Source organism: Sphingobium sp. SA2 (genome assembly GCF_032227065.1).
Taxonomy (GTDB): Bacteria; Pseudomonadota; Alphaproteobacteria; order Sphingomonadales; family Sphingomonadaceae; genus Sphingobium.
Map to the genome: position 1 here is coordinate 2373039 of NZ_JAPMXX010000006.1, position 56702 is coordinate 2429740.

54 protein-coding genes and 1 tRNA gene (2 of these 55 cut by a window edge) are annotated in these 56702 nt (G+C 64.7%); 24 read left to right on the forward strand and 31 right to left on the reverse strand.

Annotated features, from left to right (window positions below; genetic code table 11):
* On the forward strand, positions 1-971 hold the 3' portion of the coding sequence (locus OVY48_RS19175) for an acetyl/propionyl/methylcrotonyl-CoA carboxylase subunit alpha (RefSeq protein ID WP_313924040.1). 1030 nt of this gene lie to the left of the window's left edge; only the last 971 of its 2001 coding nucleotides appear in the window; the start codon falls outside the window, past its left edge; its stop codon occupies positions 969-971.
* 102 nt (positions 972-1073) lie between these two features.
* Here OVY48_RS19175 and OVY48_RS19180 read toward each other — a convergent pair whose 3' ends face one another.
* Together OVY48_RS19180 and OVY48_RS19185 are read right to left on the reverse strand one after the other, a co-directional pair.
* On the reverse strand, positions 1074-2246 hold the full coding sequence (locus OVY48_RS19180; protein ID WP_313924042.1) for an acetyl-CoA C-acetyltransferase: 1173 nt from the start codon (positions 2244-2246) through the stop codon (positions 1074-1076).
* Between the two features lie 49 nt (positions 2247-2295).
* Positions 2296-3384, reverse strand: a complete 1089-nt coding sequence (locus tag OVY48_RS19185) for an alpha/beta hydrolase (protein WP_409593467.1) — start codon at positions 3382-3384, stop codon at positions 2296-2298.
* Between OVY48_RS19185 and phaR the strand changes: the two genes are divergently transcribed.
* The 3 genes from phaR to proS all read left to right on the forward strand — a co-directional run bounded on the left by phaR (position 3383) and on the right by proS (position 5944).
* Positions 3383-3964 carry a polyhydroxyalkanoate synthesis repressor PhaR gene (gene phaR, locus OVY48_RS19190; protein WP_096060475.1) on the forward strand — a complete coding sequence of 194 codons (582 nt, stop codon included), beginning with the start codon at positions 3383-3385 and terminating at the stop codon, positions 3962-3964. The genes OVY48_RS19185 and phaR overlap by 2 nt on opposite strands.
* A 21-nt stretch (positions 3965-3985) precedes the next feature.
* Positions 3986-4327: a hypothetical protein gene (locus OVY48_RS19195; protein ID WP_313924044.1), complete on the forward strand. Its 342-nt coding sequence runs from the start codon at positions 3986-3988 to the stop codon at positions 4325-4327.
* A 90-nt stretch (positions 4328-4417) separates the two neighbouring features.
* Positions 4418-5944 (forward strand): proline--tRNA ligase, encoded by a 1527-nt coding sequence (gene proS, locus OVY48_RS19200; RefSeq protein WP_313924045.1) that lies wholly within the window; start codon positions 4418-4420, stop codon positions 5942-5944.
* A gap of 9 nt (positions 5945-5953) precedes the next feature.
* On the opposite strand, the gene OVY48_RS19205 is transcribed toward proS, so the two are convergent.
* Genes OVY48_RS19205 through OVY48_RS19215 form a run of 3 tightly spaced genes read right to left on the reverse strand, consistent with a single transcriptional unit; the run spans position 5954 to position 9309 of the window.
* Positions 5954-6343 carry a DUF4440 domain-containing protein gene (locus OVY48_RS19205; protein WP_313924046.1) on the reverse strand — a complete coding sequence of 130 codons (390 nt, stop codon included), beginning with the start codon at positions 6341-6343 and terminating at the stop codon, positions 5954-5956.
* 51 nt (positions 6344-6394) lie between these two features.
* Positions 6395-8680, reverse strand: coding sequence for an EAL domain-containing protein (locus tag OVY48_RS19210; RefSeq protein ID WP_313924047.1), 2286 nt, complete (start codon positions 8678-8680; stop codon positions 6395-6397).
* Positions 8681-8694: 14 nt separating this feature from the next.
* Positions 8695-9309: a plastocyanin/azurin family domain protein gene (locus tag OVY48_RS19215; RefSeq protein WP_037476808.1), complete on the reverse strand. Its 615-nt coding sequence runs from the start codon at positions 9307-9309 to the stop codon at positions 8695-8697.
* Between the two features lie 123 nt (positions 9310-9432).
* On the opposite strand from OVY48_RS19215, the gene OVY48_RS19220 reads away from it, so the two are divergent.
* Positions 9433-10305 (forward strand): DUF3034 family protein, encoded by an 873-nt coding sequence (locus tag OVY48_RS19220; RefSeq protein WP_313924048.1) that lies wholly within the window; start codon positions 9433-9435, stop codon positions 10303-10305.
* A 10-nt stretch (positions 10306-10315) separates the two neighbouring features.
* Positions 10316-10789: a group 1 truncated hemoglobin gene (locus OVY48_RS19225; protein WP_313924049.1), complete on the forward strand. Its 474-nt coding sequence runs from the start codon at positions 10316-10318 to the stop codon at positions 10787-10789.
* A gap of 144 nt (positions 10790-10933) precedes the next feature.
* Here OVY48_RS19225 and OVY48_RS19230 read toward each other — a convergent pair.
* The 7 genes from OVY48_RS19230 to OVY48_RS19260 all read right to left on the reverse strand — a co-directional run bounded on the left by OVY48_RS19230 (position 10934) and on the right by OVY48_RS19260 (position 16114).
* A tRNA-Arg gene (locus OVY48_RS19230) sits at positions 10934-11010 on the reverse strand.
* Between the two features lie 73 nt (positions 11011-11083).
* Complete coding sequence (locus OVY48_RS19235; protein WP_313924051.1) at positions 11084-11470, reverse strand: hypothetical protein; 387 nt, start codon at positions 11468-11470, stop codon at positions 11084-11086.
* A gap of 57 nt (positions 11471-11527) precedes the next feature.
* Complete coding sequence (gene nth / locus OVY48_RS19240) at positions 11528-12217, reverse strand: endonuclease III (RefSeq protein ID WP_313924052.1); 690 nt, start codon at positions 12215-12217, stop codon at positions 11528-11530.
* 5 nt (positions 12218-12222) lie between these two features.
* Complete coding sequence (dapB, locus tag OVY48_RS19245) at positions 12223-12987, reverse strand: 4-hydroxy-tetrahydrodipicolinate reductase (protein ID WP_313924053.1); 765 nt, start codon at positions 12985-12987, stop codon at positions 12223-12225.
* Between the two features lie 85 nt (positions 12988-13072).
* Positions 13073-13600, reverse strand: coding sequence for a molybdenum cofactor biosynthesis protein B (gene moaB, locus OVY48_RS19250; RefSeq protein WP_313924054.1), 528 nt, complete (start codon positions 13598-13600; stop codon positions 13073-13075).
* Complete coding sequence (locus tag OVY48_RS19255) at positions 13600-15387, reverse strand: lytic transglycosylase domain-containing protein (protein WP_313924055.1); 1788 nt, start codon at positions 15385-15387, stop codon at positions 13600-13602. The genes moaB and OVY48_RS19255 overlap by 1 nt, the downstream gene beginning before the upstream one ends.
* On the reverse strand, positions 15380-16114 hold the full coding sequence (locus tag OVY48_RS19260) for a uracil-DNA glycosylase family protein (RefSeq protein ID WP_313924056.1): 735 nt from the start codon (positions 16112-16114) through the stop codon (positions 15380-15382). Before OVY48_RS19260 ends, OVY48_RS19255 begins: the two co-directional genes overlap by 8 nt.
* Before the next feature lie 128 nt (positions 16115-16242).
* On the opposite strand from OVY48_RS19260, the gene OVY48_RS19265 reads away from it, so the two are divergent.
* From OVY48_RS19265 to OVY48_RS19295, 7 genes are read left to right on the forward strand one after another with little or no spacing between them, the layout of a single operon-like run.
* A complete protein-coding gene (locus OVY48_RS19265) occupies positions 16243-17895 on the forward strand; it encodes an electron transfer flavoprotein-ubiquinone oxidoreductase (protein ID WP_313924057.1) in 1653 nt (550 codons plus the stop codon).
* A 25-nt stretch (positions 17896-17920) separates the two neighbouring features.
* A complete protein-coding gene (locus OVY48_RS19270) occupies positions 17921-19525 on the forward strand; it encodes a tetratricopeptide repeat protein (protein ID WP_313924058.1) in 1605 nt (534 codons plus the stop codon).
* On the forward strand, positions 19512-20393 hold the full coding sequence (locus OVY48_RS19275; protein ID WP_313924060.1) for a 4-(cytidine 5'-diphospho)-2-C-methyl-D-erythritol kinase: 882 nt from the start codon (positions 19512-19514) through the stop codon (positions 20391-20393). Before OVY48_RS19270 ends, OVY48_RS19275 begins: the two co-directional genes overlap by 14 nt.
* The gene (locus tag OVY48_RS19280) at positions 20390-21106 is read left to right on the forward strand and encodes an N-formylglutamate amidohydrolase (protein ID WP_313924061.1); all 717 of its coding nucleotides are present in this window, start codon (positions 20390-20392) and stop codon (positions 21104-21106) included. Before OVY48_RS19275 ends, OVY48_RS19280 begins: the two co-directional genes overlap by 4 nt.
* Positions 21103-21465, forward strand: a complete 363-nt coding sequence (locus OVY48_RS19285; protein ID WP_313924063.1) for a hypothetical protein — start codon at positions 21103-21105, stop codon at positions 21463-21465. Before OVY48_RS19280 ends, OVY48_RS19285 begins: the two co-directional genes overlap by 4 nt.
* Complete coding sequence (locus tag OVY48_RS19290) at positions 21462-22844, forward strand: NAD(P)H-hydrate dehydratase (RefSeq protein ID WP_313924065.1); 1383 nt, start codon at positions 21462-21464, stop codon at positions 22842-22844. The genes OVY48_RS19285 and OVY48_RS19290 overlap by 4 nt, the downstream gene beginning before the upstream one ends.
* Positions 22841-24046: a class I SAM-dependent RNA methyltransferase gene (locus tag OVY48_RS19295; RefSeq protein WP_313924066.1), complete on the forward strand. Its 1206-nt coding sequence runs from the start codon at positions 22841-22843 to the stop codon at positions 24044-24046. Before OVY48_RS19290 ends, OVY48_RS19295 begins: the two co-directional genes overlap by 4 nt.
* 71 nt (positions 24047-24117) lie before the next feature.
* Here the strand turns inward: OVY48_RS19295 and OVY48_RS19300 are convergent, their stop codons facing one another.
* From OVY48_RS19300 to OVY48_RS19310, 3 genes are all read right to left on the reverse strand, one after another.
* Positions 24118-25308: a type III PLP-dependent enzyme gene (locus tag OVY48_RS19300; protein ID WP_037476990.1), complete on the reverse strand. Its 1191-nt coding sequence runs from the start codon at positions 25306-25308 to the stop codon at positions 24118-24120.
* 148 nt (positions 25309-25456) lie between these two features.
* Positions 25457-26629: a carboxynorspermidine decarboxylase gene (locus OVY48_RS19305; RefSeq protein ID WP_313924067.1), complete on the reverse strand. Its 1173-nt coding sequence runs from the start codon at positions 26627-26629 to the stop codon at positions 25457-25459.
* A gap of 104 nt (positions 26630-26733) precedes the next feature.
* Positions 26734-27939 (reverse strand): saccharopine dehydrogenase family protein, encoded by a 1206-nt coding sequence (locus OVY48_RS19310; protein WP_313924068.1) that lies wholly within the window; start codon positions 27937-27939, stop codon positions 26734-26736.
* Between the two features lie 196 nt (positions 27940-28135).
* Here OVY48_RS19310 and OVY48_RS19315 point away from each other — a divergent pair, with 196 nt between their 5' ends.
* Positions 28136-28699: a fasciclin domain-containing protein gene (locus OVY48_RS19315; RefSeq protein ID WP_313924070.1), complete on the forward strand. Its 564-nt coding sequence runs from the start codon at positions 28136-28138 to the stop codon at positions 28697-28699.
* 92 nt (positions 28700-28791) lie between these two features.
* Here OVY48_RS19315 and OVY48_RS19320 read toward each other — a convergent pair whose 3' ends face one another.
* Both OVY48_RS19320 and OVY48_RS19325 read right to left on the reverse strand, forming a co-directional pair.
* The gene (locus OVY48_RS19320; RefSeq protein WP_313924071.1) at positions 28792-30375 is read right to left on the reverse strand and encodes a cisplatin damage response ATP-dependent DNA ligase; all 1584 of its coding nucleotides are present in this window, start codon (positions 30373-30375) and stop codon (positions 28792-28794) included.
* A gap of 124 nt (positions 30376-30499) precedes the next feature.
* The gene (locus OVY48_RS19325) at positions 30500-31495 is read right to left on the reverse strand and encodes a ligase-associated DNA damage response exonuclease (protein ID WP_313924072.1); all 996 of its coding nucleotides are present in this window, start codon (positions 31493-31495) and stop codon (positions 30500-30502) included.
* A gap of 132 nt (positions 31496-31627) precedes the next feature.
* On the opposite strand from OVY48_RS19325, the gene OVY48_RS19330 reads away from it, so the two are divergent.
* Together OVY48_RS19330 and OVY48_RS19335 are read left to right on the forward strand one after the other, a co-directional pair.
* Positions 31628-32848 (forward strand): DUF3419 family protein, encoded by a 1221-nt coding sequence (locus tag OVY48_RS19330; RefSeq protein WP_313924073.1) that lies wholly within the window; start codon positions 31628-31630, stop codon positions 32846-32848.
* Entirely contained in the window at positions 32845-33489 is a 645-nt protein-coding gene (locus OVY48_RS19335; protein ID WP_313924074.1) for a methyltransferase domain-containing protein, read from the forward strand. The genes OVY48_RS19330 and OVY48_RS19335 overlap by 4 nt, the downstream gene beginning before the upstream one ends.
* 188 nt (positions 33490-33677) lie before the next feature.
* On the opposite strand, the gene hemA is transcribed toward OVY48_RS19335, so the two are convergent.
* Together hemA and murI are read right to left on the reverse strand one after the other, a co-directional pair.
* Positions 33678-34904, reverse strand: coding sequence for a 5-aminolevulinate synthase (hemA, locus tag OVY48_RS19340; protein WP_037474500.1), 1227 nt, complete (start codon positions 34902-34904; stop codon positions 33678-33680).
* Between the two features lie 141 nt (positions 34905-35045).
* Positions 35046-35849: a glutamate racemase gene (murI, locus tag OVY48_RS19345; RefSeq protein ID WP_313924850.1), complete on the reverse strand. Its 804-nt coding sequence runs from the start codon at positions 35847-35849 to the stop codon at positions 35046-35048.
* A 100-nt stretch (positions 35850-35949) separates the two neighbouring features.
* Between murI and plsY the strand changes: the two genes are divergently transcribed.
* The 4 genes from plsY (at position 35950) to topA (ending at position 40742) form a co-directional block, all read left to right on the forward strand.
* Positions 35950-36549: a glycerol-3-phosphate 1-O-acyltransferase PlsY gene (gene plsY / locus OVY48_RS19350; protein ID WP_313924075.1), complete on the forward strand. Its 600-nt coding sequence runs from the start codon at positions 35950-35952 to the stop codon at positions 36547-36549.
* Positions 36546-37628 carry a DNA-processing protein DprA gene (gene dprA / locus OVY48_RS19355; protein ID WP_313924076.1) on the forward strand — a complete coding sequence of 361 codons (1083 nt, stop codon included), beginning with the start codon at positions 36546-36548 and terminating at the stop codon, positions 37626-37628. Before plsY ends, dprA begins: the two co-directional genes overlap by 4 nt.
* Positions 37629-37691: 63 nt before the next feature.
* The gene (locus OVY48_RS19360; RefSeq protein WP_313924077.1) at positions 37692-37979 is read left to right on the forward strand and encodes a GIY-YIG nuclease family protein; all 288 of its coding nucleotides are present in this window, start codon (positions 37692-37694) and stop codon (positions 37977-37979) included.
* 174 nt (positions 37980-38153) lie between these two features.
* A complete protein-coding gene (gene topA, locus OVY48_RS19365; protein ID WP_313924078.1) occupies positions 38154-40742 on the forward strand; it encodes a type I DNA topoisomerase in 2589 nt (862 codons plus the stop codon).
* Between the two features lie 10 nt (positions 40743-40752).
* Here topA and OVY48_RS19370 read toward each other — a convergent pair whose 3' ends face one another.
* The 5 genes from OVY48_RS19370 to lepB form a co-directional block, all read right to left on the reverse strand.
* Positions 40753-41469, reverse strand: a complete 717-nt coding sequence (locus tag OVY48_RS19370; protein ID WP_313924079.1) for a GGDEF domain-containing protein — start codon at positions 41467-41469, stop codon at positions 40753-40755.
* A gap of 57 nt (positions 41470-41526) precedes the next feature.
* Entirely contained in the window at positions 41527-42435 is a 909-nt protein-coding gene (era, locus tag OVY48_RS19375; RefSeq protein ID WP_313924080.1) for a GTPase Era, read from the reverse strand.
* 35 nt (positions 42436-42470) lie between these two features.
* Positions 42471-42758: a GIY-YIG nuclease family protein gene (locus tag OVY48_RS19380; RefSeq protein ID WP_313924081.1), complete on the reverse strand. Its 288-nt coding sequence runs from the start codon at positions 42756-42758 to the stop codon at positions 42471-42473.
* Between the two features lie 121 nt (positions 42759-42879).
* The gene (gene rnc / locus OVY48_RS19385; RefSeq protein WP_037476311.1) at positions 42880-43563 is read right to left on the reverse strand and encodes a ribonuclease III; all 684 of its coding nucleotides are present in this window, start codon (positions 43561-43563) and stop codon (positions 42880-42882) included.
* Positions 43560-44399 carry a signal peptidase I gene (lepB, locus tag OVY48_RS19390; RefSeq protein WP_313924082.1) on the reverse strand — a complete coding sequence of 280 codons (840 nt, stop codon included), beginning with the start codon at positions 44397-44399 and terminating at the stop codon, positions 43560-43562. The genes rnc and lepB overlap by 4 nt, the downstream gene beginning before the upstream one ends.
* 177 nt (positions 44400-44576) lie before the next feature.
* On the opposite strand from lepB, the gene pgi reads away from it, so the two are divergent.
* Both pgi and gor read left to right on the forward strand, forming a co-directional pair.
* Positions 44577-46082 carry a glucose-6-phosphate isomerase gene (pgi, locus tag OVY48_RS19395; protein WP_313924083.1) on the forward strand — a complete coding sequence of 502 codons (1506 nt, stop codon included), beginning with the start codon at positions 44577-44579 and terminating at the stop codon, positions 46080-46082.
* A gap of 171 nt (positions 46083-46253) precedes the next feature.
* Complete coding sequence (gor, locus tag OVY48_RS19400) at positions 46254-47600, forward strand: glutathione-disulfide reductase (protein WP_313924084.1); 1347 nt, start codon at positions 46254-46256, stop codon at positions 47598-47600.
* A gap of 79 nt (positions 47601-47679) precedes the next feature.
* Here gor and OVY48_RS19405 read toward each other — a convergent pair whose 3' ends face one another.
* The 4 genes from OVY48_RS19405 to OVY48_RS19420 form a co-directional block, all read right to left on the reverse strand.
* Complete coding sequence (locus OVY48_RS19405; RefSeq protein WP_313924085.1) at positions 47680-48396, reverse strand: 2OG-Fe dioxygenase family protein; 717 nt, start codon at positions 48394-48396, stop codon at positions 47680-47682.
* A gap of 67 nt (positions 48397-48463) precedes the next feature.
* The gene (locus OVY48_RS19410) at positions 48464-49147 is read right to left on the reverse strand and encodes a DUF2490 domain-containing protein (RefSeq protein ID WP_313924086.1); all 684 of its coding nucleotides are present in this window, start codon (positions 49145-49147) and stop codon (positions 48464-48466) included.
* A gap of 34 nt (positions 49148-49181) precedes the next feature.
* Entirely contained in the window at positions 49182-50810 is a 1629-nt protein-coding gene (locus tag OVY48_RS19415; RefSeq protein ID WP_313924087.1) for an alpha-D-glucose phosphate-specific phosphoglucomutase, read from the reverse strand.
* A 70-nt stretch (positions 50811-50880) separates the two neighbouring features.
* Positions 50881-51552 (reverse strand): spermidine synthase, encoded by a 672-nt coding sequence (locus tag OVY48_RS19420; protein ID WP_313924088.1) that lies wholly within the window; start codon positions 51550-51552, stop codon positions 50881-50883.
* Positions 51553-51703: 151 nt separating this feature from the next.
* On the opposite strand from OVY48_RS19420, the gene OVY48_RS19425 reads away from it, so the two are divergent.
* Positions 51704-52156 (forward strand): hypothetical protein, encoded by a 453-nt coding sequence (locus tag OVY48_RS19425; RefSeq protein WP_037478656.1) that lies wholly within the window; start codon positions 51704-51706, stop codon positions 52154-52156.
* Here OVY48_RS19425 and OVY48_RS19430 read toward each other — a convergent pair.
* Entirely contained in the window at positions 52141-53526 is a 1386-nt protein-coding gene (locus OVY48_RS19430) for a carboxypeptidase regulatory-like domain-containing protein (RefSeq protein WP_313924089.1), read from the reverse strand. The two genes, OVY48_RS19425 and OVY48_RS19430, sit on opposite strands and share 16 nt — an antisense overlap.
* Before the next feature lie 358 nt (positions 53527-53884).
* A complete protein-coding gene (locus tag OVY48_RS19435) occupies positions 53885-55339 on the reverse strand; it encodes a hypothetical protein (RefSeq protein WP_313924090.1) in 1455 nt (484 codons plus the stop codon).
* A gap of 41 nt (positions 55340-55380) precedes the next feature.
* Between OVY48_RS19435 and OVY48_RS19440 the strand changes: the two genes are divergently transcribed.
* Positions 55381-55863 (forward strand): hypothetical protein, encoded by a 483-nt coding sequence (locus OVY48_RS19440; protein ID WP_313924092.1) that lies wholly within the window; start codon positions 55381-55383, stop codon positions 55861-55863.
* On the opposite strand, the gene OVY48_RS19445 is transcribed toward OVY48_RS19440, so the two are convergent.
* Positions 55796-56702, reverse strand: the 3' portion of a protein-coding gene (locus OVY48_RS19445) for a BatA domain-containing protein (RefSeq protein WP_313924093.1). Its footprint extends 233 nt past the window's final position; 907 of the gene's 1140 nt are visible here — the last part of the coding sequence; its start codon lies off the right edge, out of view; the stop codon is at positions 55796-55798. The genes OVY48_RS19440 and OVY48_RS19445 overlap by 68 nt on opposite strands.

The window sequence follows — 56702 nt, forward strand, 5'->3', positions numbered from 1 at the left end:
TCTATGCCGAAGACCCCTATCGCGGCTTCCTGCCGTCCACTGGTCGCCTGATCCGCTATAATCCGCCCGAAACCGGCACCGATGAGAACGGCGCGCTCATCCGTGTCGATGATGGCGTGGTCGAGGGCGGCGAAGTCTCCATGTTCTACGACCCGATGATCGCCAAGCTGATCACCTGGGCACCCACGCGGCTGGAGGCCATCGACAAGCAGATCGAGGCCCTCGACAAGTTCGAGATTGAAGGGCCGGGCCACAATATCGATTTCGTGTCCGCGCTGATGCAGCATGAGCGTTTCCGCTCCGGCAACATTACCACCGGCTTCATCGCTGAAGAATATCCCGATGGCTTCCAGGGCGCACCCGCGTCGCCCGAATTGCTGCAGCGGCTCGCGGCGATCGGTGCCTTCGCCGCCATGGCCCAGGCCGACCGCGCCCGCCGCATCGACGGCCAGTTGGGCAAACGCTTGCCGCCACCCACAGGCTGGCAGGTCAAGATCGGCGACAGCGTCCATGATGTGGAAATCGACGGCGACGATGTCACCGTCGATGGCGTGGGCGTAGACATGGCGCTGGAATATACGCCCGGCGATCGGCTGATCGAAGCGGAGTTCGGCGAGGAGGAATTGGCGGTGAAGATCGCCCCGACCCGCGCCGGCTTCGTCCTGACCGCCCATGGTGCCAGCCATAAGTTGCGTATCCTGCCTGCCCATGCCGCGCCCTATGCCGCGCACATGATCGAGAAGATCCCGCCAGACCTGTCGCGCTACCTGATCTGCCCGATGCCCGGCTTGCTGGTCGCGCTGCATGTGGGGGCGGGCGACAAGGTCGAGGCCGGTCAGCCGCTCGCCGTGATCGAGGCGATGAAGATGGAAAATATCCTGCGCGCGCAAAAGGCTGGTGTGGTGAAGAGCGTGTCGGCCGCCCAGGGTGACAGCCTGGCCGTCGACGCGGTCATATTGGAGATGGAGTGACGCGCCTGATAGCGCAGTCGCTGATCCGGCTGACCTGAACCATAATAAAAAAGGCCGCCGCTCCGATTGGAGCGGCGGCCCTTTTTCACACTTACGCAGACATCAGCGCTCGATGCACATCGCCACGCCCATGCCGCCGCCGATGCACAGCGTCGCCAGACCCTTTTTCGCATCGCGCTTGGCCATTTCGTAGAGCAACGTCGTCAGCACGCGCGCGCCCGAAGCACCGATCGGATGGCCGATGGCGATCGCGCCGCCATTGACGTTGACCTTCTCCGCATCCCAGCCCAGTTCCTGGCCGACCGACAGCGCCTGCGCCGCGAACGCCTCATTGGCTTCGATCAGGGCGAGGTCGGCGACGGACCAGCCTGCCTTTTCCAGCGCCTTCCGGCTTGCCGGGGCCGGGCCGATGCCCATGATCGAGGGATCGACGCCGCAGGTGGCGAAACCAGCGATCCGCCCCAGGATCGTAGCACCGCGCTTGGCCGCAGCATCAGCGGTCATCAACACCAACGCGGCGGCACCATCGTTCAGGCCGCTCGCATTGCCGGCGGTCACGCTGCCATCCTTCTTGAAGGCCGGACGCAGCGCCTGCATCCCCTCGATCGTGGCACCCGCGCGGATATATTCGTCGGCATCGACGATGGTGTCGCCCTTGCGGCCCTTGATCGTGATCGGCACGATTTCGTCGGCAAAGCGACCCGAAGCGCGCGCCGCTTCCGCCTTGTTCTGGCTGGCAACGGCGAAAGCGTCCTGCGCTTCCCGGCTGATCTGATATTTTTCCGCCAGATTTTCCGCGGTGATGCCCATATGATAATTGTTGAAGGCGTCGGTCAGGCCGTCGTGAATCATCGTGTCGATCAGGCTGACATTGCCCATCTTGCTACCGCCACGCAGATATTGCGCATGGGGGGCGAGCGACATGCTTTCCTGCCCACCTGCAACCATGATGTTGGCGTCGCCCGCACGGATCGCCTGTGCCGCCAGCGCAACAGCGCGCAGGCCTGAACCGCACAACTGGTTGATGCCGATGGCGGTGCGTTCCACCGGAATGCCCGCATTGACGGCGGCCTGGCGCGCCGGGTTCTGGCCCTGGCCTGCACTTAGCACTTGGCCCAGGATCACTTCGTCCACTTCCTCCGGCGCGACACTGGCCTGCGCCAGTGCAGCGAGGATCGCCTGGCGACCCAGTTCATGCGCCGGGGTCGATCCGAAAGCGCCCATGAAGCTACCGACGGCGGTGCGCTTGGCGGCGGTAATCACGATGTCTGACAAAGGCCTGATCCTCTAATGACAGGGGTTGTTTTCGCCCGCGCCCATAGCATCATCCGCCATGGCTGGAAACCCAATCGGACAGTGGATCCCATAGTAGTGTGCGTGCCCGGCCGCCCACGACCATGCCGACATGTCCCAATGCCAGGCTGCGTTGTTCGGCGAGATCCGGGGCGGCTGCGGCGGGCACGATGCGGTCGGTTGTCGAGCGGATCGAGAGGCTGGGGCAGGGCAGGGCTTTGGGATCGATTACTTTGCCGCCTACCGACCACCGCCCTTCGCCGGTCGCATTGCCCGCATAGAGGTCATCGAACAAGTCGCGGGCCGCAGCGAAAGTCAGCGGTGCGCCTTCATTGGCCCAATCCTCGACCGCGAGGAACGCGCGGGCCGCGTCCGATCCTTCCTCCATATCGGCGAAGGCGGCATATTTCTGGATCGTGCGCTTGGGGTCCATCGCCCAGAAGCCCGATTGCAGCACTTCCATCGGCACATAACCCAGCCGTTCGCAGATCGCCTTGGCGTCGCCCCACAGCACGCTGATTTCCTGTCGGTCGGCATCGGCGAACCCGTCGAACGTCCAGGGCGACGCGATCGCGACGACGGCCGTTACCTCGCGCAGCATGGCCGCAGCAATCGCCAACGTGCCGCCAAGGCAATAGCCCGCCAGAATGGGCGGGCGCGGTAGATCGGCGAGCAATGGCAGTAATCGCTCCGTTATATGCGCATCCAGGCCCATCGCTGCATCGCGGTGCGTCGGCGCGCCCCAATCGACCAGATAAGCGTCATGCCCCGATGCGCACATGTGGCGCAGCATCGATCGGCTTTCCGACAGGTCCAATACTTGCGGCGGATTGATCAGCGATGGGATGAAGACCACCGGTGCCCGCCCATTTTCAACGCCATAGCGCAGCAGTCGAGCGCTGCCCGCCACGGCCACGCAATCGGGGGCGGGAGGAGCAGGCGCGCGCTGCGCCTCCTGATAGCGACGCAAGCCTGTGAACGCGCGGCGGCGCAGTTCAGGATCACCCTGCGTCTCGCGCCATAAAATATTGAGAAAAAGGGGTAATGGGCGCGGTCCATGTTGCGGTGCGACATGGCCTTGTGCTAGTGCAGAATGAGGTTCTGAGGGAGAGGCTTTCATGTCCAAATCTAAAGTGGTCAACGAATCCGATCCGGTCGTTATCAAGAAGTACGCCAACCGGCGTCTCTATAATACCGAAACTTCCAGCTACATCACGCTCGACCTGCTGTCGCAGATGACTCGTGAAGGGCGCGAGTTCACCGTGGTCGATGCTAAGTCCGGCGAGGACATCACGCACAACGTCCTGACCCAGATCATCATGGAGGAAGAACAGCGCGGCACCAACATGCTGCCGGTCAACTTCCTGCGCCAGCTGATTTCCATGTATGGCGATTCGATGCAGTCGATGGTGCCGCAATATCTGGAATCGTCGATGGATGCGTTCCGCAAGAACCAGCAGCAATTTCAGGAAGCCATGAAGGGCGCTTTTGGCGGCGGCCCATTGGCCGAGATCGCCAAGCGCAACCTGCAGATGTTCGAAGCGGCGGCCAGCGCCTTTGGCAATGGCGTGCCGGGGATGCCAGGCGTTCCGGGTGCGACACCTGCACCCGCTGCAACGGACGGCAGCAAGGATGACGAGATTGCGGCGCTCAAGGCGCAACTGGCGGCGTTGAACGCGAAGATCGACAAGCTGAGCTGAATAACAGGATCGGACGGGACCATGGCGAAGGCGGATCGGTTGGAGCGGCTCGACGTTCGCCGCGAGGAACTGGAACTCGCCTATCGCGAGGCGCTGATCGCGGCGCTCCAGACCACCGCCAGCGGCAAATGGGGCCTGTTCGATCATCAGAAGGACAAGACGGCACGGGCCAAGGCGGCCCCGATCGTCGCCAACCTGTGCGACACCGCCGAAGAGATTGACGATCTGCGCGCCACTTTGGGCCTGGAGCCGTTCGCCCTGCATCAGGATTTCATGGCTGCGCGCGGGCCGGTATCGTCCGACGCCGTCGGCGAACCCAAACAGGCACGCGCCTGGCTTGATCGACTGGGCGTCCCAGCCTGACTCCATTGCCATGCTCAGGGGTCGACAGGGGTAGCGCGCTTGCCCTATGGCGCGCCATTCCTTTCCGTTTCTAGCCTAAGGCCCGACCCCGTGAAGCACGCCCTTTCCGTCACCCGCGAACAGGATTTTTCCGCCTGGTATCAGGCCGTCATTACCGAGGCCGACCTGGCCGAGGAAAGCGGCGTGCGCGGCTGTATGGTCATCCGGCCATGGGGTTATGGCATCTGGGAACGTATCCAGAAATTGCTGGACGAACGGATCAAGGCGACGGGCCATGAAAATTGCTATTTCCCGCTGTTCATCCCGCTTTCCTATTTCGAGAAGGAAGCCGAGCATGTCGACGGCTTCGCCAAGGAAATGGCTGTCGTCACGCATCACCGGCTGATCCAGAAGGACGGCAAGCTGGTGCCTGATCCCGATGCGAAGCTGGAAGAGCCGCTGGTCGTACGCCCCACATCGGAAACGGTGATCGGTGCGGCGTTCAGCCGTTGGGTCCAGTCGTGGCGCGACCTGCCGGTCCTGATCAACCAGTGGGCCAATGTCGTGCGCTGGGAAATGCGCACCCGCATGTTCCTGCGCACCACCGAGTTTCTCTGGCAGGAAGGGCATACGGCCCATGCCAGCGTCGACGAGGCGCTGGAAGAAACGATGAAGATGCTCGAAGTCTATCGCAGTTTTGCGGAAGACTGCGTGGCGATGCCGGTGGTTGCGGGCGAAAAGCCGGAGAATGAGCGTTTCCCCGGTGCGGTCGCCACCTATTCGATCGAAGCGATGATGCAGGATGGCAAGGCGCTGCAAGCCGGCACCTCGCATTTCCTGGGTACGACCTTTTCCACGGCGCAGAATATCAAGTTCCAAAATGCCGAAGGGCAACAGGAACTGGCCCAGACGACCAGCTGGGGCATGTCGACGCGGATGATCGGCGGCCTCATCATGGTCCATGGCGACGATGACGGCCTGCGTGTGCCGCCGCGGGTGGCACCCTATCAGATCGTGGTCGTGCCCATGTTGCGCGACAATGACGAAGATGCCGCGATCGTCGATTATTGCACCGATCTGGTCAGTCAGTTGAACGCGCTCGACCTGTTCCGCGAGCCGGTTCGCGCGCTGCTCGACAAGCGCCCGGCCAAGGCCGCGACCAAGCGCTGGGGTTGGGTCAAGAAGGGCGCGCCGATCGTGATCGAGGTCGGCGGCCGCGATGTTGCGGGCGGCAATGTCTCGGTCATCCGCCGCGACCGGCTCTATCGCGAGGATGGCAAGCTCGACAGCCAGATCGTGGCGAAGGGGGACTTCGTTGCGGGGGCCACGTCGATCCTGACCGATATTCAGCAGGCGCTGTTCGCCGATGCCAAGGGACGGCTCGACAGCAATATCGACAGCTCGATCAGCTCGCTGGATGCGCTCAAGGCCTATTTCGACGCCAGCGCCAAGCCGGGCTGGGCGCTGGTGCAGTGGAGCAAGCCAACCGGCGATGCGCTCGACAAGGTCGTGCAGTGGCTGAAGGGCGAGAAGCTGACGCTGCGCAATGTGCCGAGCGATGCAGCGGCGGCTGATGGCAAGTGCATCTTCACCGGCGACGCGGCGGTGGAACGGGTGGTGGTCGGCCGCTCCTACTGAGCGGCCCCTTCATGCGAGGGTGAGGTAGATCTCGGCCTCGATCAGCCAGTCTTCGCCGCTTTGCCGCCATTTGGCGGTATAGATGCCAGACGCTTGCGGTTTGCCCGTCGAGGCAAGGATCCCTTGCCATTGGCCATGCTCCATCGCGATCGGTTCGACGGCCGACGCGATAATCGTGTCCGGCGTTCGGGTGTAGATCAGCCGCTCCGCCGCGGCGAACTCGCGCCGCCACGCCAACATCTGCGCCTTGCGCCCGGCCAGCACCGCACTGTCCGTCCCCGCAACGAGAATGGCGTCCCGCGCCAGCAGCGTTTCGATCATGCGCAGGTCGGCTTGCGCCAGCGCGCGGTTGAAGCTGGCGCGGCGCATGCGGATGGCAAGGTCTGGGGTGGTGGTCATGGAAAGCGGTCGTAGGTCGTGCCACCCGCCGATGCAATTGGCAGACCGACGTCAGGCGGCCAGACGGTCGCCCGACAGCTTCTCCAGCAACGCGGCCACCTGACCCGCCGGAATCGGACGACTGAAGAAATAGCCCTGGATCTGGTTGCAGCCTTCGGCGCGCAATATCTCCAACTGCTCGCTGCTTTCCACCCCTTCGGCGGTGGTTTCGATGCCCAGCGCATCCGCGAGCGTGGTGATGGCGCGGATGATGGCAGTCGCGCCATCATGTTCCAGCAGATCGATGATGAAGCTGCGATCGATCTTCAACTTGTCGAAGGGGAAACTGCGCAAATAGCTGAGCGACGAATAGCCCGTGCCGAAATCATCGAGCGCGATCCGCACGCCCAAGGCGCGCAGCGAATGGAGCGAGCCGAGCGTCGCTTCGACATTGTCGATGAACAGGCTCTCGGTGATCTCCAGTTCCAGCCGGTTCGGTGCCAGGCCCGACCGCGCCAACGCCTGCAACACGATGCTGTTGAGCGTCGCACTGCGGAACTGCACGGGCGAGATATTGACCGCGATGCGGATGTCGTCGGTCCAGGTCGCGGCGATGCGGCAGGCTTCGTGCAGCGCCCATTCGCCGATCGGGACGATCAGGCCGGTTTCCTCCGCCAGCGGTATGAACTGTACGGGCGACACCATGCCATGTTCCGGGTGGTTCCAGCGCAACAGCGCCTCGAACGCGGTTACGCGGTTCTGCGACAGGCCGAACAAGGGTTGGAAATAGAGTTCCAACTCCCCCTTGCGCAGGGCGTCATGCAGATCGATCTCCATCGCGCGCCGGGCCTGTGCTTCAGCATCCATCGCGCTTTCGAAAAAGCGATGGCTGCCCTTGCCGTCATCCTTGGCGCGGTGCAGCGCCAAGTCGGCATTTTTGAGCAGTTCCGTCGCGTCGCGGCCATCCTGTGGTGCGAAGACGATACCGATGCTGGTACCGGTCACGATCCGATGGCCGTTGACGTCGAACGGTTGCGCCAGCGCCTTGACCAACGCGCGACCAGTCTGGTCGGCGCTGCCGCTGCCATCGGGCAGGATCACCGCAAATTCATCGCCGCCCAGCCGCGCCACAAAGCCTTGCGGACAGGTTTCGCCCAGCCGCGTTGCCACTTCGCATAGCAGGGCGTCGCCGGTCGGGTGGCCCAGCGTATCGTTCACCGACTTGAAATTGTCGAGGTCGAGGCAGAACAGCGCAAAGTTCGCGCCGCCATGACGGCTAAGCGCGAGCGCAATCTGTTCGCGCAACAGGGTACGATTGGGCAAGCCCGTCAGCGAATCATGAAAGGCCATATGAGCGATCTGCCGCTCGCGTTCCTCGACCGCATTGACCATGCGATTGAAGCTACGTGCCAGCTGGCCGATTTCGTCGCGTGTTTCCACCGCCACCTCGGCATGCTGGCCTGCACTGACCTTGCGCGCGGCGGCCTCCAGCGCCACGATCGGGCGGGCCAATCGGCGCGACGCGACGAAGGTGCCCACGATCGCCAACACCGCGCCCAACGCACCAAATCCGAGCAACGCCCATAGGATCGGCGCATAGTCCCGCAACGCGCGCGTCAGGCTATATTCCAGGACGAGTATCTGCGGCGCCGATTCGACCAGGGTCGGCACGCTGCGGGCTTGCATCAGGATGCGTTCGCCATTGCGTGCGACTTCCTTGACGGTGCCTGCGCCAATGTCCGATCCGGTCTGCGGCAGGATGCGGGGATGCAGGTCGATCGAGGACAGGCGCGCAATCTGCCTGAGGTCGGCCGGACCCATCGTCCGCGCAAAGATCACCCATCCCGTGAGGATCGGCGCGCGCACCGGAGAGGCGGCGACCATGTAATTTTCCCCGCCCCAATGGGCGACGCCGCGCTCCCGGCCCATGTCCAGCGCGTCGAATAACTGATTCTTCTCACCGACCGACATGCCCGGCATATGGCCGACGACAGTGCCATCGACGCCCACGAACAAGGCGTGCTGCAGGTCGAAGCGGCCCTGGAGGCTTTCGAGCGCGGATATGATGGTCGGTGCATCGCTCGTGCCGACGGCCTCGCGGAACCCGAAATCGCTCGCCAGCACATTGCCGGCCTGCGCCATCTGGCTGACCTGCATTGCGGCAATGCGATCGAACAGCGCGCTGCCGACGGCCATTTCGCGCCGGATCGACTTTTCGGCATAGGTTTCGATCGCCATGCGTGTGCCATAGAGCGCCAGCATCGACACACCCACGAACAGCGCCCCGTAGAAGAGGGTCATCCGCAGGGTCAGCGTCGATTGCAGCCGCCAGACCCACCGCTGCCATAGCCCCGTCAAGGCAGTTGCGCCCTTCACCGCGCGGCGCGCAGCGTCAGCGGCACCGTCTTGCTGGCGGCACCGCTACCGGGAATGGGGACGTTCACCACCAGTTCGTTATCCTTGGCGCGCAGCAGCGGATGCCAGATCGTCACCTGTGCCGTGCCGGTCGCCATGCCAGTGATCCGCGCCGTGCCTGCCGCGTCGCTCTTGGCGGCGAAGGGCGTCTCGACGACTTTGATGAAGCCCGTCATCTGATCATGGATATTGCATCCCACCGCGACGGCACCCGGCGTCTTGAAAGTATAGCTGCGGGTCTCATCCTGGCCGAATAACTTGATCTCGAACTTGGCCGGGCGTGAAAAGGAATAGACGTGGTGGCGCACCTTATCCTTGTTGGGAAAGCGCACTGTAGCCCCCACCGGCACGATCAGGACATGCGGCACGAAGGCGACATTCTGCTGGATCATTGTAGTGGGCCAGGGAAAGCGGATGGGGCCTGCGGGGATGCCGCCAGCGGGCCGGACGGAAACGACGGCATCGCTCACCGGGCGCCCCGCCGCATCGACCAGTTTGAGATTGAGATCCCCGGCCACGACTGGGCTGGCCGTGCAGGACAACAGAATGAGCGCAAAGCGTAAGTTAGGCATGCCGCTGTGTTTAGCGGTAAATATTGAACAATTACTTATAATCCGCGTGGATCGCCAGAACCCGCTCTCTTCCCGGCATCACGCTGAATATTTTTTTAACCAGGTCCGTCTATGTCGCTGAACATGACTCGACTTCTCCTTGCCGCCACTATGGCGCTCCTCGCCACCCTATCCCTGTCTCCCACGGCGAGCGCCAGACCGCTCCGCCATGGCGGCAAGCTCCTGCTTACCAATGGCATTGCGTCGCTTGAGGGCGCGAGCGGCGGCGGCCTTACCCCCTGGGCTGTGATTGCGGGCAACGAAACGGACGAAGGTATCGGCCTGTCCGGCCATGGCACGATGGTCGAGGTGAAGGATTATGATTATTGGAGCGCGGGCGTAGCCGTCGGCTTTCGCGACCGCCTCGAACTCAGCTACGCCCATCAGAATTTCAATACCAACGACATCGGCACCGTGCTGGGCCTGGGCAAGGACTATGCTTTTTCGCAGGATATCATAGGAGCGAAGGTCCGGGTCGCGGGCGATCTCGTCTATGACCGGCTGCCTGCCATCGCGATCGGCGCGCAATATAAGAAGAACGGGCAGGGCGCGGTCGTCCGCGCGATCGGCGCACAGGATGACGAAGGCGTCGATTATTACGCTTCGGTCAGCAAATTATTCCTGTCGCGCTCGATCCTGCTGTCCGGCACTGCCCGGCTGACCAAGGCGAATCAGATGGGCCTGCTCGGTTTTGGTGGCGACAAGCGCGACAGCTATGGCCTGCAGTTCGAAGGATCGGCCGCCTGGCAATTGTCACGCCGGGTCGCGATTGGCGGTGAATTTCGCAGCAAGCCCGACAATCTGGGGATCGCGCGAGAAGATGACTGGTTCGACCTGTTCGCTGCGGTCGCGGTGCATCGCAACCTGACTGCCACGGTCGCCTATGCCGACCTTGGCTCTATCGCCACCGTCAAGGGCCAGCGCGGCCTGCTCCTGTCACTCCAGGCCGCTTTCTAAGGACGTCATCATGTCGCTGATTCTCTCGCTGCTCCTGCTGCAAGCCGCACCCCATGCCATGCCCGGCGAAGACGCGGTCGATCCCTATACGCCCAATGCGGCCCATGCCGGCGGTGCGCCCTTCACCGGCAGTGCCATGGCGCGGGCGTTTCACGGCCAGGACGGCATCAGGCGTGTGGTCGATGGCATGGTTGTCCGCGCCTATGCCGATCCCGTTATTGGCGAGATTTTCGTGGGACATGACAAGGTGCGCCTGAGCCGGACACTGTTCGAGCAATTTTGCTACCTGCTGAACGCTGGCTGTTCCTACAGCGGTCGCGACATGGCGAGCGCGCATAAGGATTTAGGGGTGCAGCGTAAGGACATGAACCGCCTGGTCGAGCTGCTACAGGAAGCGATGCGCGCGGAGCAGATTGATTTCCAGGCGCAAAACCGCTTCCTGTCGAAACTCGCGCCGATGCATCATGATGTGGTGAAGCAATAAGCCAGCCGCCAACGGCGGTAATGGTGCATCTGGTAAGAGCGACTTCGAACCCGCCAAGGTTCGCAAGGCCGAACGGCCGCCCGAGCTTATGCGAGGCCAGCCAAGCGGGCGGATGCCCGCGTCGGCGCCTCAGGCTAAAAAATGTGGTGCACCCAACTGGATTCGAACCAGTGGCCTTTGCCTTCGGAGGGCAACGCTCTATCCAGCTGAGCTATGGGTGCATGACGCTGGTCGGACATGGCGCTTAGCAAAGGCCATGGGCCTGCGCCAGCCTCAATTCACCCGCGCCCTATCTTATTTCGCCGCCTTTTCCATTGGCTGGAATTTGCCCAGGCCACAGCTTGCGCCCGGTTGCAGGCCTGGCCCAGCGTTCCACAACACCGTGATGATATCGACCGAGCAAAGCTGCGAAATGCTGGTCTGGTAGGAGAAGCGCTTTTCGAAGCCCAGGCTGGGGCAGTTGTTGGGCAGCGTGTTGCGGTAGAGTTTGCGGCCGTTCATGATGAAGTCGATGGTCCGATCGTCGCGCACATTGGTCGATCGGATCGACCGGATCGGGATGCAAGTGACCGCTTCGCCCTTGGCCACATAGGGGTCGGGCCTGTCCTTGGCGATGGCCGGTGTCGCGGCAGCCGCCAAAGCGAGGCCGAAGGCGAGGGGATAGGCTCGCGAAATGATCATGCTGTCTCTCCATGGCTTTTGCCGAATCGACGTTCTGGCAGGCGCTGTTCCGTCCCTTTATTCGCTGTCTGCTGAACTGGGCGATAACGGCAAGGCGGCAGGGGGTGGTTTTGGTGCGGGCGTCTTGGGCTTGAACCGGCACAGGTCGGCGACGATGCAGCGCCAGCATTCGGGGCGGCGCGCCTTGCACACATAGCGGCCATGCAGGATCAGCCAATGATGCGCGTCGCGCCGGAACGGTCCGGGCACGCGCTTTTCGAGTTTCAGCTCGACCGCGAGCACCGTCTTGCCGGGGGCGAGGCCAGTGCGGTTGCCGACGCGGAAGATGTGGGTATCGACGGCGAAGGCTTCCTGCCCGAACGCGGTATTGACCACGACATTGGCGGTCTTGCGCCCGACGCCGGGCAGGGTGGTCAACGTGTCGCGATCCTGCGGCACTTCTCCGCCGAAATCGCGCACCAATATTTCCGACAGGGCAATGACATTCTTGGCCTTGCCGTTGAACAGTCCGATCGTCTTGATATGCTGCTTGAGCGCGTCTTCGCCCAGATCGACCATCTGCTGGGGCGTTTGCACGTCGCGGAACAGGGCACGGGTCGCCTTGTTGACGCCGACATCGGTGGCCTGCGCGGACAGCACGACGGCGACCAGCAACTGATAGTCGTTGCCATATTCCAGTTCGGTGACCGGCGCCGGATTGGCTTCGGCCAGGCGGCTGAAAAAGTCGAAGATCTGCGCCTTATTCATGGCGGTCAGAGGCCCAGCACGCCCTTCATGTCGTGACGCCCGGCGGGCTGATCGACGAGCCACTGCGCGCCCTTGATCGCGCCGCGCGCGAAGATGGAGCGGTTCTCGGCGCGGTGGCCGATTTCGATCCGCTCGCCTTCGCTGGCGAAAATGACCTGATGGTCGCCCGCCACCGATCCGCCGCGCAAGGCGGCAAAGCCGATCGCGCCCTTGGCCCGTGCGCCTGTAATGCCATCGCGGCCGCGTTCGCTATGGTCGGCAAGGTCGATACCGCGTCCGCGCGCTGCCGCCTCACCGAGCAGCAGGGCGGTGCCGGAAGGGGCATCGACTTTGTGCCGGTGGTGCATCTCCACGATTTCGATATCCCAGTCGTCCCCCAGCCCAGCGGCGGCTTGTTCCACGAGGGCGGCGAGCAGGTTGACGCCGAGCGATGTATTGCCGGTCTGGAGCACGGGAATGACCAGCGCGGCCTGATCGATCAGCGCGTGATGGACAGGCTCCAGCCCGGTCGTGCCGATCAGGATCGGCTTATGCGCGGCGATGCAGGCATCGAGATGGGCCGAGAGGGCACCGGGGACGGAGAAATCGATCAGAACGTCGCTTGCCTGGGCCAGCGCCGCGATATCGGTCGTGATCGGAACAGCCGGCGCGATCTCGCCGCTGCCTGCGCGGTCGGTGCCGCCCGCCAGGCCCAAGCCCGCTTCCGTCGCGACTGCGGCGATTGCCTGCCCCATGCGGCCTGCGGCCCCGAAAATTCCGATGCTGATCATGAAGACGCCGTCCCTGTTGTGCTGGGAAGCGCGGATGCCAGAGCGACGCGCTTTTGTCATCCCCGCACGGCAGGGAAGGGGCGTCTCAGCGCTCGTTGAGGCGCGGCATCAGTTCGACGAAATTGCAGGGACGAAACCGGCTGTCGAGTTGGGTGACCAATATGCCGTCCCAGGCATCCTTCACCGCGCCGGTGGAGCCAGGCAGGGCGAAGATATAGGTGCCGCGCGCGACGCAGGCGGTGGCGCGGGACTGGATCGTGGAGGTACCGATCTTCTGATAGCTGAGCCAGCGGAACAGTTCGCCGAAGCCCGGAATTTCCTTGTCCTGCACCTGCGCCACCGCTTCGGGGGTCACGTCGCGCCCGGTAACGCCGGTGCCGCCGGTGGTCAGGATCACGTCGACCTGCGGGTCGTCGATCCAGGCGTGCAGTCGCGCCACGATCGCCGCCTTGTCGTCGCGTTCGACATAGCGACCGGCGAGGATATGCCCCGCACTTTCCAGCCGTTCGACCAGCGCGTCGCCGGAGCGATCATCGGCCAGTCCGCGCGTGTCCGACACTGTCAGTACAGCGATGCGTACAGGGATGAAGGCCCGGCTTTCATCGATCGGCATCAGTCCGAACCGCCACCCATGCTGCCACGCCCATCGGCCTTGCTCAGCCGCACCAGCTTCATGCCCTTGGAGGTCGGGAAGGTCGGCCACAGGCCCTGGGCCATGCCGGTCAGGCAATCGGCGCTGCCCTTGCCCTGGATCTGATACATCCAGTAATTGCGCATGACGATGTTCACATAGGCGCGGGTTTCATAATAGGGCAGCGATTCCATGAAGAGCAGCGGATCGCCCTTGTCCTTCACTTCGCTGTTCCAGCGTTCGACAGGCATCGGCCCGGCATTATAGGCCGCCATCACCTTGGGCAGCAGTCCGCCGGTCGCGCTCATGTCGCGCAGCGCTTCGAGATAGCGCTGGCCAAATTCCATGTTGGTCGATGGCACGAACAACTGATCGGCCGAGGCGAGGCCCATGTCGCTGCCCGTGCCGGGCCGCACCTGCATCAGGCCGCGCGCGCCAGCGCTCGACACGACCTGCGAGCGGAAGCCCGATTCCTGCAGGGTGTGGGCGTAGATCAGCGCCGGGTCGACGCGCCATCCGCCGTCGGGCTGCCAGTTGGGCGCGGGGAAGCGGGCGAAACTTTCCGGCTGTTTGCCTGCGGGGCCGTTATGGGCGAGCCATAGCTGGGTTTCGGGCAGGCTGAGCGCGCTGGCGAGACGGATCAGCGCATCATAATGGCCGGTGCCACCGATCTTCGCCTGATGCCGCAGCAATTCCTCGGCGCGAGCGGTTTCGCCGATGGCGCTCAGCGCAATCGCGGCGCGGGCATTGGGGCTGTCCTTGAGCAATTGCCATTCGGACGCGCCGAACCGGTTGGCGACAGGCGCAGCGCCGAGCGGCAGACCAAGCGATTCGCGGGCGAGCAGGCCGTAGAAAGTCTCTTCCGACCGGCTGGCAAGCTTGAGGTAATTTTGGACCTTGTCCGCTTCGCCGCACACCATATAGGCGCGCGATGCCCAATAGGCTCCTGCGGCGCGCATGTCGTTGTTACCCGCCAGCGCCGCAACATTGGCGAAGGACGGGGCGGCGGCGCGGCAGTCATTCTGGCGCCAGGCGGCAAGGCCAGCGGTCCAGTGGGCCTGTACGCTCCAGTCGCCGCCAGCCCGCGCTTCGAGCGCGCGCGCGGCCATGCGCCGGGCGTTGCTATCGTCGCTTTCGATATAATAGGCCCAGGCAACCCGCTGGCGCACTTCGGTCAAGCCTTCAGGCGTCAGGCCCGCTTCGCCGCTTGCCAGCAGCGCTTCGGCACCGATGGGGTTGTCCGCTTTGATGTACGTCTGGATTTGCCCTGCGAGCGCCTGGGCCAGCATGTCGGTCTTGACCGCGGCGACATATTCGCGGCGGGGGGCAGCGCCCAGCCAGACCATCTTCTGCACTTGCGGCAGGGTCGGCAAGATGGTCGCGCCACGCTTTTGCGCCAGGCGGGAGATTTGATCGGCCTTGGGCAGCCAGGCGGCTTTGTTCACCAGGTCGAGCAGGTCGAACAGTTCGACCCTGGGCGATCCTTTGGCGAGATAGAGTTCGGAGAGGGCTAGCGGCCGCATTGCATCCTGCGCGTCCAGCGCGTCGATCATCGTGCGTGCCTCGGACCATTTCTGATCGCGCAGGGCGACGAAGATGCTGCGATAGCGGACCTTGTCGCCGTCCGACAGGACCAGCGGGGCGTTGCTGACCAAAGCCGCCGATGCCGGTGGCAAGGTGCCGGTCGTTTCCGCCGACACGGGCAGCGCGGCGGCGGCACCCATTGCGAACAGGGCCAGGCAGGACAGGCGCGTCGCGGCTCTAGTCATGGTCGGTTTCCTCGATAAGGCTTTGCAGGGCGCGCCAGCATTGCGCCTTGGCCGCCGGTTGCGTGAGCAGCAGGCGGGGGTGAAATGTGGCGACGACGGGCACAATGCCGCCATCATGGTTAAAGCCGGGTAAAGCAGTAGACGCCTCGCCACCGCCCGTCGGCATCAGCGCACGGATCGTCCGATCGCCGAGCAGAAGCAGGCGGCGGGGCCGGGCGAGATGGACATGGGTGGCCATGCGCGTGGCGGCGCTGGCGATGTCGCTTGCCTCCACCATGCCGCCGGGCGGGCGGGCAAAAAACAGGGAGGCGATATAGCAATGTGCCCGGTCGAGGCCGATGGCGCGCAGCATCGAATCGAACAAGGCACCCGCCCGATCGGCCAACAGCGTTCCTTGCTCGATATCGGCGGGATCGGGCATGTCGGTGACGATCATCAATGGCGCATCGATCGGCCCGGTCGGCAGAATCGCGCGGCCCGCCCAGCGTTGTTCGGGCTGTCCCGCGTCGCTCGCCAACCAGGTCTGAAACGCCTGCAAATCCTGCGGTTTGGCGACCGGAGGAGCAATCGGGACGCTCGATTGCGCCGCTGATGCCGTAGCGGCCAAGACCGGACGCAACCAGTTGACGGGCGTTTCCGCCACCGCGCCTTCCACGCCGGCAAGCTGCCACCACGCCAGATAGGCGTCGGCACCCAACACCGCATTATCCTGCATTGATCCCCGCATATGCTCCTAAGGGCCAGAGGTTGACGAGGGGGTCAAGGTGCTTCATCGCCTGTGATGGTAGAGTGTTGGAGTAATAAGGCGATCGGAAGATCGGGGTGCAGCCCGCCGGACGCCGATATGGAGGGACTATGAGCGAACGGGAATCGATGCCCTATGACATCGTCATCGTCGGCGGTGGGCCAGCTGGACTGTCTGCGGCGATCCGGCTGAAACAGCTTGCCACTGACGCGGGCCAGGAGCTGGCCGTATGCGTGCTGGAAAAAGGCTCCGAAATCGGGGCGCATATCCTGTCGGGCGCGGTGATCGATCCCAAGGCGCTCGATGAGTTGCTGCCGCAATGGCGCGACATGGGCTGTTCGTTGGCGCAAACGCCGGTGACCGACAACCAGCATTGGTTCCTGACCAAGTCCGGCAAGATGGCCATGCCGCACATCATGACGCCGGGCTGGATGCATAATAAGGGCACCTATACCGGATCGCTCGGCAATCTGTGCCGCTGGCTGGCGGAGCAGGCCGAGGGGCTGGGTGTCGAAATCTTCCCCGGCTTTGCCGCCGCCGAAATCCTCTATCATGAAGATGGCAGCGTGAAGGGCGTCGCCACCGGCGACATGGGCGTCGATCGCGAAGGCAAGCATAAGGGCGATTATCAGCCCGGCCTAGAACTCCACGCCAAATATACCTTCTTCGCCGAAGGCGCGCGCGGGCACCTCACTAAGATCTTGAAGCGCCAGTTTGCGCTGGACGCGGACAGCGAGCCGCAGGTCTATGGCCTGGGCATGAAGGAATTGTGGGACATTGATCCGGCGCTGCATCAGCCCGGCTTGGTGATCCACAGTCAGGGCTGGCCGCTGACCGATGCCTATGGCGGCGGCTTCCTCTATCATCAGGCCAATGGCCAGGTGGCATTGGGCTTCGTCGTCGGACTGGGTTACCGCAACCCGCATCTCTACCCGTTCGAAGAATTTCAGCGCTGGAAACAACATCCCGACATCCGCAAGTTCCTCGAAGGCGGTCGCCGCGTGTCCTATGGCGCGCGGGCGATCAACGAGGGCGGCTGGCAGTCGGTGCCCAAGCTGGACTTCCCCGGCGGCGCGCTGATCGGCTGTTCGGCAGGCTTTGTGAACGTGCCCCGCATCAAGGGCACGCATACGGCGATGAAGTCGGGCATGTTGGCGGCCGAAGCGGCCTTTGCCGCCGTGCAGGCGGGACGGACGAGCGACAGCCTGGCCGACTATGACGCCGCCGTGCGGTCGAGCTGGATCGCCGACGAATTGAAGCTTGTCAAAAATGCCGAACCGCTGCTGTCCAAATTCGGCGGCACGATCGGCACGCTGCTGGCTGGCATAGACATGTGGATGCGGACGCTCAAGATCGGCCTGCCCTTCACGATGAAGCACAAGCCCGACAATGAGAAGATCTGGCACAAGGACGCCTGCGCCAAGATCGCCTATCCCAAGCCCGATGGCGTGGTCAGCTTCGATCGCCTCTCGTCGGTGTTCCTGTCGAACACCAATCATGAGGAGGACCAGCCGGTCCATCTGCAGCTGAAGGACCCGGCGATCCCGATCAGCTATAATCTGCCCCTTTATGACGAACCGGCGCAGCGTTATTGTCCGGCAGGCGTCTATGAAGTGGTGGGTCAGGAAGAGGGTAATCCCCGTTTCCAGATCAACGCGCAGAATTGCGTCCATTGCAAGACGTGCGATATCAAGGACCCGACCCAGAATATCAACTGGGTCGTACCCGAAGGCGGCGGAGGACCGAATTATCCCAATATGTAAGCGCCTGATCCTGTCTCTCTCACTGATGATCCCGGCCGCGGCCGGGGCATCGGTCGATCCGCAAAGCGCGCTGCACACCTATGCGCAGGCGCGATTGGCGGACAGCGACGGCGCGCTGGCGCTGGCCGTCGCCCATTATGGCGAGGCGCTGGCGCTCGACCCCGACCGGGTGGAAATCGCCGAACGCGCCTATGTTCAGGCGCTGGAGAGTGGGGACAAGGCGCTGGCGCTGCGATCAGCGGCTTTGCTGGATCAGGCGGGCTTGTTGCCGCGCGATGGCACCTTGTTGCGGATCGGCGAGGCGCTGGAGCAGCGCAATTGGATTGCCGCCGCAACGCTCGCCGACCGGATGGAAGAGGAGGGCAATTTCGCCTTTCTCGGCCCGATTTTGCGGAGCTGGATCGCGGTGGGCGAAGGCGGCTCCGTGCCGCTTGCCATCGATGCGAAGGATCGATTCGCCGCGTTGGCGCAGCGTTATGTCGATGAGCATCAGGCGCTGCTGGCGTTGAACGCGGGTGATGTCGAAGGCGCGAAGTTGCCGCTGCGCCGGGCGATCGCCCTTCGCCCTGCCGACGCCGGGCTGCGCCTGTCCTTTGCCACCCAATTGGCGGGGCGCAAGGCCAAGGCGGAAGCCTTGCTGCTGCTGCCGCCGGGGCAGGCGCATTTCAGACAGGCGCGGGCCGAGATCGAGCGACGCAGGATCAAGGCTGCGCCGCTGACGCCGGCGCAGGGCTATGCGCGGTTGCTGGCGCGGTTGGCGGTGGATATCGGATCGGATCGGGAGGGGATTGGGCTGGCGCTGCGGTTGGCGCGGATCGCGACCTTTGCCGATCCTGATTCGCCGGAAAATCATATCATTGCCGCGCGGCTGTTGACGGTCGCGGGTTTTGCCAAAGCTGCGATCGCGCAAGTGGACAAGGTGCCGCCTGCCGGTTGGTATGGCGCGCTGGCGCAAGCGGAGCGGGTGGACGCGCTGGCGGCCGATGGCCAGATCGATGCGGCGCTGACGCTCGCGCGCACGCTGGCGGCGGAGCCTGATGCCGAGGCTGAGCGCCATGTGCGGCTGGGCCGTCTGCTCGCCGAGCAACGGGATTTCGATGGCGCGGCAGCCGCTTTTCGCGCAGCGCAGGCACGTTTTGGTGATGCGGCCCCGCCTTGGTCGCTGCTGCTGTTCGAAGGCAGTGCGCTGGAACAGGGCAAGCGCTGGGACGAGGCGCGCGCGGTGCTGGAACGGGCGGCGGCGCTGGCCCCCAATGAGCCGGTCATCCTCAATTATCTGGGCTATGCGCAGATCGAACGGCGTCAGAATGTCGCGGCGGCGCTCGACATGCTCAAAAAGGCAAGCGCGCTCAAGCCGCAAGACCCGTCCATTACCGATTCGCTGGGATGGGCGCAGTTCGTCACCGGCGACGTCAAAGCTGCCGTCCCCGTGCTGGAACGGGCGGCGGCGGGCGCGCCTGCCGATGTGACCATCAACGAGCATCTGGGCGACGCGCTGTGGACTGCGGGGCGGCGCTATGAGGCGCGCTATGCGTGGGCCGCGGCGTCGATCCATGCGGAGGGCGATGTGGCGACACGGATTGCCGCCAAGACCAAGGAAGGATTGAAGCCCGAATATGCCGCACCATGACGCGGAGCTTGAGGCCGATACCCTCGTCGAAACCGCTTATGCCAAGGTCAATGTCGCGCTGCATGTGCGGGCGCGGCGGGACGATGGCTATCATGCGCTCGAAAGCCTGTTCGTCTTTGCCGAGCATGGCGACCGGCTGATCGGCCAAGCGACCGATGATGGCGCGATCGACCTGATGATCGACGGGCCGTTCGGCGACGCGCTGGACGCGGGGCCGGGCAATCTGGTGGTGAAGGCGGCGCGGGCGTTGCAATCCTATCTCGGCGAACAGCGCGGCGCGGCGATCCGGTTGACCAAGATCTTGCCGGTGGCGTCGGGGATTGGCGGCGGATCGGCCGATGCCGCCGCGACCTTGCGGCTGCTGGTGCGGCTGTGGGATGTCCGCATCGAGGATGGCGAATTGGCGGCGCTGGCGCTCGATCTGGGATCGGACGTGCCGGCTTGCATCGCCAGCGTGACGCAATTGGTTACGGGGCGGGGCGAGGGGCTTGCTCAGCATGCGGTCGAGGGACTGGCGGGCATGGCGATGCTGCTGGTCAATCCGGGCGTTGCCGTGCCGACGGGGCAGGTTTTTGCCGGGTGGGACAGGCACGATCGCGGGCCTCTGGATGCCGGGAGTTTGGATGCGCTGACAGGTTCGGGCCGCAATGATCTGGAATCACCGGCGATTGCGGTGGCTCCGGTGATTGCGGAGGTGCTGACCTGTCTCAACGCGCAACCGGGGCTAAACCTTGCTCGCATGTCGGGATCGGGCGCGACCTGTTTTGCCTTGTTCGCGGATGATGCCGCTTTGGCCGACGCGGCGATGGCGGTGCGCGTCGGCCACCCCGATTGGTGGGTGATGGAAACCAGGATCGGCGCGGCATGAGCGAGGCCTTTACCCTGGTCGAAGCGGGCGGGCTCGACCTGCTGATCGTCGCTGATCATGCGTCGGCGCATGTGCCGGACGATATCGACCTTGGCATCGATCCGGCGCTGCTCGGCAATCATATCGCGATCGACATTGGCGTGGCAGAGGTCAGTCGCCTGTTGTCGGCGCAACTGGGTGGCACGGCGATATTGGGCGGTGTGTCGCGGCTGGTGATCGACCTCAACCGCGAAGAGGATGCGCCCGGCCTGTTGCCGGTGATGAGCGATGGCCACGCCATATCGGGCAATCGCGCTGCGGACCTGTCCGACCGGATGCGCCGCTTTTATCATCCCTATCATCATGCGATCGAGCGGCGGCTGGCCATGATGGGCTCGCCCTTCATCCTGTCCGTCCACAGTTTTACGCCCCGGCTGGCGAGCGACCCCGACCAGCAGCGGCCTTGGGAGATCGGCATCCTCTATGGCGAGGATGATCGCGCGGCGCGAATCGCCATTCCCTTGCTGGAGGCGGCAAGGCTGATCGTCGGCGACCAGCAGCCCTATTCGGGCAAACTGCTCAATGCGACGATGAACCGCCATGCCGAAGCCTATGGCATTCCCTATCTCGGCATCGAGATGCGGCAGGATCTGCTCGCCGACGCCGCGGGGCAGCGAAGGTTCGCCGATCTGCTGGGACCTGTGGTGCTGGCTTGCCGGAGTGCGTTGACATGAGGCGATATGGCTATTGGGTGCTGCTGCTGAGCCTCACTGCGTGCGGGACCGATCCTACTGTGTTGGGCAATGGGCCGGACGCCGTCGTCGATGACGGCATGGCGGAATGTGCGATCGGGCCTGATGCGGCCTGGGCGCGGGATTGTGCGGTCGAGCGGGCGGGCACTAAGCTGACGATCCGGCATCCCGATGGCGGGTTTCGCCGCTTCACGATGCTGGACGATGGCCGGGGGCTTGAGGCCGCTGACGGCGCCGAGGAAGCCAAGCTCCAGTTGATCGACAAGGATCAGATCGAAATCCGCATCGGCGGTGACCGCTACCGTATGCCGGTTCAAGTGGCAGGGTCCGCGCCCCGATGACGGGCACGCCAATCCTGACCGCTGCGCAAATGCGGGCGGCGGAGCAGGCGGTATTTGCGTCGGGTGTTGCAGAGTATGCGCTGATGGAGCGGGCGGGCGCCGCGGCGGCGGCGATCATCTGGCGGGCAGGCGGGCGGCGCGATACGCTGCTGCTGTGCGGGCCGGGCAATAATGGCGGCGATGGTTATGTGATTGCGCGGTTGCTGCGCGAACGGGGCGTGCCGGTGCGGGTGGCAGCGCTGGGCGAAAGCCGCACGCCGTCGAGCCAGCGCGCCCGCGCCGAATGGGGCGGGCCGGTCGAGGAGTTGGCGACGGCCGCACCTGCGAGCCAGCTGGTGGATGCGCTGTTCGGCACGGGCCTGTCGCGGGGGCTGGACGGGGTCGTTGCTGCGCGATTGGCCGAACTGACCAACGCGGCGAGCCATAGCCATGCCATCGACTTGCCGAGCGGGGTGGAAACCGATAGCGGCGCGCTGCTGTCCGCGGTGCCGCGCTTTGGGGTTTGCATCGCGCTGGGGGCACTCAAGCCCGCGCATCTTCTCTATCCGGCAGCGGCTTGCTTCGATCGGCTAATCTCAGCGCCGATCGGCATTGCGGCGCCGGATCAGGTTCACCGGCTGGAGCCGCCCAGCCTCATGGCACCGGGGCCGGATGCGCATAAATATATACGCGGGCTGGTGGCGGTGGTCGGTGGATCGATGCCTGGCGCGGCGCGGCTGGCGGCGCGATCGGCGGCCGCGTCGGGCGCTGGCATGGTTCGAATGTTTGCTATGGATCAGGTGGTGACGGGGCCGGATGCCATCATTCATCAACAGGCGCAGACGGCGGCGGACTTAGCGAAGGCGTTGGACGATGACCGAATCGCGGTCGTGCTGGTCGGGCCGGGGCTGGGACGCGATGCGGGTGCGCGCGACCGGCTGGCGGCAGCGGTGGGGGCGGGCCATCGGCTGGTGTTGGATGCCGATGCGCTGACGCTGTTGGCGGTCGATGCCATTCCGCGCGGCGCGATCCTGACGCCGCATGAAGGCGAGTTTCGGCGGCTGTTCGGCAATCTGCCCGGCAGCAAGATCGATCGCGCGCGGGCGGCGGCTGCGAAAAGTGACGCGGTCGTGATCTACAAGGGCGCGGACAGCGTGATCGCCGCGCCGGACGGGCGGGTTGCCGTGGCGGCAGGCGCTTCGAGCTGGCTGTCGACCGCCGGGACCGGCGATGTGCTGGCGGGGCTGGTCGCCGGGCGACTGGCGGTGACAGGCGATCCATTTCGCGCCGCAAGCGAGGCGGTGTGGCTGCATGGCGATGCCGCGCGGCGGTCGGGTGCGGCGTTCGTGGCCGATGATTTGCCTGATGCGCTGCCAGCGGCTATCGCCGCGCGATTGTGACAGACAGCGACCCAGACATCATCATCCGTATCGCCGCCAAGGGCGATGGCATCACCGCCGATGGCCGCCATGCGGCACTGACCGCACCGGGCGACCGGCTCTTGCCCGATGGCACCATCGAACGTGGCCCCCATCATGTCGCGCCGCCCTGCGTTCATTTTCCGGCCTGTGGCGGTTGCGAGTTGCAGCATCTCGATGACGCCAGCCTGTCCGATTTCGTGACCGGGCGGGTGGTCGGGGCGCTCGCCGGACAAGGGGTGACGGCGCAGACGGTGCTGCCAGCGCATCTGTCGCCGCCGATGACGCGGCGGCGGGCGTCGCTGCGGGCGGCGCGATCGGGGCGCAAGATCACTATCGGCTTTGCCGAGGCAGGCAGCCACACGCTCATTGACCTGACCATGTGTACGGTTCTCGACCCGCGCCTGTTTGCATTGCTGGAACCCCTGCGGAATTTGCTGGCGCTGATCCTGCCGGACAAGCGGGCCGCGCATGTCCGCATGTCGCTGATCGACCAGGGTGTCGACCTGCTGCTGGAAGGGGTACGGGTCGAGGGACTGGCGGCGGACGAAGGGCTGGGCGAATTCGCGCGGACGCATGGGCTTGCCCGCCTGACGATTGATGAGGGCGATGGGCCGCAAACGCGCTGGGAACCCGAAGCAGCCACGGTGACATTCGGTGGCGTGGCGGTGGGCTTTCCGGCTTTCTCCTTCCTGCAGGCGACGCCCGATGGCGAGGCGGCGCTGGTCGCGGCGGTGCGCGATGCCATGCCGGAGACGGGTGCGATCGCCGATCTGTTCAGCGGATTGGGCACCTTCGCGCTGGCGCTGGGCGCGGCGCGGCCTGTTTATGCGGCGGAGGGCGCGCGCGATGTGCTGCTCGCGCTCAAGCTGGCGGGACAGCGGGCGCAGCGGCGGATGGTGGCGGATCATCGCGACCTGTTCCGACGTCCGCTGACGCCGGAGGAACTCAACCGCTTTGCCGCCGTCGTGCTGGACCCGCCGCGCGCGGGTGCGCGCGAGCAGGTGATGCAATTGGCGGCCTCGACCGTGCCAGTGATCGCCTATGTTTCCTGCAATCCGGCAAGCTTCGCGCGCGACGCGGTGCATCTGATCGCGGGCGGCTATCGCCTGGAGAGCGTGCGCCCGGTCGGGCAATTCCGCTGGTCCACCCATGTCGAGATGGTCGGCATCTTCCGCCGATAAAAAAAGTCCCTCGCCGCAGGGGGAAGCGGCGAGGGACTGGCATCCTCTCCAACAGGGAAACCGAGGTCGGTTTAGCCCAGCTTGATGACGGTTGCGCGACGGCGGGCGGGTACGGCTTCGGCATAGAGGCTGGCCATCGGCGCATCCTCCACTTCGATGGTCGCTTCCGAAGTGAAGCCGTTGAAGCCGGTCCGCATGGCCGCGCCATAGGCACCCAGCATGCCGATTTCGATATAGTCGCCAACGCCGACATCGGCGGGCAGCATGAACGGGCCGACCATATGGTCCATATCGTCGCAGGTCGGGCCATAGAAGGAGAAGCCAGTCTGCTCCGCCATGCTATCCTCTTCGCGCAGCAGCGCGACGGGGAAGCGCCAGCCGATATGCGCGGCATCGAACAAGGCGCCATAGGCACCGTCATTGATGTAGAGTTCCGTGCCGCGACGGCGCTCTACCCGGACGATGATGGAGCTATATTCAGCGGACAAGGCCCGGCCGGGTTCGCACCACAATTCCGACGAATAGCTGACCGGCAGGCTTTCAAAGCCACGGTGGATCGCGTCGAAATAATTTTCGAGCGCGACCGGTTCCATGCCGGGATAGATGGACGGAAAGCCGCCGCCGACATCGATGATGTCGACCGTGACCGCCGCATCGACGATCGCCGCACGGACGCGTTCGATGGCGTCGCTATAGGCCTGCGGACTCATCGCCTGGCTGCCGACATGGAAGCAGATGCCAAGGGCATCGGCGGCCTGGCGGGTGGCCATCAGCAGATCGCGGGTTTCACCCAGTTCCGCGCCGAATTTCGACGCGAGGGACAATTCGCTATGCTCGGACGACACGCGCAGGCGGACGCACAGTTCCAGATCGGTCGCGTCATTGGTGGCGCGCATGATCTTTTCCAACTCGTCGATCGTGTCGAGCGAGAAGGTGCGCACGCCATGGACGGCATAGGCTTCGGCAATGGCTTCTTCAGCCTTGACCGGATGCATGAAGCAAAGCTTCGCGTCCGGCAGCGTTTCGGCGACGAGGCGCACTTCCGCGATGGAAGCAACGTCATAGTGCGAGATACCGCTGTCCCACAATGTCCGAAGCAAATCGGGCGAGGGGTTCGCCTTCACCGCATAGAGCGAGCGCCCCGGAAACTTCTCGACGAAGAATCGGGCTGCCCGAGCCGCGGCTTGGGGACGAATAAGCGTTACCGGTGCTGCCGGTGTGAGGGCGGTTGCTACCCCCAGCGCGCTAGGATGCTTGTGCAATTCAAGGGACCTCCAGTGTAGTCAAGGTGAAAGAAGCTGCCTTGCGGTGGAAGTCCCATGGGGCAGCGGACGGCCGCTATATGCGGAGGGGCCCCCCCTGTAAAGCGCATATGAAAATTTTGTTGCGCAAGGTCGCACGAAGCGTGCGTCAGGAGAGACGGGCCTTGAAGTCCTGATAGGAAAAGGCCCGGATTTGCCGGAGATCGTCAGTGGACGAGTTCCACAGCCAGATGGCGGGCAGGGGCACGCCGTTGAAGGTGTTGGTCTTGACCATCGAATAATGGGCCTGGTCAAGGAAGGCGATACGCGCGCCCGGTTCCGCGCCACCAGGCACATGATAGTCGCCAATAATGTCCCCGGCAAGGCAGGAGGGACCACCGAGTCGGACCAGCGGCCCTTCGCTCGGCTCATGCAGCATCGCGGGGCGATAGGGCGCCTCGATCACGTCGGGCATGTGGCAGGTGGCGGAGATGTCGGTGATCGCGACCGGCATGCCATTGTCGATCACGTCGAGAATTTCACCGACCAAGATACCCGCGTCGAGCGCCATCGCTTCGCCTGGTTCCAGATAGAGGGTGAGACCCGTCTGGGCTTTGACGCTTTGCAGGAAGGCGATGAGGTCGTCGCGCTGGTAATCGGCGCGGGTGATGTGATGACCGCCGCCAAAGTTCAGCCATTTGAGGGTCGAGAGATGCGGCAGGATATGCGGTTCAACCGCCGCCCAGGTGCGTTCCAGCGGTGCCAAATCCTGTTCGCACAGATTATGGAAATGGATGCCGTCGACGCCGACCAGATGATCGGGCGTCAACTGGCTGACGGGAAAGCCCAGGCGGCTGTGCGGCTGCGACGGGTCATATTTGGCGACCTCGCCCTCCGGGTTTTGCGGGTTGATGCGCAGGCCGATGTCGAAATCATGCCCGGCGGCGCGGGCGGCGTCGATCTGCGGCTTAAAACGGGCGATCTGGCCGGGGCTGTTGAAGATGACATGGTCGGACATCTTGAGGATTTCGGCCAGATCGTCGGGCTTGTAGGCAGCGCAATAGGTCGCGACTTCGCCCTTATATTCCTCGCGGCCGAGGCGCGCTTCGTACAGGCCCGATGCGCACACGCCGTCGAGATATTCGCCCAAGACGCTGCCCAGCGACCACATGGAAAAGGCCTTGAGCGCGCCCAGCACCTTGATGCCCGCGCGGTCGCGAACATCGGCGAGGATCGCCAGATTGCGCCGGATCGCGGCCTCATCCACCACGAAGGCGGGCGAGGGGACGCGATACAGATCGAAATGCGCGAAGGCGGCGGGATCGCCGGCTTTGGTTTCCATGAATCATCCTCCGCCACATCGTCACCCCAGCGAACGCTGGAGTCTCACTTCCTCGTGGCGCAAAAGAAAAGGGAGATCCCAGCATTCGCTGGGATGACGAGGTGTTAAAACGCCAGCGGCGCGTCCAGTTCCTTCACCTGCCAGGGCAGGCCATGCTTGTTGAGCATGTCCATGAAGGGATCGGGATCGAACTGTTCGATATTGAACACGCCTTCGCCTTTCCACGCGCCCGTCAGCATCATGGCGGCACCGATCATCGCGGGAACGCCGGTGGTGTAGCTGACTGCCTGGTTGCCGGTTTCGGCATAGGCGTCCTCATGATCGCAGACCTGATAGAGATAGACGGTCTTGGCCTCGCCATCCTTCACGCCGGTCGCGATGTCGCCGATATTGGTCTTGCCCTTGGTGGTCGAGCCTAGGCTGGATGGTTCGGGCAGCACGGCCTTGAGGAACTGGAGCGGGATGATCTCCTTGCCCTCATACATGACCGGGTCGATGCGGGTCATGCCGACATTCTGCAGCACTTCGAGATGTTTCAGATACGCATCGCCAAAGGTCATCCAGAAACGGATGCGTTTGATTTCGGGATAGAATTTGGCGAGGCTTTCCAATTCCTCATGATACATGAGGTACATATTCTTCTCGCCTACCTGGTCGAAATCGAACGTCTGCTTGTGGCTGAGCGCCGGGCCTTCGACCCATTCGCCCGCCTCCCAGTGACGCGATGGCGCGGTCACTTCGCGGATGTTGATTTCCGGGTTGAAGTTGGTCGCGAAATGCTGGCCATGGTCGCCGCCATTGCAGTCGAGAATGTCGAGCGTGTCGATCGTATCGAGCAGATGCTTCTTGATGTAGCTGGCGAAGACGCTGGTCACGCCGGGGTCGAATCCCGAACCCAGCAACGCCATGATGCCCGCTTCCTTGAAGCGATCCTGATAGGCCCACTGCCAGCCATATTCGAACTTGGGCGTGTCGCGCGGTTCGTAATTGGCTGTGTCGAGATAGTCGGTCTTGGTCGCGAGGCACGCGTCCATGATGTTGAGGTCCTGATAGGGCAGGGCCAGGTTGACGACCAGCTTGGGCTGCACCTTCTCAATGAGCGCTATGGTGGCCGCGACATCATCGGCATCGACCTGCGCCACGTCGATGGTAACGCCGGTGCGGGCCAGAACCGATTCGGCGACCTTCTCACAACTCACGATGCGGCGGCTGGCCAGCGTGATGTGCGAGAAAATATCGGAGTTCATCGCCATCTTGTGAACTGCGACAGACCCGACGCCGCCTGCGCCGATGACCAGAACCTTGCTCAATCTCGTCTCCATATCCTGTACGCGGCATGCGCGCTAAAAGGGTCATATAGGGGCTTGGCGTGACAGCGCAAAGTCAGATGCTTGGGCGGGGCGCACAGCACATGCCTTAAGGGGCAGTGGCGCAACCTTATCCAGTTCGCATGCGTAACTGCATCGCATCCCTATCAAGCCGATGCGTGGAAGAGGAAGTAAGCCCATGAAATTCTCGAACGTCTCGCTGGCGCTGGCCGCGACCCTGTTGTCCGTCAGTGGCGCGGCCCTGGCCAATCATCATATGGAAAAGAACCCGATGGTCGGCGGCGCGGCCATGTATCCGACCAAGGATATCGTCGATAACGCCGTCAATTCGAAGGATCACACGACGCTGGTCGCCGCCGTCAAGGCTGCTGGCCTCGTCGATACGCTCAAGAGCGCTGGGCCGTTCACCGTGTTCGCGCCGACCAACGCCGCCTTTGCCAAGCTGCCCGCCGGTACGGTCGATACGCTGGTGAAGCCGGAAAATAAGGCGACGCTGACGAAGATCCTGACCTACCATGTCGTCGCGGGCAAGATGAACGCCGCCGACATCATCGCCGCCGCACAGGCCGCCGGTGGCAAGGCAACGCTGACCACGGTGGAAGGCCAGCCACTTACCGCATGGAAGGATGACGATGCCGTCTATCTGCAGGATGCCAAGGGCGGCACGTCCAAGGTGACGATTGCCGACGTCAACCAGTCCAACGGCGTCATTCATGTCATCGACACGGTATTGATGCCCTGATCCCTGTTAGGTGACACGAAGGACGGCGGGCCAGTGGCGGGGTTATCCCTGTCGCTGGCCCTTTTGTTTTGGTGAGGCTCGTGGCGGGCGAATTACCGCACCAGTTTCTTCAACCCCTCCACCGTATCCGCCTCCGCCGCAGGCTTGTCGCGCCTGATCCTGGCGATGCGCGGGAAACGCATGGCGAGCCCAGATTTGTGCCGCTTGCTGTCGTGGATGCTATCGAACGCGACCTCCAGCACCAGCGTCTTTTCGACTTCCCGCACCGGGCCGAAACGCGCCACCGTATTCTGGCGGACGAAGCGGTCGAGCATCTTGAGTTCCTCGTCGGTGAAGCCGCTATAGGCCTTGCCGACCGGATGCAGTTCCCCGTCTTCCGTCCAGCAGCCGAACGTATAGTCCGAATAAAAGGACGAGCGTTTGCCGTGGCCGCGCTGGGCGTACATCATGACGCAATCGGCGGTCAGCGGATCGCGCTTCCACTTATACCAGAGCGCGGCCTTGCGCCCAGCCACATAAGGGCTGTCGCGGCGCTTGAGCATCACCCCTTCGATCGCGGCGTCGCGGGCACCGGCGCGGATATCGGCCAGCGCGTCGAAATCGGCGGCGTCGATGATGGTGGACAGGTCGAAGCGGGTGGGGTCGAGCTGGGGCATATGGGCTTCGAGCCGGGCACGGCGGTCGGTCCAGGGGAGGGCGCGCAGGTCGTCGTCGCCCTCCAGCAACAAGTCATAGAGGCGGACGAAGACGGGGTAATCGGCCTGCATCTTGGCGCTGACGACCTTGCGACCGAGCCGTTGTTGCAGGGCGTTGAAACTGGCCGCCTCGCCCCCTTGAAACTCGCCACGCACCAGCAATTCGCCGTCCAGCACGGCATGGCCGGTGAAGGCGGCCGCGATTTCGGGGAAGCTGGCGGAAATATCGTCGCCCGCACGGCTGTAGAGGCGGGTGTCGCTGCCCGTGCCGACGATCTGGATGCGGATGCCGTCCCATTTCCATTCGGCGACATAGTCGGTGAGGTCCACGCTGTCGGCTTCGAGCGGGTGGGCCAGCATGAAGGGGCGAAAGAAGGGCGTGCCCGATGGGTCGGGGCGTTCGGTGCGCCCCTCCGCCCAGTCGAACAACTCGGCATAGGGCGGGATCAGGGAATGCCAGACCTGTTCGACATCATCGACATCGAGGCCGAACGCCTGAGCAAAGCCCGTCTTGGCGAGGCGTGCCGAGATGCCAACGCGCAGGCCCCCGGTTGCGAGCTTGAGCAAGGCGAAGCGGCCCGATGCGTCGAGATGGTTCATCATCTGCGCCAGAACGTCGGGCGCGGCGGCGCGGCTGGTGGCGTGCAGGCGATCGACCACCGTGGCCAGCGTCAACGTGCCATCGTCCAGATCGGGCGGTTCGTTGGGCGGCGGGGGCCAGAGCAGGGCGACGGTTTCGGCAAGATCGCCGACATAGTCGCGGCTCATTTCGTAGAGGACGGGATCGACGCGAGCGCGGATCATCTCACCAATGGCGGAGGATTTGACGGCCTTGAGGTCGAGATTGCCGGTCAGCGCGGCGAGCGCCCAGCCACGATCCGGGTCTGGGGCCACGCGCAGATAGGCAGCGATCAGCGCCAGCTTGCCATTGCGCGAGCGAGTGTAGACGAGCGCGTCGAGGAGTTGGGAGAAGGGTCTCATGGGAATACGCCTCGATCCGTTCGGGCTGAGCGAAGTCGAAGCCTTCTGCTGAGCGGAGCGAAGTGGCTTCGCCTGCGGCTCAGCCGTGCCCTTCGACTTCGCTCAGGGCGAACGGATATTTGGATCACCCTTCCTCCTCCTCGTCATCGCGCCCGACCAGGGCCAGCGCACGTGCCCGGATCTGGTGGGTCATGCACCAGTGGAGCAGGGCTTCCTCGCGGCCATGGGTGATCCAGGTTTCGGTGGGGGCGACCTCGCGGATCGTATCGGTCAATTCGTCCCAGTCGGCATGGTCGGACAGGATCAGCGGCAGTTCGACATTTTTCTGCCGCGCTCGCTGGCGCACGCGCATCCAGCCTGACGCCATGGCCGTGATCGGGTCGGGCAGGCGGCGGCTCCAGCGGTCGTTGAGCGCGGAGGGCGGGGCGACGACGATCGCGCCGCGCATATCCTTGGCCGCGACGCCGGTGGCGGGGCGCAGGTCGCCCATCTCGACGCCGAGTTCGGCATAGAGCGCACACATGCGTTCCATTGCGCCATGGAGATAGATGGGGTCGCTATGCCCGCGAGCGCGCAGTTCGCAGATCACCCGCTGCGCCTTACCTAGCGCATAAGCCCCAACCAGGACGGATCGATCGGGATTCGCGTGGAGCGCGGCGAGCAGCCGGTCGATCTCGCTGCCCGTGTCGGGATGGCGGAAGACGGGCAGGCCGAACGTCGCTTCGGTGACGAAAATGTCGCAGGGCACCGGCTCGAACGGCGGACAGGTGGGGTCGGGACGGCGCTTGTAATCGCCGGTCACGACGACGCGCTCGCCCGCATGGGTCAGCACGATCTGCGCCGATCCCAGCACATGACCCGCCGGCACATAGCGGATGGTGACGCCGCCCAGCCGGATTTCCTCGCCATAGCCGACCGGCGTACCCGACGCGGTGCCATAGCGCAGCCCCATGATCGCCAGCGTTTCGCGCGTGGCCCAGACATGGCCATGGCCGCCGCGCGCATGGTCGGCATGGCCATGGGTCACCAGCGCGCGTTCGCGCGGCATCGACGGGTCGATCCACGCATCGGCGGGGCGGACATAGATGCCGGTGGGGTGGGGTTCGATCCAGTGAGCCATTCCCTCCAGAAGATGTGAGCGCGCCCGCGGTTCCGCAAGCTGGTCACAAGGACGTAACGCTACCGTCACGGCCGCTACACGCATCTGCCCTATGAGCCGCCCACGACCCGACTGCGAGGAGGCTTGAAGAACATGGCGGCACCGGCACATCAGAACGTCACGCGCGCGGTGCATCGCCACCGGCATCTGTCCAAACAGGGGCTGCTGGAGCGCGCTTTCACCTTCGCCTTTCGTGGCCTTGTCTATGCCCAGATTTGGGAAGACCCCGCCGTCGACATGGAAGCGTTGGCGATCGCGCCCGACAGCCATGTCGTGACGATCGCGTCGGGGGGCTGCAATGTGCTGTCTTACCTGACCGCCGACCCGGCCAGGATCACCGCCGTCGATCTCAACACCGCGCATATCGCGCTCAACAAGTTGAAGCTCATGGCGGCGCGGACCCTGCCTGACCATGCCGCCTTCCACCGCTTTTTCGCGCAGGCGGATAGCAAGGAAAATATCGCCGCCTATCGCGACATCGTCGCGCCGCACCTCGATGAAGCGACGCGGCGCTATTGGGAAGGACGCGACCTGATCGGGCGGCGGCGGATCGGCGGATTCGCGCGCGGCATTTACAAACATGGCCTGCTGGGCCGCTTCATCGGCGCGGCGCATTTGCTGGCGCGGGTGCATGGGGTGGACCTGCGGCGAATGCTGGCGGCAACGTCGCGCGCCGAACAGCGCGAGATTTTCGAGCGGGAGGTCGCGCCGATCTTCGACCGCGCTTTTGTCCGCTGGCTCACCAGCCAGCCCGCCTCGCTCTTCGGCCTGGGTATCCCGCCCGCGCAGTTTGAAGCGCTGGCCGGTGACGCACGCATGGACGTGGTGTTGAAGGCCCGGTTGGAGAAACTGGCCTGCGACTTTGACCTGAAGGATAATTATTTCGCGGTGCAGGCGTTCGGCCGCGGCTATGACGGCGGGGAGGGCCCATTACCGCCCTATTTGCAGGCTGCCAATCATGACGCCGTCCGGGCACGGGCGGACCGCGTCGATGTGCGCCATGCCAATTTCACCGACTTCCTGCGCGAACAGCCCGATGCATCGGCAGATCGCTACATCCTGCTTGATGCGCAGGACTGGATGGATGACGAGCAGTTGAACGCGCTCTGGGCGCAGATCACGCGGACCGCCAAGCCCGGCGCACGGGTGCTGTTCCGCACGGCGGGCGAACCCAGCATCCTGCCGGGCCGGGTTGTCGATGCGGTGCTAGACCTCTGGGTGTATCGCGCCGAAGCGTCGCTCGACTATACTGCGCGCGACCGGTCGGCCATTTATGGCGGCGTGCATCTTTATGTGCTGAAGGACGCGCTGTGAGCGACCATGGGCGGCTAATGGACGGGACCTATCGCTGGCAGCGCCACATCTATGACATCACCCGCAAATATTATCTGCTGGGTCGGGACGGCCTGATCGCCGACCTCGCGCCGCCATCGGGTGGCAGCGTGCTGGAGATTGGCTGCGGCACGGGGCGCAATTTGATCGCGGTGGGCAAGGCCTGGCCCCATGCGCGGCTGTACGGCGTCGATATTTCGCAGGCGATGCTCGACACCGCGCAATTGTCGGTCGAACGAGTCGGCATGGCGCGCTGCGTCCGGTTGGCACAGGGCGATGCTGTCGATTTCGATCCGATGGCGCTGTTCGGCCAAGCCACGTTCGATCGGGTGTTCATCAGCTATGCGCTTTCGATGATCCCGCAGTGGGAGGCGGCGCTGGCGCAAGCCGCGCGCTGCGTTGCGCCGGGCGGTCGACTCGAAGTCGTCGATTTCGGGCAGCAGGAAGGTTGGCCGGGCGTGTGGCGGCGGGTGCTGTTCGGCTGGCTGGCGCGGTTCCATGTGACGCCGCGCCATGTGCTGGGGGCGGCGATCGAGAAAGTGGCGGGGGACGTTGGCGGTGAAGCCAGCGTTCGGCCGCTGTATCGCGGTTATGCGCTGCGGGGGGGCGTGGCACTGGGTTAGTCCTGCCTCTCGCTGTAGCGAGAACTACTGATTACGCACCAATCTCCCGCCCGTTCGGGCTAAGCCTGTCGAAGCCTTTTTCTTCACGGATAGAAAAAAGGCCCCCTTCGACTGCCTGCAAGGCAGGCGCTCAGGACAGGCTTCGACAAGCTCAGGGCGAACGGAGACAGTTGCCTTGAGGGGAGAATTCAAGCCGCGCGCCGCGCTGCCTTCTCCAAATCCAGCCGGTCCCAAATCTCGACCAGCGCGTTCACCAGGTCGCGCATCATCGCTTCGGTGTGCGCCGGGCCGGGCGTGAAGCGCAGGCGCTCGGTGCCGCGCGGGACGGTGGGGTAGTTGATGGGCTGCACATAGGCGCCATATTCGGCGAGCAGGATGTCGCTGATCCGCTTGGCCTTGACCGGATCGCCGACCATCAGCGGGACGATATGCGTCACCGACGGCATGACCGGCAGGCCAGCGTCCGCCATCATCGTCTTGAGCATCGCGGCGGCGGCCTGCTGGCCCTCGCGCTCTTCGCTCGAAGCCTTGAGGTGGCGCACGCTCGCCAGCACGCCGGCGACCAGCACGGGCGACAGCGAGGTGGTGAAGATGAAGCCGGGCGCATAGCTGCGGATCACATCGACGATCATCTGATCAGCGGCGATATAGCCGCCCATGACACCGAACGCCTTACCAAGCGTGCCTTCGATGATGGTCAGCCGATCCGCGACGTCATCGCGTTCCGAAATGCCGCCGCCGCGCGCGCCATACATGCCCACGGCATGGACTTCGTCGAGATAGGTGAGCGCGTTGAACTCGTCGGCCAGGTCGCAGATTTCCGCGATCGGCGCGACGTCGCCATCCATCGAATAGACGCTTTCAAAGGCGATCAGCTTGGGGGCTTCGGGGTCTTCGGCAGCCAACAATTCGCGCAGATGCTCGACATCATTATGACGGAAGACGCGCTTTTCGCAGCCCGAATTGCGGATGCCCGCGATCATGCTGGCATGGTTGAGTTCGTCCGAAAAAATGATGCAGCCGGGCAGCAGTCGCGCCAGCGTTGCGAGCGTTGCTTCGTTCGAAACATAGCCCGACGTGAACAGCAGCGCCGCTTCCTTGCCATGCAGGTCGGCCAGTTCGCCTTCCAGATCGACATGATAATGGGTGTTGCCGCCGATATTGCGCGTGCCGCCGGAACCCGCGCCGACATCGTGCAGCGCCTCTTCCATCGCGGCGATCACCTTGGGATGCTGACCCATGGCGAGATAGTCGTTGGAGCACCAGACGGCGATCGGCTTGGGGCCGTTATGGCCGTGGAAACAGCGCGCATTGGGGTAGGAACCGCGATTGCGGAGGATGTCGATGAACACCCGATACCGGCCTTCTTCATGAAGACGGTCGATCGCCTGCGCAAAGATATGCTTGTAGTTCACGCTCGCCCTATCCCTTGATGGCCCGCATCCTCTGGGTGCGGCGTTTACCGGTAGATGGCGCGCATTACCAGCGCTAACCGCTCGCAGACATAGGGGGAAATACCGATCAGTGATATCGGACCTTTTGTCCAAGCCCCTATATTATAGCTGTTCCAGGCGGGAAAGACCGTAGCGGGCGAGCGCCGGGACGAGGGCGCGGACCTTGTCATCGACGCGCGTGAATACCGCTATACCCGGCGGGGGCGTGTCGGGCCAAGGCTGGTCCTGCGTCAGAAAAGCGATGCGCCGGGCAATGCCGTCACCTCCGTGAACGAAGCTGAGCGGGCGGGGCGCGGCGGCGGCCAATTCGGCCTCTACCAGCGGAAAATGGGTGCAGGCGAGCGCCACCACATCCATTCGATCGCCGCCGGGCTGTTCGGTCAATCCTGCCAGCGCGGTGCGGGCGATGGCGGGATCGAGCGGCTCGCCGCGCAGCTTCGCCTCGGCCAGTTCGACCAGCGCCGCGCTGCCATGGCGCAGCATGATGCAGTCCGCGCCATGTTCGGCCGCGAGCCGATCGACATAAGGCTGGCGCACGGTGGCGGCAGTGCCGAGTACGCCGAACACGCGGCTTTTGGATGCGAGGGCAGCGGGCTTTATCGCCGGGACGGTGCCGACGACCGGAATGTCGAGCGCGGCGCGCACATGCTGGAGCGCGATGGTAGACGCGGTGTTGCAGGCAATGACGGCAAGGCGCGGCCGATAGCGTTCGACCAGCCGCCCCAGCAGCGCTGGCACCCGCGCCGCAATCTCCGCCTCGCTCTTGGTCCCATAGGGAAAACCCGCGCTGTCGGCGGCGTAAATCACCGGCGCAGTCGGTATCAGCGCCCGCGCAGGGGCAAGGATGGACAGACCCCCGACGCCGGAATCGAAAAACAGGATCGGGGCGGAGGATGCGACGGTCATTATGCCGACCATGTCGCGGGATCGGGCGAGGGTGTCAACACAGCCATTGCCCGTGCCGTTCGTCACGCTATGGTCGCGCTTTCCTTCTATCGGCGAGATCATGACACTTCCCTGGCTGCTTCCGCTCCTCGTGCTGGCCCTTGGCTATCTGCTTGGTTCAATCCCCTTTGGCCTGGTGCTGACGCGCCTCACCGGCGCAGGGGATTTGCGGCAGATCGGGTCGGGCAATATCGGCGCGACCAATGTGCTGCGCACCGGGCGCAAGGGGCTGGCGGCGGCGACATTGCTGCTGGATCTACTCAAGGGGGCGGTGGCGGTGCTGATCGGCGCGGCGCTCATTGAGGGGGGCGGGCCGATGGCGGGTGCGATGGCCTTCATTGGCCATTGCTATCCGGTGTGGCTGCGCTTTGCCGGCGGTAAGGGCGTGGCGACGATGATGGGCGTGGTGACCGCGCTCCACTGGCCCGCCGGGTGCATCTTTGCGGCGGTGTGGCTGGCTGCGCTGTTCGGGACCAGATGGTCGTCGGTCGGCGGCATGGCGGCGGCGGTCAGCGCGCCGATCGCTTTGTGGTTCATGGGGCGGATCGATCTGGTGCCGGTGACGCTCGCGCTGACGCTGATCCTGCTGTGGCGGCACCGCGCCAATATCGCGCGGCTGATGCAGGGCACAGAGCCTAAGATCGGGGCCGCGAAGGAATGAGCGAGGGGGAGCGGTTCGACCGGCTGCGGCTGATCCGATCGCCCCGGATCGGCCCGGTCAGCTATCGGCAATTGCTCGCCCGTTTCGGCACGGCCGGGGCGGCATTGCGTGCTATTCCCGACTTGGCGGCGCGCGGTGGTGGCAAGGCCAGCGTGGCAGACGCGGGCTCGGTGGAGCGGGAGATTGCGGCGTCGCAGGCTTTGGGCGCGCGCTATCTGATGATGGGCGATGCGGATTATCCCGCGCTGCTCGACCAGATGGAGGGCGCGCCGCCCGCGTTGATCGTGCGCGGCAATGCGGCACTGGCCGAGGGCCAATGTATCGCGATGGTCGGCGCGCGCAATGCGTCGGCGGCGGCGGTGCGCTTTGCGCGGGTTTTGGCGCAGGACTTGGGGCAGCGCGGCGCAGTGGTCGTGTCAGGGCTGGCGCGCGGCATCGACACGGCGGCGCATCAGGGATCGGTAGCGACCGGGACGATCGGCGTCATCGCCTGCGGGCTGGACGTGGTGTTCCCGCCGGAAAATCGCGACTTGCAGGCGCAGATCGCGGACGAAGGTCTGCTGGTGACCGAACATCCCCCCGGCACCCAGCCACTGGCCCGCCATTTTCCGGCACGCAACCGCATCATTGCCGGACTGGCGCTGGGGACCGTGGTGGTCGAAGCCGCGCCCAAGTCCGGCTCGCTCATCACCGCGCGGCTTGCGGGAGAGGCTGGGCGCGAGGTGATGGCCGTGCCCGGCTCTCCGCTCGACCCGCGCGCGCAGGGATGCAACCAGTTGATCCGCGACGGCGCGACGCTGATCCAGAATGCGGCCGACGTGCTGGAAGCGGTCGGCCAGATCGACCCGCGCATGGTGCGACAGGGCAGCTTCGACTTTGCGGGCGAACCCGTGTCGAGCGACGTCGCGGCGGGCGAACGCGACGCGGTGATCGCGCTGCTCAGCCATGCGCCCGCGCCGGTCGATGACCTAATCCGGCTGAGCGGCCTTAGTCCAGCGGTCGTGCAGACGGTCCTGCTGGAATTGGAACTGGCCGAGCGGCTGGACCGGCTGGCTGGCGGACGGGTGAGTTTGCGGTGACAATCGATTTTGTCATGCCAGCGAAGGCTGGCATCTCAGGCGGTGGCGCTTAACATTTGCCCTATGCGCGGAGGCTGGACCTATATCATGACCAACAAGCCGCGTGGCGTGCTGTATGTTGGCGTGACCAGTTCGCTCCATGCGCGCGTGGACCAGCATCGGCGCGGGGTTGGATCGGATTTCCGCCGTCAGTATAATCTGCATCGTCTTGTTTTGGTCGAGCGCCACGATCATATCACGGAGGCCATAGCGCGTGAAAAAGCTATCAAAGCATGGAAGCGTGAATGGAAAATCCGGTTGATCGAAGAGGCGAACCCGGAATGGCGCGATATGTTCGACCTCACCGTCTAGGGGCCTGAGATGCCAGCCTTCGCTGGCATGACGGGGTTTTTGCGCTGCGGTGATGCGCGATCAGTACTGGCCATCCCCCGTCATCTCCCCTAATCACACGCACCGCTTGACGCCCGCCGTCATCGCCTTCCAGACTCGCGCGTACGTGTGAGGCATCAAAGTTCGGGGCCGTAAATGCAGCTTGTCATCGTTGAATCGCCGGCCAAGGCGAAGACTATCGAAAAATATCTGGGCGGGGATTTCCATGTGCTCGCCAGCTATGGCCATATTCGCGACCTGCCTGCCAAGGACGGGTCGGTGGACCCGGACGACGGCTTTGCCATGTCGTGGGAAAATTATGGCGACAAGGGCAAGCAGCTCAAGGCCATCAGCGATGCCGCCAAGAAGGCTACGCGCCTCATCCTCGCGACTGACCCTGATCGCGAAGGGGAAGCGATCAGCTGGCATGTGCAGGAAGTGCTGCGTGCCAAGAAGGCGCTGCCCGCGGTTGTGGACCGGGTGACGTTCAACGCGATCACCAAGACGGCGGTGCTGGACGCGATGGCCAAGCCGCGCGCGCTGGACGAGGATCTGATCGATGCCTATCGCGCGCGCCGGGCGCTCGACTATCTGGTGGGCTTCACCCTCTCGCCGGTGCTGTGGCGCAAGCTGCCCGGTGCGAAATCGGCGGGCCGGGTGCAGTCGGTCGCGTTGCGGTTGGTGGTCGAGCGCGAGCGCGAGATCGAATCCTTCAATCCGCAAGAATATTGGTCGGTTGCGGCCGAAATGGAGCAGGACGGCACGGCCTTCACTGCGCGCCTCGTCCGGTGGAAGGGCGAGAAGATCGAGCGGCTGACGATCGGCAAGGAAGGCGACGCGATGGCCGCCAAGGCCGATGTCGAAGCCGGACGCTTCACCGTCGAACGGGTCGAGACCAAGCCGCTTACCCGCAACCCGCCGCCGCCTTTCACCACTTCGACGATTCAGCAGGAAGCGGCGCGCAAGCTCGGCTTCTCGGCCAGCCATACGATGCGGATCGCGCAGCAGCTCTACGAAGATGGCGCGATCACCTATATGCGAACCGATGGCGTGCAGATGGACGGCAGCGCCATTTCCGCCGCGCGCGCCGCGATCGCGCAGCGCTATGATGGCGGCTATGTGCCGGACAAGCCACGTATCTATCAGACCAAGGCGAAGAATGCGCAGGAAGCGCATGAAGCCATCCGCCCGACCGATTTTTCGCGCGACAAGGTGGGCAGCGGCGACCATGCGCGCCTCTACGACCTGGTGTTCAAGCGCGCGCTCGCCAGCCAGATGGCGTCGGCACGGCTGGAACGCACCACCATCGACATGAACGACGCCACCGGCACGCATACGCTGCGCGCTACGGGGCAGGTGCTGATCTTCCCCGGCTTCCTTGCTTTGTATGAGGAAGGGCGCGACGACAGCGACGACGAAGACGGAAAGTTGCTGCCCCGCATGGCGGAAGGCGATGCGCCTGCGAAGAAGAAGGTCATGGCGGACCAGCATTTCACCCAGCCGCCGCCCCGCTATTCCGAAGCCAGCCTGGTCAAGCGGCTTGAGGAGCTGGGGATCGGACGTCCGTCCACCTATGCCTCGACGCTCCAGGTGCTCAAGGACCGCGACTATGTGCGGATCGAGAAGAACCGCTTTTTCGCCGAGGAAAGCGGGCGGCTGGTAACGGCCTTTCTCGAGCGCTTTTTCGAACGCTATGTGTCCTATGATTTCACCGCGGGCCTGGAGGACGAACTGGACGATATTTCCGGCGGTCGTGCCCAGTGGCAGGAAGTGCTCGAAGCCTTTTGGCGCGATTTCAAGCCCAAAACGGCCGAAATCATGGAGCAGAAGCCGTCGGACATCACCGCCGAGCTGGACAAGTTCCTGGAGCCGATGCTGTTCCCGCCCAAGGCCGATGGCAGCAATCCGCGCGCCTGCCCACTGTGCGCGGACGGGCAATTGTCGCTGCGCGGCGGCCGGTTCGGCGCGTTCATTGCCTGCTCCAACTATCCCGAATGTAAATTTACGCGGAAATTCGGCCAGCCGGGCGGCAAGGATGGCGAAGATACAGGGCCAGAGGTGCTGGGCCAGCATCCCGAAACCGGGCAGGACATCGTCAAGAAAGTCGGTCGCTTCGGCCCCTATATCGAGATGGGGGAGGGCAAGGAGGCCAAGCGCGGATCGATCCCCAAGGATCTGCCCGATGGCGAATTGACGCTCGATTGGGGCATCAAACTGCTCAGCCTGCCGCGCGAAGTCGGTTTGCATCCCGAAACCGGACTGCCGATCGTGGCGAATATCGGCCGCTTCGGTCCCTATCTGCTGCATGACGGCAAATATGGACGCCTGGCCAATACTGCCGAGATTTTCGAGGTCGGCATGAACAGCGCGGTCGTTAAGCTGGCCGAGGCGGCGACGCGCGGGCCGCGCAGTGCCGGGCGCGAGCCGTTGAAGGTCTTGGGTGCCCATCCGCGCACCGAGCTGGAAATCAAGCTAATGGAAGGGCGCTATGGCGTCTATGTCACGGATGGCACGACCAATGCGACCCTGCCCAAGACGATGGACAAGGATGCACTGACGCTGGAGGAGGCCGCACAGCTGATCGACGCCCGCGCGGCGGCGGCTCCGGCGAAGAAGGGCGCGAAGAAGAAAGCTCCGGCTAAGAAGGCAGCGCCCAAAAAGGATGCGGCCAAGAAGGACGGGGCAGCGAAGAAGCCCGCTGCCAAGAAGGCACCGGCCAAGAAGAAGGCAGCGGCGGCGGAATAAGCGCGCGCCGTCAGGCGGCGAGGCGCACCTGGTTGCGCCCGCCGGTCTTGGCGGCATACATGGCCATGTCCGCGCGATGGAGGCTGACCTCGATCGCCGCCGCCGGATCGCCCGCGCTCAGGCCAATGCTGGCGGTCGCGCGCACGATCCGTCCCGATGGCGCACGCACGCGCAGCGCCTGGATCGAGGCACGGACATGTTCCGCCCGCCGCACCGCTTGGGCGCTGTCGCACCCGGTCAGGCAAATGGCAAATTCCTCGCCCCCCAAGCGGCCGCAGATCGCGTCTGCGTGCAGCGATTCGCGGATCGCTTGGCCGACCGCCTGCAACACCGCGTCGCCGGCTTGATGGCCATGATCGTCGTTGAATTGTTTGAAATGGTCGATGTCGATCAACAGATACCAATTGCCCGGCTGACCATGGGCGACGCTCGCCCGATCGAAAAAGGCGTTGCGCGTCAGCAACCCGGTAAGCCCGTCGATCTGCGCCAGGCGGGCCAGCTCGGCGACGCGCTGCTCCAATTGTTCGCGCAGATGCCGGTTCTCCTCCGCCTGACGGGTCAGGAGCAGGCAGACCGGCGTCGACAGGCTGCTGGCACAGAATATGCCGACGAAGAAATAGCGCGCCGGGATGAACATGCCGGGGATCGCCGAGACCAACGCCATGATGACCACTGTGCCGACGACCGAGGTGATGACGCAGCAGGCGATTTTCCGTTTCGGACCCATGAGACGGGTGCGTAACGACAGAAGGTAAATAAGCTATTTCCGTTAAGGGAAGGACTATTATTCCACCCAGTCGAGGCCGATGTCGCGATAGATGCCGCGATCATTTTCCCAGTCTTCTTTGACCTTCACATGCAGATACAGGTGGACCTTGACCCCCAGCAACGCGGCGAGTTCCTCGCGCGCCTTCGACCCGATTTCCTTCAGGCGCTGGCCACCTTTGCCCAGCACGATCGCGCGCTGCGTCGGGCGGCCGACCAGGATCTGCTGGTGGATTTCGACCGATCCGTCCGGCCGTTCCTTATATTGCTCGGTATCGACGGCGGTGGCGTAGGGCAGTTCGGCGTGCAACTGATGATACAGCTGTTCGCGCGTGATTTCAGCCGCCAGCATCCGATCAGTGGCGTCGGACACCTGGTCTTCGGGGAAATGCCACGGACCTTCGGGCATGACAGCGGCGAAGGCGGCCTTGAGTTCGGGCAGGCCGTCGCCGGTCGCGGCCGACACGAAGAAGATTTCGTCAAAGCCCAGCGTTTCGTTCAGCTTCTCGGTATGGACGAGCAGCTTTTCCTTGATGGCGATATCCACCTTGTTGAGGATCAACCACTTGCGTTCGCTGCGATGCTTGAGCGATTCGATGATCGGCTCCAGCTTGGGGCCGCGCCCGGCCTTGCCATCCACCACCATCGCAATCAGGTCCGCACCTTGTGCGCCACCCCAGGCCGCCTGCACCATCGCGCGGTCCAGCCTGCGCTTGGGCGCGAAGATGCCGGGCGTGTCGACCAGCACGATCTGCGCATTGCCCTCGATTGCGACGCCCATCACGCGGGTGCGCGTGGTCTGTGCTTTGGGACTGGTGATCGCCACCTTCTGCCCCACCAGCGCATTGACCAGCGTGGACTTCCCCGCATTGGGCGCGCCGACAACGGCGATGACGCCACAGCGCTGATTTTCAGTAATGCTTGTCAAAACTACTCCGTTCGCCCTGAGCCTGTCGAAGGGCCTTACTTGTCTATCTTTGATCGCGCTAACGTGGAGATCAAAGACCAATCTTCACGGATCAGCGCCAGCTTCTTTGCCCGGCTCCAACCCTTGATCTGCCGCTCGGCTTCCAGCGCCTCTATACGTGTGCCGAACGATTGCGACCAGACCAGTTTCACCGGCAGGCGCGTTTGGGTGTATCCGGTGATCTGGCCCGCTTCATGCTGACCAATGCGTGTTTCCAGATTCTCCGTATGACCCACATAAAAGCTGCGATCGGCGCAATGGAGCATGTAGGTCCAGAAGGGCATAAGAACATCAAGCCTTCAAAAGAAACCGTTCGGGCTGAGCTTGTCGAAGCCTTGCTCTGTTCTTCAGAAGATAAGGACGGCCCTTCGACAGGCTCAGGGCGAACGGGCTTTTTAGATTTCTTTACCCCGCCAACTTCTCCAGCAGCGCCGCCGCTGCCGCCGTTTCCGCTTCCTGCTTGGACCCGCCGGTCGCGCTTGCCTCGCCCGCGCCCTTGATACTGACGGTCACGGTGAAGCGCAAAGCATGGTGCGGGCCGGATCGGTCCATCATCACATATTCGGGCGGCTTGCGCTTGTTGGCGGCGGCCCATTCCTGCAGCGCGGACTTGGGATGGCGCGGCGCGGCGGTCTGGGTATCGACCCGGTCGGCCCACAGGCGGCGGACCAGCGTGCGCGCTTCCTCCAGCCCGCCCTCCAGATAGAGCGCGCCGATCAGCGCTTCCATCACGTCGCCCAGCACATTGTCGCTATTGGCCGCGCCATCGTCGCGCGCCTGCTTGCCCAGCACCAAATGGGTCGGCACGCCCGCCGCGCGCGCCACCTCGGCACAGGTTTCGCCCGACACCAGCGCGTTGAACCGGCGCGACAGCTTGCCTTCAGGCTCACCGGCAAAGCGTTCATACACCCATTCGGACACCAGCAGGCCCAGCACCCGGTCGCCCAGAAATTCCAGCCGTTCATAATTGTCCGGCTTGGCGCTGCCATGGGTGAGCGCCTGGTGGAAGGGTGCGGGATCGCGCGGCGCGCGGCCGATCAGCGCCTTTAGCCAGCCCGTCGTATCAGGCCCATGGACGCTCAATTTCAAAAGCCTTCCCCGATGCGGCTCCAGCGCGCGGCGGAAATCCAGGTCCAGGGCAGCAGCCAATTGGCGCTGCCGTCGGTGGAGAAGACCGAAATCATCGCCTTGCCGACCAGATTTTCCTCCGGCACCAGCCCGATGCCGCCGCCTTCGACCGCCGGGAAGCGGCTGTCGGCGCTGCGATCGCGATTGTCGCCCATCATGAAGAGATGGCCTTCGGGCACCAGCACCGTGTCGCGATCGTCCGCCGCGCCATCGGGCACGAGGTCGAGGACATTATAGCTGCGCGCGGGATAATCCTTGCCCGCAGGCAGCGTCTCGCGGAACTGCGGATAACGGCACTGCTTGCCGCCGCCCGCCGCCGGTTCCTCGAAATCGGGCCGATAGCAAGGCGAGACCGCGCCTTCCTTGGCAGCGGCGTCGATCATGTTCGGCGTCACCGGAATGACGAGGTCGGCGACCTTCTGCTTGGGCACCGCCGCGCCGTTCAGATAGACCGTACCGCCGCGCACGGCGATCATGTCACCGGGCAGGCCGATGACGCGCTTGATATAGTCGTTCTTCTGGGTCGGGGGTGCCTTGAACACCACCACGTCACCGCGTTCGGGCGTGGAGGCGAAGATGCGGCCGGGGATCAGCGGGACGCTGAACGGCAGCGAATAGCGCGAATAGCCATAGGGCCATTTCGCCACCAGCAGATAGTCGCCGATCAGTAGCCGTGGCTGCATCGATTCCGACGGAATGTTGAACGGCGAAATGATGAAGCTGCGCAGGATGAAGACGAACAGGCCCAGCCTGGCGAGGAACCATAGGAAGTCCCGCGTTTCCGATTTTGCAGTCATGGGTGGTCGTCTTGTCCCTTGGATGCGCCGACAACGCGGCCGTGGCGGCTTGTGAAGCCTGGCGTCGGGGACGTCAAGCATGTCCTTGACCATGCAAAGCGCGCAAAAATTGGGTAAGGACAGGAAGAATCGACCGGTGCAGCGTCGATCTCGACCAACGTCATAGGGGACCATAGCATGCCCAGCACTGCACTGGCGGCCATCGCCGCACTGCCTATCGCCGATCTAAAGTCCATTTTCACGACCGATCCCGACCGCCTGTCCAAACTGGTCCTGTCGCAGGGACCGATCCGGTTCGACTGGTCCAAGACCCATCTGACCGACGAGCTGATCGCGCACTATCTCGACCTGGCCCAGGATCAGGGCTTCGCCGCGCGCCGCGATGCGCTGTTCGCGGGTGAGTCCGTGAACAATACCGAAGGCCGCGCGGCCGAACATACCGCCGAGCGGGGCGAGGGCAAGGCCGACAGCGTGGCGCAGGCCAAGGCGCTGCACAACCGCATGCGCGCGCTGATCGACGCGATCGAGGCGGGCGCGCTGGGCGAGGTCCGCCACATATTGCATATCGGCATCGGCGGGTCGGCGCTCGGCCCCAAGCTGATCGTCGACGCCCTCGATGGCGATGGCGTGCGTTATGATGTGGGCATCGTCTCCAATGTCGATGGCACAGCGCTGGAGCGGGCGATCGAGGGCTTCGACCCACACACTACGCTGATCGCGATCGCCTCCAAGACCTTCACCACCAGCGAAACCCTGCTGAACGCGGCGAGCGCGATCAACTGGATGGTCGAGGGCGGGGTGGAAGACCCCTATGGCCGGGTGATCGCGTTGACCGCCGCGCCCGACAAGGCAATCGAATGGGGTGTTGATGAAACCCGCATCCTGCCCTTCGCCGAATCAGTGGGCGGGCGTTATTCGCTCTGGTCCTCGATCGGCTTCCCTGCTGCGCTGGCGCTCGGCTGGGATGCGTTCGAAAGCCTGCTGGAAGGCGCAGCCGAAATGGACCGCCATTTCCGCCTGTCCGCTCCAAATGAGAATATCCCGCTGATCGCCGCCTTCGTCGATCAATATTATAGCCGCGTCATGCACTGCCAGACTCGCGCCTTGTTCGCCTATGATGAGCGGCTGGCGCTCTTGCCTTCCTACCTCCAGCAGTTGGAGATGGAGAGCAATGGCAAGGCGGTGCAGCTCGACGGATCGCCGGTGGACGGTCCCACCGCTGCCATCACCTGGGGCGGGGTCGGCACCGATGCGCAGCATGCGGTGTTCCAATTGCTGCACCAGGGGACGATCCTCTCGCCGGTCGAGTTCATCGCCTCGATCGAGCCGGGCCACGCGCTCGACCCGGCGCATCATCGCGCGCTGCTGGTCAACTGTTTCGCGCAGGGCGCAGCGTTGATGCGCGGTAAGGACAATGGCGCCGACCCGGCCCGCGCCTATCCCGGCAACCGGCCATCGACCACGATCCTGCTCGAAGACGTCACGCCCCATGCGCTGGGCGCGCTGATCGCCTTCTACGAGCATCGCACCTTCGCCAACGCCGTGCTGATGGGCATCAACCCGTTCGACCAGTTTGGCGTGGAACTGGGCAAGGAAATCGCCAAGTCGATCGAGGCGGACGGTGCCAAGGGGTTCGACCCTTCGACCATGGCGCTGATCGAACTGGCGCTGGGCGGGGACTAGATGAGTAGATCCGTTCGTTTCGAGCGAAGTCGAGAAACGCTGACGCAGCGCTTCTCGCTTCTCGACTTCGCTCGAAGCGAACGGCATTGGTTTGCTCAAAAGAAGCAAGATTCCCGTTTGTAACTCAGGTGCCCACCCGCCATATCCACCGCAACCAAGCGGAGGCCAGGCATGAGCGACTATGATTTCGACCTTTTCGTCATCGGTGCAGGATCGGGCGGCGTGCGCGCCTCCCGCGTCGCAGCGGGGCATGGCGCGAAGGTCGCGGTAGCCGAGGAGTTTCGCGTCGGCGGCACCTGCGTCATTCGCGGCTGCGTGCCCAAGAAGCTGCTCATCTATGGCGCACATTTCGCCGAGGATCTGAAGGACGCGCGCCGTTTCGGCTGGAACGTGCCCGATTGCGGGTTCGAATGGGCGACGCTGCGCGACAATGTGCTGGGCGAGGTCGATCGGCTCGAAGGCCTCTACAAAAATACGCTCAGCAGCCACAAGGTCGAGATGATCCCCGAACGCGCGACCGTGACCGGTCCGCACAGCGTCAAGCTCGCCAGCGGCCGCGAAGTCACGGCGAAATATATCCTCATCGCGACCGGCGCCTGGCCGATCCTGCCGGAAATCGAAGGCGCGGAGCATGGCATCACCTCCAACGAGGTGTTCCATCTCGACCAATGCCCTAAGCGCATCGTCATCGTTGGCGGCGGCTATATCGCCAATGAATTTGCCGGCATCTTCCATCAGTTCGGCAGCCATGTGACCATCGTCAATCGCTCCGGCACGCTGCTGCGCGGCTATGACGAGCAGATTCGCGACCGATTGCTCCAGATTTCCATGACCAAGGGGATTAATTTCCGCTTCAATGCGCAGATGGAAAAGATCGAGAAGAATGAAGACGGCACGCTCTGCGTCCGCTTCAAGGATGGTGATCCGGTCCCGGCCGACGTCGTGCTGTTCGCTACCGGGCGCAGGCCGCATACCGATGGATTGGGCCTCGACAGCGCGGGCGTCGATCTGGCCGACAATGGCGCGATCAAGGTCGACGAGTATAGCCGTTCCAGTTGCGAGAGCATCTATGCGGTAGGCGATGTCACTGACCGGCTGCAACTAACCCCGGTCGCGATCCGTGAGGGCCATGCCTTTGCCGACACGGTGTTCGGCGACAATCCGCGCACGGTCGATTATGACTGCGTGCCTTCGGCCGTGTTCAGCCATCCACCCTTGGCGGGCGTTGGCCTCACCGAAGCGCAGGCTAAGAACAAGCTCGGCACGGTGCGGGTTTACACGTCCGACTTCCGGCCGATGAAATATGTACTGGCAGGGCGCGAGGAGCGGGCGCTTTACAAGATGATCGTGGACGCTACGACGAACAAGGTGGTTGGCCTGCACATGATCGGTCCCGACGCGCCGGAGATATTGCAGGCGGCTGCGGTGGCGGTGAAAGCGGGCCTCACCAAGCAGGATTTCGACGACACCGTCGCTCTGCACCCCAGCATGGCCGAAGAATTGGTGTTGCTGAAATAATCAGTTCGCGCTGAGCGTAGCGAAGCCACTTCACCTAGATCAGTGGAGGGCTTCGACAAGCTCAGCCCGAACGGATTTTTCAGATTGCGGCGAAGGTCACCACCAGCGCGTCGCGCCAGGCGGGGCGGGTAGGGTCATGCGGGTGGATTTCGGTCACGCCATGCAGGATGCGGCGATCATCGATCAGCATGGCGTCGCCCGGCTGCGCCAGCATGAATTCGCCGAGCGGCGTGCCGTCGGGCGCGCCGATGCGGGTGACGCCTTCGCGCACATTGTTGCGCTCGACCAGCATGACGAAGACATGATCGACGCCATCGCGGTGCAGCCCTTCGGGGGTCGGGCGGCCGACTTCGTCCGGCTTCGCCTCGATGCGGAACTGGTGCATTTCGACATGCCAGCGACCCTGGGCGGCTGGGTCGAATTGGGCCGCGCACAGGGCGAAGATGGCCTGGCAGACCGGGTTGTCGACAACCGCCTGTTCGACCGGATCGAACCAGCGCTGCACGTCGCCGTTGAGCCGATTATAGTCGCGGCTTTGATAATGGGGCTGGTGCGGCATGCGCGCGAAACGGCCATGGTCGCACAGGAAGACGGCATGGCGGCGGCGGCGATAGCGGCCGCCATCGGCCATGTAGAGATCGGGGCCGAGATCGTTCCAACTCGCGGCGAAGGCGTGCCAATCGGCCGCATCGGCATGCAGTCGCGCGATCGTGTCGTGCCCCTCCAGCCGGGCATAGCCGATGGCGGTCATGCTGTCGCTAAGGGTGCTATCGGGCAGGGGCGGGTTGTCTGTCATGCAAGGGGCCATAGTGCCCCACGTCAACGAACGACAGGGCCATTTGCCCCCAGCCGGATCGTGCGCGTCAATAGCGGAAGAAGAGCGTCAGCGAGGCGACATGATTGACGGCGGTGCGCCCGCCGCGCTGATCGACCACTTGCGCGAGATAGCCGACCTCCGCCGTGGAGGCGCCGGGCAGCCCCAATTCCACCCCGACGAAGCCGCGCGCCTGATCGAAGCCGCCTTTGACGCCCCAGTCGGTGTCGTTGAGTGCGACGAACCCTTCGGCATAGACCAGCGCGTTGACCGCATCGCTGCCCGGCCGCAGCGGCTTTTCGTAGCGGAGCATTTCGCGCACCCGCCAGCCGATATCGTCGCCGTCCGATCGCCAGCGCTGTTCCAGCCGGGTGCGCGACATGAGTTCGCCGCCCCAGGGCTTGCCGAGCGTCCAGTTGAGTTGCTGGAAGCTGCGATCCTCGTTCACATCCGCGCCGTTTTCGACAGGCGACACGATATGGGCATAGCCCTGATAGACGGTGACGGTGAGGGATAATTTCCAGCCCAGCGCGCCGCGAAAGATCGCCTGATTGACCCGCGACACGCCATCGCCGATGCGCGGCTGGATTTCGGCGAAATAGACGAGGTCGTCCTTTACCGAACCCATCGCGGTCAGGTTGAGCCAGACCTGTTCGTCCTGGCTGGTCTGGGCGTGAGCCGGTGTCGCCGCGGCGATGAATAGCGCCGATAGGCACAAGGGTAGGCGGCGCATGGGGCGCTCCTTTACTGGTCAGCGTCGATGGGTGTCAGGTAATGACGCTGGGTTGGTCCATGCCGGTATAGCCTGCAATGTCCGCCACTTCCTGCGCGGCGGCGATCAGCGGGGCGAGGGCGTCGCCCGTCGCCATGCCAAGGTCGCCGTCGGTGCCGACATAGCGTTCGAGATAGACGCGCAGGGTCGCGCCTTCGGTGCCGGTGCCCGACAGGCGGAATACGACGCGCGATCCGTCGGTGAACAGGATGCGGACGCCCTGGTTGCGGCTGACCGACTGATCGGTGGGATCGGTATAGGCGAAATCGTCGGCGCTCTTGATCGTGCCGCCGCTGTTGGTGGTGCCGGGCAGGCTGTCGAGCGATGCGCGCAGTGCCGCCATCAGCGCGTCGGCCTTGTCCTTGGCGATGGCTTCATAATCGTGGCGGGCATAGTAATTGCGGCCATAGGTTGCCCAATGATCGGCCATGATTGCAGCGACGCTTTCGCCGCGCACGGCCAGGATGTTGAGCCATAGCAGCACCGCCCAGATGCCGTCCTTTTCGCGAACATGGTCAGAGCCAGTGCCCGCGCTTTCCTCGCCGCAGATGGTCGCCATGCCCGCGTCGAGCAGGTTGCCGAAGAATTTCCAACCAGTGGGCGTCTCATAGAGCGGCACGCCCAGCTTCTCGGCCACCCGGTCGGCCGCGCCGCTGGTCGGCATGGAGCGGGCGATGCCCTTGAGGCCCGCCGCATAGCCGGGCGCGAGATGGGCGTTGGCTGCGAGGACCGCGAGCGAATCTGACGGCGTGACATAGCAATGCCGCCCGATGATGAGATTGCGGTCGCCATCGCCGTCCGATGCTGCGCCGAAATCGGGCGCGTCCGGGGCCATCATCCGGTCGTAGAGTTGCTTGGCATGGACCAGGTTCGGGTCGGGATGATGATGGCCGAAGTCGGGCAAGGGGGTGCCGTTCATCACCGTGCCTTGCGGCGCGCCGAGGCGCTTTTCGAAAATCTCGACCGCATAGGGACCAGTCACCGCGCTCATCGAATCGAAGGCGAGGGTGAAACCATCGGCGATCTTCGCGCGGATCGCGGCGAAATCGAACAGGCTTTCCATCAGGTCGGCATAAGCGGCGACCGGATCGACCACGTCGACGGTCATGCCGCCCAGCGTGGCCGTGCCGATCGTGTCGAGATCCATGTCGGGGGCGTCGAGGATCTTGTAGCTTTCTATCGACAGGGTGCGCTCGATGATCGCGTCGGTCACTTTTTCAGGGGCCGGGCCGCCATTGCCGATATTATATTTGATGCCGAAATCTTCGTCCGGGCCGCCCGGATTGTGGCTGGCCGACAGGACGAGGCCACCAAAGGCCCCCGATGCGCGAATGAGGTGCGAGGCGGCGGGCGTGGACAATATGCCGCCCTGGCCCACCAGCACGCGGCCAAAGCCATTGGCCGCCGCCATTTTCAGCACGATCTGGATGACTTCGCGATTGAGGTAGCGCCCGTCGCCGCCGACGACCAAGGTCTGCCCGGCAAAGCCGTCCAGGCTGTCGAACACCGACTGGACGAAATTTTCGGCATAATGGGGCTGTGCGAAGATACGCACTTTTTTGCGCAGGCCCGACGTGCCGGGTTTCTGGTCCGAGAAAGGCTGGGTCGAAACGGTCTGGATCACGCGGGCATCCCTTTAGTGTCGGTTCTTGTCTCTATGGCCCGGCTGGACGGACCTTTTCAATTCAGCATGTTCAACGCTTTTGTGCAAACCAGATGACATGGCGTGGCCCCTTGCCATTGTCGCGCGCGCGCACGGCGACTTCATCGACGGCAAATCCGGCGCTGGACAGGCGGCGGGTGAAGGCATCGTCCGACCCCGCCGACCAGACCGCGAGGATGCCGCCGGGCGTCAACGCCGCCCGCGCCGCCGCCAGCCCCGTCGCGCTGTAAAGCCGGTCGTTGGCGGCGGCGGTCAGGCCGTCCGGGCCATTATCGACATCAAGCAGGATGGCGTCATAACAGGCGCGGCCCGCCGCGATGACGGGCACGACATCGCCCATCAGCAGGTCGACGCGCGGGTCGTCGAGGCAGCCGTCGGCGAGGTCCGCCATCGGTCCCCGTGCCCAGTCGATGATTTCGGGCACCAGTTCGGCGAGCGTGATGCGCGCATCCTGCCCCAGCACGCCGAGCGCCGCGCGCAGGGTGAAGCCCATGCCATAGCCGCCGATCAGCAGATGGGGGGCCTTGCGCCCGGCCAGCCGCTCGATCGTCATCAGCGCCAGCGCCTTTTCGGAGCCGCTCATCCGGCTGCTCATCAATTCATTGCGGTCGAGCACGATCATGAAATCGCTGCCACGCCGGTACAGCATCAGTTCCTGCCCCCCAGGCACGGCGGCAGACCCCAGAAATTCGCGCGGCGTCATGATCGATCCTTTGGTGATGGCGTTGTGGCGCGCATGGCAGCTTGGCGTGCGTCGCGCAAATGCTACGGCGCGTCGCACGGCATGGCATGTGGGCGGCGGCGATGCTATCGGCCCTGTCCTATCGGACACGGACAAGGCAGTTCTTCTTTTCATGCGCTATTTTCTCGACACCGAATTTAACGGCTTTGGCGGCGTGCTGATCAGCGTCGCGTTGGTGCCCGAACATGCGGACGACGAGGAATTTTACGTCTCGTTGCCGCTGCCCGACGATGTCGAACCCTGGGTCGCGCAGCATGTCGTCCCCTATCTGCGCCATGTGCCGCCGGGCATCGACCTGGAACTGAACCGGGTGGAGGCGGCGGACCATGTCGCGGCCTATCTGGAAGGGGATAGCGATCCCGTCATCATCGCCGATTGGCCCGAAGATCTGGCGCATTTCTGCGCGCTGCTGGTGACCGGGCCGGGGCAGATGGCGGGGGTCGATTTCGGGTTGCGGCTCGAACTGATCAACGCGGCGGGGTTCAGCGCGGCGGCCAACAGCCGGGTGCCGCACAACGCCCTGCATGATGCGCGGGCGTTGCGCGATTTCTACATGGCCGACTGACGACCGCGACGCGACCGTTCCAATAGCCAGAGCAAGGCGCTTGCGATCAGCCAGGCGAGGGCGAAGGGCCAGGACGGGCCGGGTGCACTGCCGCCAGCTCGGTCGTTTGCGGTTGGTGGGCGGAGCGCGAGCATCGCGGCCCGATCCCGCGCCGCGCGCATCGCGGGCAGGGCTTGAGCGGGATAGATATAGAAGGATTGGCCGGTGCCGGTCCGGTGCCAGCCTGCGCTATCGGGCCAGAAGGCCGCGCAGCCCTGTACTGGCAATAGCGTGGACCGCCGTCCGTCGGGGCGCTCGACCGGCGTCGGGGCGGGCAGGCCGCATAGGGTCAGGCGCTCGTTCGCCCAGCCGATCAGGCCAGATTGTTGCACGCCGGATGCCGGGCGGATGACGGTGCGCAGCAGGGCATTCCACCAATCATTATGCAGCGCGCGATGGCCTGTCAGGGTCAGCGCATAGCTGTCCACGCCCGCGAACAGGGCGATGCGCCCGGTGCCGATCGCACGCCACTGGGCGAGCGATGCGTCGCTGGCGTCCTGCAACAATGTGGGTGCCTGCGCAGCGGGGGCGAGGGGCAGGCGGCTGACATCGGGCAGCAGATCGTCGGGCGTGGCGATATCGACCGGCGCGTCCGTGCTGCCGATGCCAAGACGGGTGCTGCTCAGCGCGGGGGCGGCGACTTTGGGCAGGGCGATGGGGGCGAAATCGCCGCCGCCGATGCCGAAGCCCAGGGCGCGCCATTGCGCGCGTGTCGCGCCGTCGATCGGCCCGCTGGGGCGCAGGACCAGGCCCAATCCTTCGCGCGCTGCCCCGGTCAGGACGCCGCGCTGCGCCGCCCAACTGCGATCATCGACGATGGCGAGATCGAACCGCCGCAGCGTTGCGCCGTTGATGGCGATGGCGGGATCGCCGAGCGCGATGCCGCCGCCCGCGCTCATCTGCGTCGTGACCGTGAAGCCTGCGTCGGTGGCCCAGCGGCGCAGATATTTGACCTCCGGCCCCGGTGCGGCGGCCAGGATCAGCAGGCGCGGGGCTGCGCTATCGCTTACCAGCAGCGGGACGGCGGCTTGCTCGACCACGCGCTGCCCATCCCGCACGCGCAGGGTGAAAGCGGTGGTTCCAGCGGCGCGGGCGGTACCGGTCAGAGTGAAATGGCCGTTCGCTTCGGGCGTGGCGCTGTCGGTCACGCGCCCGGCGGGGTCTAGGAGGTCGATGGTCGCGCGGGGGAGGGCCGTGAGTTGACCACCGACGCGGAAGGCCTCGCCCGGTGCGACGCTGCGGGCGGGGCGATATCGCTCGCTGATGCCGGGCGGGGCGGGGCGGGTGAAGCGAACCGCGACGGCGCGCGCAGCCCAGATCGCGGGGGGCAAGCCTTCGCCCAGCACGGTGATGGTGCCGACAGCGGGATGACGGCGCAGCGCGGCGGCAAGGTCGGGGCGCTTTCGTCGCCGCTGATGTCCCCGGCTTCGGGGAGGATGATGAGCGGCGCCCCGGTGCCGCGGCAGCCAAGCGCGGCGTTTCGGCGGTCGCGATGCGCAGGGTGTCGGCCGTCGTCGGGGTCGGCGGCGGGTAGAGCGTCAGGAACAGCAAAGCGGCATATATCGGCTGGAGCGCCAGCAGCGCCGCCAGCCGCCATGGGACGGACTGGACCGGACCGCCACAGGATCAGGCGCAGCGCGGCCATCAGCACGGCAAGGATCAAAAGGGCGGCGACGATCCGTTCGATGGTCATGGGGCAGCCCCTTCGATCGCGCGGAGATAGCGCGTGCCATTGGCGTCGGGTGCGGCGCGGCGGGCCGGGCGGGCGGGCGGGCGTTCCATCGCCGTCCATAACAATCCGCGCAGCTTCGTCCGGCAGGGGGGGCAATCGGGGTCGCGCCGTACCGCGTCGAGTGCGCCCGCCAGAGCCAGCGGGTCGGGCAGGCGGGCGGCTTCGCTGCGCACCCAGCGGTCCAGCGCATCAAGCGCGATCGGTCCGCGGATCGCACCCGGCCCGTCGCCCAGCGCCCGCCAGGCGGCGGCAGCCGGGCCATCGCCGCGCTCGATCGGCGCGACCGCCAGCGTGCGGCTAGCCGCGCCTTCGCGCTTGCCGGTCATGCGGCGGCTGGGGTCGATCGGCGGCAATTCCGGCCCGACGCGCGACAGGAAGATGCGGGTCGCCTGCTGCACCTCCTTGATGAAGCGGAGCGCGCGATAGGCGAAGGGGAGGGCGAGGTCAGGATGCCCTTGCCGCAAATGCACTTCGGATTGCCACATTTCATCGACGGCGTTTTTGAGGATGGCGCGGGTTTCGGGGTCGAGGCTGGAGGCAGCGCTATCGTCATGGGGATGGCCGTAATCGGCTAGCACGTCTTCGGCGACGCCAAAGCCCGGCGCGGGTTGGCGCGGGGGGCCATGATCATGGCCGTCGCCGTCATGATGGGTTTCCGCGTCGGCGGTGGGGAGTTGGCGCTGGGCCGATTCCTCGCCGCCCAGAAACTGGCTGTAGCGGCCGCGCAAAATCTGCTGGTCGGTGCCGATGCTGGCGGAACGGGCGAGATAGCGGTCGGCGCTGAGGCGGGACTTTTGCTTGAGCAGCGCTTCGGCGTCGATGATGATCTGCCGCTGGCTGCGGAAATAGGCGGGCAGGACGGTGTTGACCATGCCCTCCAGCCCGCTGCCTTCGGGCTGCTGTGCCGATGGCCAGCGCAGGATCAGGCTGGGGCTGCGCGCTTCCTGCGGGGCGGGGCTGCGATTGTCGCGCACGATGAGTTGCACGACCATGTCGCTGCCGGGGCCGAAGCCCAGCGCGCCGAAATCGAGGCGCGGCGTGAAGCGGCGGTCGCGCGCCGGGCCGCTGCCGCTCACCGCGATCTCGCGCTCGGTGAAGGTCACATTTTCGCCCTCGCCGATGGCCAGCGTGATGCGCAGCCGGGCGCTGGCGGCGACGCCATAATCGTCGGTCGCGGCAAAGGCGGGGGACCAGCTGCGCTTTCCGCGCGTCACCAGGGTCAGGCTGGCCTTCGGGCTGATGGCTTTGACCTGTGGCACGGCGTCGGCGATGGCATCGATACGGTGCAGCGGCGGGGTCGGGCCGCGCCCGGCAGCGGGGTCGACACGGTAGAGGAAGGCGGCGTCCGCCGTGCGGCTGGCGATCCAGTCTTCGCCGTCGCGGCGCAGCGCGAGCGGTTGGCCGCCGAGCATCAGGAGGCGCGGGACGCGGCCAACGCGAGGCGAGCGCGACGATGAACAGGGCAGCGCTGGCGGCCAGGGCGCTGCTGCGTCGCCGCCAGTCGGGGGCGAGTTGGTCGGGCGTGTCGGCGTCGATCCGGGCGGTGAGGCGCGCGCGCTGGAGCCGCTGGAGCGGGCCGAGGGTCGCTTCGTCGGCGAACAGCAGCGCGGCGCTGTCTTCCATGTCGGGGCGGCGGGCATCGAGCGTGTGGATCAGCCAGTCCTGGTCGAACCGCGCCGCCAGCCGCAGCGCGATGAGCAGCGATAGGGTCAGGCCGATCGCGATGGCGGCGATCGCCGTGCCGATCCCTGCCAACCGCCACGTCACGGCAGCCGCGCCGAGTGCCAGCGGCACGCCGATGGCGATGGCGTTCAGGAACGCGCGTGTGCGGGCGGGGGCCGTCCATGGACGGGTGAGGGCGGTGGCGCTCATGGCGATACGCCCCGGCTGCGGCGGGTGGCGAGCCAGCGTTCGGCGATCAGCAGCAGGACGATGAGCAGCGCCAGCCAGGGGCGCAGCGGTTCGGGCTGCTGGTTATAGGCGCGTCCGCCGGGGAGCGGCGCATAGTCGGCGGCGGCCACGCGCGCGGGCGGCGAGAGAGCAGGCGCGAGCAGATGGCGCAATTGCGCGGGGAAATCGCCATCCAGCAGGACGGGCATGTCGGCGGGGCGTAGCGGTCGTGTGAAGCGCAGCCATCGGCCCGCGCCGAGCGGCGCGCCCTCGACCAGCGGTATGCCGAGCGCATCGCGCCAGTGCGGCGCGGGGGTGCCGTTTGGCGGGGTGGCGTCGCTGGCGATCAAGGCCGTGCCGCCTTGGGTGATCCAGTCTGTCACGCTGTCGGGCAGGGTGCCGCCTGCCAGCCAGATCAGCACATGCTGGCGGTCGGGCAAGGGGCTGTCGAGCGGGGCGCTATCGATCGGGCGTTCGGCCGGTTGCCAGCTCGCCGCGGCGGCGCGCAGGTAGCGCAGCGCGGGGCGATGTGCGGCATCGAAGCGGATCGCGACGGTTGGTGTCGGGGGTGCTGTGGTGGTGGGCGAGGGCATGGTGCCGGGCACGATGCGCCAGTCTATCTTGCGCGACAGGTGCAGGCGGGCGGCATCCGCGCCGTCGATGACCTGCGGCGTGAGGATGGTGAGCGGCGTTCCGGTGGGCAGATCGGCGTCGAGCTGACGGATCAGGCTGGCGACCGGCAGAGTGCCGGTGGGTGCAGGCTCTTCGATCAATGGAAAACCGAGGGCGAGCCAATGGACCCGTGCGTCCGTAAACTGCGCTCGATCGACCTGCGCGCCGGGCACGACCGCGACATAGGGCGTATCGTCGCCTGCGCCGGACAGG

Bases quoted from the DNA above. Each gene is read 5' to 3' on its own strand.
- phaR (WP_096060475.1), top strand. From the start codon at position 3,383: ATGTCCAAATCTAAAGTGGTCAACGAATCCGATCCGGTCGTTATCAAG.
- OVY48_RS19185 (WP_409593467.1), bottom strand. From the start codon at position 3,384: ATGAAAGCCTCTCCCTCAGAACCTCATTCTGCACTAGCACAAGGCCAT.
- OVY48_RS19195 (WP_313924044.1), top strand. From the start codon at position 3,986: ATGGCGAAGGCGGATCGGTTGGAGCGGCTCGACGTTCGCCGCGAGGAA.
- OVY48_RS19205 (WP_313924046.1), bottom strand. From the start codon at position 6,343: ATGACCACCACCCCAGACCTTGCCATCCGCATGCGCCGCGCCAGCTTC.
- OVY48_RS19215 (WP_037476808.1), bottom strand. From the start codon at position 9,309: ATGCCTAACTTACGCTTTGCGCTCATTCTGTTGTCCTGCACGGCCAGC.
- OVY48_RS19220 (WP_313924048.1), top strand. From the start codon at position 9,433: ATGACTCGACTTCTCCTTGCCGCCACTATGGCGCTCCTCGCCACCCTA.
- OVY48_RS19225 (WP_313924049.1), top strand. From the start codon at position 10,316: ATGTCGCTGATTCTCTCGCTGCTCCTGCTGCAAGCCGCACCCCATGCC.
- OVY48_RS19235 (WP_313924051.1), bottom strand. From the start codon at position 11,470: ATGATCATTTCGCGAGCCTATCCCCTCGCCTTCGGCCTCGCTTTGGCG.
- nth (WP_313924052.1), bottom strand. From the start codon at position 12,217: ATGAATAAGGCGCAGATCTTCGACTTTTTCAGCCGCCTGGCCGAAGCC.
- dapB (WP_313924053.1), bottom strand. From the start codon at position 12,987: ATGATCAGCATCGGAATTTTCGGGGCCGCAGGCCGCATGGGGCAGGCA.
- moaB (WP_313924054.1), bottom strand. From the start codon at position 13,600: ATGCCGATCGATGAAAGCCGGGCCTTCATCCCTGTACGCATCGCTGTA.
- OVY48_RS19255 (WP_313924055.1), bottom strand. From the start codon at position 15,387: ATGACTAGAGCCGCGACGCGCCTGTCCTGCCTGGCCCTGTTCGCAATG.
- OVY48_RS19260 (WP_313924056.1), bottom strand. From the start codon at position 16,114: ATGCGGGGATCAATGCAGGATAATGCGGTGTTGGGTGCCGACGCCTAT.
- OVY48_RS19265 (WP_313924057.1), top strand. From the start codon at position 16,243: ATGAGCGAACGGGAATCGATGCCCTATGACATCGTCATCGTCGGCGGT.
- OVY48_RS19270 (WP_313924058.1), top strand. From the start codon at position 17,921: ATGATCCCGGCCGCGGCCGGGGCATCGGTCGATCCGCAAAGCGCGCTG.
- OVY48_RS19275 (WP_313924060.1), top strand. From the start codon at position 19,512: ATGCCGCACCATGACGCGGAGCTTGAGGCCGATACCCTCGTCGAAACC.
- OVY48_RS19280 (WP_313924061.1), top strand. From the start codon at position 20,390: ATGAGCGAGGCCTTTACCCTGGTCGAAGCGGGCGGGCTCGACCTGCTG.
- OVY48_RS19285 (WP_313924063.1), top strand. From the start codon at position 21,103: ATGAGGCGATATGGCTATTGGGTGCTGCTGCTGAGCCTCACTGCGTGC.
- OVY48_RS19290 (WP_313924065.1), top strand. From the start codon at position 21,462: ATGACGGGCACGCCAATCCTGACCGCTGCGCAAATGCGGGCGGCGGAG.
- OVY48_RS19305 (WP_313924067.1), bottom strand. From the start codon at position 26,629: ATGGAAACCAAAGCCGGCGATCCCGCCGCCTTCGCGCATTTCGATCTG.
- OVY48_RS19315 (WP_313924070.1), top strand. From the start codon at position 28,136: ATGAAATTCTCGAACGTCTCGCTGGCGCTGGCCGCGACCCTGTTGTCC.
- OVY48_RS19320 (WP_313924071.1), bottom strand. From the start codon at position 30,375: ATGAGACCCTTCTCCCAACTCCTCGACGCGCTCGTCTACACTCGCTCG.
- OVY48_RS19325 (WP_313924072.1), bottom strand. From the start codon at position 31,495: ATGGCTCACTGGATCGAACCCCACCCCACCGGCATCTATGTCCGCCCC.
- OVY48_RS19330 (WP_313924073.1), top strand. From the start codon at position 31,628: ATGGCGGCACCGGCACATCAGAACGTCACGCGCGCGGTGCATCGCCAC.
- murI (WP_313924850.1), bottom strand. From the start codon at position 35,849: ATGACCGTCGCATCCTCCGCCCCGATCCTGTTTTTCGATTCCGGCGTC.
- plsY (WP_313924075.1), top strand. From the start codon at position 35,950: ATGACACTTCCCTGGCTGCTTCCGCTCCTCGTGCTGGCCCTTGGCTAT.
- dprA (WP_313924076.1), top strand. From the start codon at position 36,546: ATGAGCGAGGGGGAGCGGTTCGACCGGCTGCGGCTGATCCGATCGCCC.
- OVY48_RS19360 (WP_313924077.1), top strand. From the start codon at position 37,692: ATGCGCGGAGGCTGGACCTATATCATGACCAACAAGCCGCGTGGCGTG.
- topA (WP_313924078.1), top strand. From the start codon at position 38,154: ATGCAGCTTGTCATCGTTGAATCGCCGGCCAAGGCGAAGACTATCGAA.
- OVY48_RS19370 (WP_313924079.1), bottom strand. From the start codon at position 41,469: ATGGGTCCGAAACGGAAAATCGCCTGCTGCGTCATCACCTCGGTCGTC.
- OVY48_RS19380 (WP_313924081.1), bottom strand. From the start codon at position 42,758: ATGCCCTTCTGGACCTACATGCTCCATTGCGCCGATCGCAGCTTTTAT.
- lepB (WP_313924082.1), bottom strand. From the start codon at position 44,399: ATGACTGCAAAATCGGAAACGCGGGACTTCCTATGGTTCCTCGCCAGG.
- pgi (WP_313924083.1), top strand. From the start codon at position 44,577: ATGCCCAGCACTGCACTGGCGGCCATCGCCGCACTGCCTATCGCCGAT.
- gor (WP_313924084.1), top strand. From the start codon at position 46,254: ATGAGCGACTATGATTTCGACCTTTTCGTCATCGGTGCAGGATCGGGC.
- OVY48_RS19405 (WP_313924085.1), bottom strand. From the start codon at position 48,396: ATGACAGACAACCCGCCCCTGCCCGATAGCACCCTTAGCGACAGCATG.
- OVY48_RS19410 (WP_313924086.1), bottom strand. From the start codon at position 49,147: ATGCGCCGCCTACCCTTGTGCCTATCGGCGCTATTCATCGCCGCGGCG.
- OVY48_RS19420 (WP_313924088.1), bottom strand. From the start codon at position 51,552: ATGACGCCGCGCGAATTTCTGGGGTCTGCCGCCGTGCCTGGGGGGCAG.
- OVY48_RS19425 (WP_037478656.1), top strand. From the start codon at position 51,704: ATGCGCTATTTTCTCGACACCGAATTTAACGGCTTTGGCGGCGTGCTG.
- OVY48_RS19435 (WP_313924090.1), bottom strand. From the start codon at position 55,339: ATGCTCGGCGGCCAACCGCTCGCGCTGCGCCGCGACGGCGAAGACTGG.
- OVY48_RS19440 (WP_313924092.1), top strand. From the start codon at position 55,381: ATGAACAGGGCAGCGCTGGCGGCCAGGGCGCTGCTGCGTCGCCGCCAG.